Genomic DNA, 43,241 nt, shown 5'->3' with positions numbered 1-43,241 from the left:
TCCAACCGCAGAACAGCTGGCAGAAATCGCTATTCAGTCCGCTGAATCCGCGATTGCCTTCGGTATCGAACCGCGCGTTGCGATGCTCTCCTACTCCACCGGTACCTCTGGTGCAGGTAGCGACGTAGAGAAAGTTCGCGAAGCGACTCGTCTGGCACAGGAAAAACGTCCTGACCTGATGATCGACGGCCCGCTGCAGTACGATGCTGCCGTTATGGCTGACGTTGCGAAATCCAAAGCGCCGAACTCTCCGGTTGCAGGTCGCGCTACCGTGTTCATCTTCCCGGATCTGAACACCGGTAACACCACCTACAAAGCGGTACAGCGTTCTGCCGACCTGATCTCCATCGGGCCTATGCTGCAGGGTATGCGCAAGCCGGTGAACGATCTGTCTCGTGGCGCGCTGGTAGACGATATCGTCTATACCATCGCTCTGACCGCGATCCAGTCTTCACAGCAACAGCACTAATCCTTATTCCGCCCGTTCGCGGGCGGTTTAAAGGCAAAAAAAATCCGGAGACGGGAAGCCGCTCCGGATTTTTTGTATCTGTCTTTTCGTCGCGCTTATTCCGCTTCTTCCTCAGCGTGGGCTTCGTTATTGGCATTGCGGGTCATCCACAGCGCCAACGCCTTCAGAGAATCATCGGTAAACTCATCGCAGCGCGCGGTGATCTCTTCCGGCGTCATCCAGCGAACTTCGCTCACCTCTTCTTCCTGCAGCGCAAACGGCCCGTGAGAAACGCAGCTGAACAGGCTTCCCCAGACGCGACAGTTCTTATCTTCAAAGTAGAACTGCCCGTGATCGGCAAACGGCACGCCAGCAATACCTAACTCTTCTTCCGCTTCGCGGCGAGCGGACTCCAGCAACGGTTCATCAGCCTGAACAACACCCCCAGCGGTGGCGTCCAGCATACCTGGCTGATAGTCTTTCGTCTCCGTACGGCGCTGCACCAGAATTTTCCCCATACCGTCGTGAACGACAATATAGGTTGCCCTGTGACGCAGACACTGTGCGCGCATCTGTTCACGGCTCGCTTGCGCGATGACCTCATTGTCTTCGTTGACAATATCGACCCATTCCGTGCTTGCCAAATGATTCTGCTCGACCATCCGTAAACCTTAAATTGAAAGCGCTCTTACGGCGCGTTTTATGATTGATGGGTAACTTACGGGTTAATGGCAACCTCTGCAATAACCTGTTGATCATTGAGTGCGAAAACTTGCAGCTTACCCTCGTCAAGCATCCCGAAGCTCGCGGCAAAACCGCCTTTAGGAATGCTAACCGAACCAGGATTAAATAAGAATATGTCGCCTCGTTTTTCTGCGACTGGCAGGTGTGTATGGCCATAAACTAGTACATCGCCAGCCGCCAGCGGCGGATGATTGTCAGGGTGATAAAGATGCCCGTGGGTCAAAAACAGGCGCTGCGTTTCGGTGAGCACCTGTTGCCAGGGGGCGGTGATAGGAAACGTCAACAGCATCTGGTCGACTTCGCTATCGCAGTTACCGCGAACCGCGATAATGCGGTCAGCGACCGTGTTCAGTCGCTCGGCAACCTGGGCCGGTGCGTAACCATCCGGCAGCGCGTTACGCGGCCCGTGATTGAGCACATCGCCCAGAATAACCAACCAGCGCGCACCGCTCTCAGCAAAGCGCGCCAGTACCCGTTCCGTGGCCGGTAACGAACCATGAATATCCGATGCAAACATCAGTTTCATTAATCAAATCCCCACAATGATAACCTTGTCATCATAATGGATTTTCACACTTTTTTCAGCCTGCCCGTTTGGCCGAGAGTGCAACATAACGCTGCACGGAGGCTCGCTGCCACTGGAATGTCGCGTAGTCGGCCAGTCTCTCCGGTACATCGTCACCGTTCAGTATCAAGCGATTAAGCATTAGCGCCAGGTCGGTATCGGCAATACACCATTCGCCAAACAAGTTTGGGCGGTCATCGGCGAGTAATACACTGGCGGTGTCAAACAGTTTAGCCGCGCTTTTGCGTCCTGCTTCAGTCAAAGGTGCTTTTTTCTCTCCGGCGAAAATGACTGCCGTGGATCGTTCTTCGCGGATGGGCATCAGGTCACTGCGAAGCCATGCCTGAATCTGGCGCGCACGGGCGCGTTTTTGGAGGTCGTGAGGGTAGAGACGCTCCCACTCCGGCGGCGCGAATCGTTCATCAAGATATTCGGTAATGGCGGACGATTCGCTCAGCTCAAAACCATCAACATCCAGCAAGGGAACGCGACGGGTCGCTGAATAGCCTCGCCAACCCGGCTGAAGGTGTTCACCCAGACCAAGGTTGACGGTTTTGAGGGTAAACGGCAGCCCTTTTTCCTGCAGGGCGACATAGACGGACATCACGTAAGGCGAGAAAAAATCAGAATCAGACCAAAGCGTTATCACAGGCTGGCTCATAGCGTCCTCAATCACAGGCAAGAGATGCACGAACGATGGGCGCAGGACGCGCCCATCCAACATAATAGCCAACATAGCCTGTCTGACAGACTATGTCACTTGCCCGCAACATGAGGATTTTGCAATCACCCTACGACCAGCGTTTTCGGCTCCAGATAGGCCTGCATTCCCCATTTGCCCATCTCACGACCTAACCCCGATTGCTTAACGCCGCCAAACGGCGCCAGCGGCTCATGCTCAAGCGTATTGACCATTACGCGACCTGACTCAATCTGCAACGCCAGCGCTTCACCACGTTCGCGTGAGCCGCTCAGCACCATGGCGTTAAGGCCATAGTCGGTATCGTTGGCAATCGCCAGCGCTTCAGTCTCGTCACGATAGGGGATCAACACCAGCACCGGCCCAAAGATCTCCTCGCGGGCGATACGCATCTGGTTATTCACGTCGGTAAAAATAGTTGGCTTCACGAACCAGCCGGTTTCCTTGCCCGCAACTCGCCCTTCACCACCAACCAGAATTCGCGCGCATTCTTGCTGGCCGAGCTGAATATAGCCCTGCACACGCAGCCACTGTTTCTGGCTGACCATCGGGCCAATCACCGTCTGGCTGTCTCTCGGGTCGCCAGCGGTGAACGCGGTAATAGCGTCGACAAACGCGTGTTCAAACTCCGCCTGGCGTGAGGCCGGCACCAGAATACGCGTCCCCGCAATGCACGCCTGTCCGCTATTCATAAACCCGGCCTCCAGCGCCAGATGTACCGCCGTTTTCACGTCCGCATCATCGAGGATAACCGTAGGCGATTTACCGCCAAGTTCCAGCGTGACGCGTTTGAGCGTGCGGGCACCGCTTTCCACGATGTGTTTGCCCACCGCCGTCGAGCCGGTAAAAGAAATTTTGGCGATGTCGGGATGGTGATTGATGGTTTCTCCCACCACCTCACCCCGCCCGGTGACAATGTTAAACACACCCGCCGGAATCTGGGCGGCATGCAGCGCTTCGGTAATAATTTGCGTCTGCCAGGCACTCATTTCACTCGGTTTGATAACCGCAGTGCAGCCAGAAGCCATCGCGGTCGCCAGTTTGCTACAGATAAAACCGGCGTCGCTGTTCCACGGGGTAATCAGCCCGGCCACCCCGACCGGGGTCATTACCACTGTTGCGCGCCCTACCCGCTCTTCAAAGTTAAATTGTTTCAGTGCATCGATGGCACAGCGAATCGTCTGGGCCGGCCAGGCCGCCATCCAGTTTGCGCGGGCCGATGGCGCGCCGTACTCGGTAATAAGCGCTTCCAGCAGGTCCGCTTCTCGTGCCCGTACGGCCAGGTACATTCTCTCCAGCACCGCAATGCGCTCTTCACGAGTCGTCCGCGACCAGGCCGGAAAAGCGTCTTTCGCCGCCACAATGGCACGCCGAGTATCGTCTTCATCCGCCAGGCGAACCTGGCCAATAACCGCTTCGGTCGCGGGGTTGAACAGGTCAAAAAGCTCGCTGCCGTGTGGGGTAACAAACTCGCCGTTGATATAAATTTTGTCGATGTGCAACATGATTCGGCCCTCTACGCCTTGGATGTTTCACAGTATAGGAACGGCGCATCATTGCGATAAGAGGGTATAATATGGACGACCTGTCACGAAAATCGGGATAATTATGCACCGTAGCGGCCTTACCGAATTGGAAATTGTCCTTGCCGTCGCCCGCAGACAAAGCTTCCGCGCCGCCGCGCGCGAGTTAGGCATGTCGGCGACGGCCGTCAGCAACGCCGTGGCCGGGTTGGAGTCGCGGCTTAACGTCCGGCTTTTCAACCGCACGACCCGCAGCGTCGCGCTGACGGAACAGGGTCAGCGCTATGTTTCACGTATTGCTCCCGCGCTGGCGGAAATTCAGCGCGCCGCCGAGGAGATTGCCGCAGAGCCAGGAAACCCAATGGGGACGCTGCGCATCAACGCCCCGCGCGAATGCGTGTCGCTGCTATTCCGGCTGTTTGAAACCTATCTGCAACGCTACCCGCAGATGCGGCTTGATATCACCACCGAATCACGGCTTATCGACATCGTGTCAGAAGGGTTTGACGCGGGCATCCGTCTCGCCGAGTCCGTCCCGCAGGATATGATTGCCGTCGCCCTGACGCCCGATGCACGCATGCTGATTGTGGGTTCGCCGGACTACTTCGCGCGCCACGGTACGCCACGTTCGCCTGACGACCTCCAGCAGCATCAGAGCATCGGCATGCGCATGTCCCACGGTGGCGTTTACCACTGGGAGCTTGAGTACCATCAGCAAAAATTTACCGTGAATATTCCGCCGCGGATAATCGTCAGCGAAATGCAGGCCATCCACCGCGCGGCGCTCGCCGGGCTGGGACTGGCGTTTATTTCGGAATGGTTTATTCAGGACGAACTCCGCAGCGGCAAACTTATCAGCGTGCTGGATGAGTGGTGCCCAACCTTTGGTGGCCTGCGCCTTTATTATCCGGGGCACCGGCACGTGCTTCCCGCTCTCCGCGCATTTATTGAACTGGCGCACGAACTGAACGCGCGCCAGACGCTGCCGCGCTGAAGATGCTTTAGTGTATGATGTAGAGGAAAACAAAAATTACGGAGAACACCTGCAATGTCTCAGTCTGACGCCATCATTCGCATCAAAAATTTACGCCTGCGTACGTTTATCGGCATTAAGGAAGAGGAGATTGCCAACCGCCAGGACGTGGTTATCAATCTTGAGATTCGCTACCCGGCGGACAAATCACGCAATAGCGAAGATATTAACGATGCGCTGAACTACCGCACCATCACCAAAAGCATAATTCGTCACGTTGAGAATAACCGTTTCTCTTTGCTGGAAAAATTAACTCAGGATGTGCTCGATATCGCACGCGAACATCACTGGGTCACTTATGCTGAAGTGGAGATCGATAAAGTTCACGCGCTGCGCTACGCCGATTCGGTATCCATTACCCTGAGCTGGCAACGCTAAGCGCTCCCTTCGGGAGGTGGCATGAAAATTCTGATTACAGGCGGCACCGGGTTGATTGGCCGCCATTTAGTTCCGCGTTTACTGACGCTTGGGCATACGGTTTGCGTCGTGACCCGCTCGCCGGAGAAAGCCCGCCAGACGCTCGACCCGCGCGTTGAGCTTTGGTCAGGGCTACAGAATATCTCATCGCTCGACGGCATTGACGCCGTTATCAATCTTGCCGGTGAACCTATCGCCGACAAGCGCTGGACGGCGCAGCAAAAGCAGAAACTGTGCGACAGCCGCTGGGGTATCACCCAGCGGATTAGCGATTTGATCCAGGCGAGCACAACCCCTCCTTCGGTACTGATTTCTGGATCGGCCACCGGCTATTACGGTGACCTTGGTGAAGTCGTGGTGACGGAAGAAGAGCCACCGCATAACGAATTTACCCATAAGCTATGCGCGCGCTGGGAGCAAATTGCCTGCACTGCGCAGAGCGACCGCACCCGAGTATGCCTGCTGCGTACCGGGGTGGTGCTGGCGCCAAAAGGCGGCATTCTTGGCAAAATGTTGCCGTCGTTTAAGCTCGGCCTCGGCGGCCCTATCGGCAACGGCAGGCAGTATCTGGCGTGGATCCATATCGACGATATGGTCAACGGTATTCTGTGGCTGCTGGATAACGATTTGCGCGGGCCTTTCAACATGGTTTCACCTTACCCGGTGCACAACGAACAGTTTTCTCATGCCCTTGGCCAGGCACTGAATCGCCCGGCGATTCTTCGCGTTCCCGCCACCGTTATCCGCCTGCTGATGGGTGAATCCTCGGTACTGGTGCTGGGCGGTCAGCGCGCGCTCCCCAAACGGCTGGAAGCCGCCGGGTTCGCGTTTCGCTGGTACGATTTAGACGAAGCGCTGGGCGATATTCTCGCCCACTAAGTTTTCATACAACGGTGATGGCGCCTGGCTATCACCGCCCTTCCCCCACTTCTGGAATTCGCCACGCATTTCGGCCATCGAACGCATCTCCCTCTGATACAAACGTGAAGCCGATTCCAACGCGTTACCTCTCGCTTTGTCATAACAGGCCAATGCGCATTTTTGCGCCAGCTTATCGTTGACATTCGTCAACAAAATATCAATACTCTGCGGGAACCACTGATGAAGGAACATCCAGATAAGCATATCAGGGCGGCCATTGATTACGCGTTAAAGCACGGCTGGTTGTTTATCGCTGGCGGTAAAAGCGCCCACTGCTTTGGCCGTTTACAGTGCGGCACGGCCGAGCATCGCGATCATATGATGAGCATATGGTCGACACCTGCCGTTCCGCTGCATCACGCGCGGCAAATCATGCGCATGGTCGAGAGCTGTCAGCCCAGACATTCGTAGAACAAGGGAGAAACGAAATGCCGTTATTTAACTTCACGCTGACGCTTTCAGGCGTCAGCAGCAGTACGCCAAATCTTGAAGAGGCGCTTTATCATGCACATTGCGATGATGCCCTGATCTGCTTTTACGGGACGGCGGTCTATCTTGATTTCGACCGAGAAAGTGACACATTAGAGCAGGCTATTCTTTGTGCTATTAGAGATATTGAATCCGCCCCCTTGCTCAATGCACGTGTCGAATCAGTTGATTCAACGCTGGTTGGGCTTAGCGATATTGCCGAACTCACCGGCGTTTCCCGGCAGGCAATTTCACTGCTTAAAGACGGGGCTCGCGGTGGTGGTCAGTTTCCTGCGCCCATTCAGCGCGTAAAGGGTAACTCCCCACTCTGGCGCTGGCAGACGGTCGTGCAATGGCTGGTAGCAGAGGGACGCATCGACGAGACTTCGCCGATGGTCGCCCATGCCCGCACGCTGGATAGCCTCAACCTGGCACTACAGCTTCGCGCCTCTCAGGAGAGCAAAACGGTACTGCACTATTTCCAGCGTCTGGAACACACGACCGCCTTCAGTGGCTAATTCCGTGCCAATCCATCACCTCCGGTGCTAAAGTACGGCTTCAGATTTGGCTTAATGGCATAGGAAAATGGCAATCCTCACCACCCTGCGGCTAAGGCTTTCCCCCTTTAACGAAGGCGATTGGCCCTTCTTTCTTCAGCTGCGACAAAACCATGAGGTGATGCAGTTTATGGGGGAAGTGCTGGACAAAGCGGCGATACGTGCAATTTTTACCCGACGCTGTAACTCCCCCGCAATCTTTGTTATCCGTGATGAAAACGGTACGCCGCTTGGCGATATAGGGCTGCAGATCAGCAGTAAAAATCCCCATGAGGCGGATGTCGGCTACGCGCTACTGCCAGAGGCACAAGGCAAAGGATTTGCCAGCGAGGCGCTAGGTGCAATATGCGATTATGGCTTTCAACAGCTTGGCCTATGGGCCATCAATGCCTGGGTGCTAGGCGATAATCAAGGTTCGGCAAGGCTACTGGAAAAGCACGGTTTTATCCGCACGCAGGTGCTTACAAAAGCCTATCGGCTGAACGGCAAAGATTACGATGATTGGGTCTATCGGCGGGAAAACGCCCCCACGCACGCGTGAGGGCGAGTGAAGTTTACTTTAATGCACCGCTAAGGAACTGCTGTAAACGCGGGCTCTTCGGATTGCCAAACACCTCTTCCGGATTACCCTCTTCCTCAATTTTGCCCTGATGCAGGAAAATCACGTGCGAGGAAACGTGACGAGCAAAGCCCATTTCATGGGTCACCACCACCATGGTTTTCCCCTCTTCCGCCAGCTGCTGCATAATGCGCAGCACTTCGCCCACCAGCTCTGGGTCAAGCGCTGAAGTCGGTTCATCAAACAGCAGCACTTCCGGCTCCATCGCCAGCGCACGGGCGATAGAAACACGCTGCTGCTGACCGCCGGACAAATGCACCGGGTATTTACTCTGTTGGCGCTCGTCGATGCCCACTTTTGCCAGGTACTTCACCGCGCGTACGCGCGCGTCCTGTTTGCTCAGGCCAAGCACCTGAATCGGCGCTTCCATGACGTTTTCCAGCACCGTCATATGGCTCCACAGGTTGAAGTGCTGAAACACCATCGTCAGGCGCGTGCGCAGCAGGCGGAGCTGGTTTTTATCGGCCACCTTCAGCTGGCCGTCATTATCGCGCACCAGACCAATGTTCTCACCGTTAACAATAATGGTGCCTTCGCTTGGCTTCTCAAGGAAGTTAATGCAGCGCAAAAAGGTACTCTTGCCGGAGCCGGACGAGCCGATGATGCTTATCACATCCCCGGCGTTCGCCTTCAGCGATACGCCCTTCAGCACCTCGTGCTCGCCATAGCGTTTGTGCAGGTCGATTACGTTTAGTTTTTTATCAGACATCATATTCTCAGTGCGTAGAAGACGGTTTCATGTGCTGTAACCAGCGCTTTTCCGCTTTGCGGAACAGGCTAATCAGCACATAAGAGATGACCAAATAAAGCACCGCCGCAATGCCGAAGGCGGTAAAGGGTTGATAGGTTGCCGAGTTGATATCGCGCGCAATCTTGAGCAGGTCGGGCACGGTGGCGGTAAACGCCAGCGCCGTCGAGTGCAGCATCAGGATAACCTCATTGCTGTAGGCCGGCAGCGCAATGCGCAGAGCCGAAGGCAGAATGATGCAGCGATAAAGCTTAAACGACGAAAAGCCGTAAGCGCGAGCCGCTTCCACTTCTCCTGCCGGTACCGAGCGAATCGCCCCGGCAAAAATTTCGGTGGTGTAAGCGCAGGTATTGAGCGTCAGCGCCAGCACCGTACAGTTGAGGCCGCTGCGGAAGAACGCGTTGAGCAGCTCGGTGCCTTTCACAATTTCGAGCGTGTACATACCGGAGTAAAACACCAGCAGCTGCACGTAGAGCGGCGTACCGCGGAAAATATAGGTAAACAGCCACACCGGAAACTTGATGTATTTATTGCTGGAGACGCGTGCAATCGCCAGGAACAGCGCCATGACGCCGCCCATCACCACCGACAGCACCAGCAGCCACAGCGTAATCGCCACGCCGGTGAAGCGATAACCATCGGTCCACAGCAACGATTTCCAATACTCCTGAATGATCTCAATCACAGGTCAGCCCTCTTGACGCCCACGGAGTAGCGGCGTTCGAGCAGCAGCAACACGCCATTGGAAACGGTAGTGAACAGCAGATAAATCAAGCCACAGACGATGGCGAAGTAGAACGGCTCCCAGGTGCTTTTCCCGGCAAGCTGGGTGGCTTTCACCACGTCTTCCAGCCCCAGCAGCGAGACCAGCGCGGTCGCTTTAAGAATAACCTGCCAGTTGTTGCCAATGCCCGGCAGCGCATAGCGCATCATGGCGGGGAACAGAATACGGCGGAAGGTTTGCGCACCGGTAAAGCCAAATGCCGTCGCGGCTTCAATATGCCCTCTCGGCACCGCCATAAACGCGCCGCGAAAGGTCTCGGTGAAATAGGCTCCGTAGATAAAGCCCAGGGTGATGATACCGGCGATCATCGGGTCGATATCAAACTGCGCCAGCCCGAGCGCGTCGGTCAGCACGTTGAGCGCCATCTGCAGCCCGTAGAAAATCAGCAGCATCAGCACCAAGTCTGGCACGCCACGAATCAGCGTGGTGTAGCCTTCAAAAATTAACGCCAGCACGCGATTTCGGGAGAGCTTCGCTCCCGCGCCGACCAGCCCAATAAGCACGGCCAGAACCACTGAGCTGATTGCCAGCTCAAGGGTGACAAGGGCGCCCTGAAAAATTACCTGTGAAAACCCGTACAGCATGCTGCCAGTCCTGTCTTTACGCCCATCGTTTCGTGCGTGCGAAACGATGGGTTACTCGTGATGATTACTCGCCGTATACGTTAAAATCGAAGTACTTCTTCGCCAGCTTGTCGTAGGTGCCGTCGGCACGCATATCAGCAAACGCCTTATTCAGCGCGTTTAACAGCTCGGTGTCGTCTTTACGCAGACCCATACCGGTACCGACCCCGAACAGCTTCACGTCTTTAATCGACGGGCCGCCGAACTGGTAGTCTTTACCGATAGGCTGTTTCAGGAAACCTTCACTCGCCGCCACTTCATCCTGGAATGCTGCGTCAATACGACCAGCGGTCAGGTCAGAGTAGATATTGTCCTGTCCCTGGTAAGAGACAATTTCAATACCTTTCGGCGCCCAGTGTTCGTTACCGTACGTTTCCTGAGTGGTACCCTGCAGTACGCCCACGCGCTTGCCTTTCAGCGTGGCGAGGTCAGGCGTAATTGGGGAACCCTTTTTCACCACCAGACGAGAGTCTGCGGCGTAGAGTTTGTCGGTAAAGGCGATTTCCTGCTGGCGTTTTTCAGTGATCGACAGCGATGACATGATGGCATCGATTTTCTTCGCTTTCAGCGAGGGGATCAGGGCGTCCAGCGGGTTTTCCACGAAGGTACATTGTGCCTGGATGCGCTTACACAGCTCTTTTGCCAGGTCAATGTCGAAACCCACTAATTCACCCTGTGCATTCTTTGATTCGAACGGTGCATACGTAGGGTCGGTACCGATACGCACTTTTTGCGGGATTGCTGCAAATGCGCTTGATGCAGAAGCAAGCGCTAATACCAGAGAAAAAGACAACGCCAGTTTTTTCATAATCATCCTCTACAAGCTGTGATTCTTGTGTGTTTTTTAGAAATAATCTGAGCGGTTATCGTGCCATCTTTCGGCCCTTCAAGGCAAAGCATTCTGCCCTTCAGCCTGGCTTTTTTCTCATTAAAAATGCTTAATTATGCAACCTCGCGCAACTTTCGAACAAAAAACGCACCATCATGGTGCATAGCAACATTCATGCACCATGATGATACATACGGCGTATTAGTCGCCGTAGACGTTAAAGTTAAAATACTTCTTCGCCATCTTGTCGTAGGTGCCATCGGCACGCAGTTCAGCTAACGCTTTATCAAATGCCGCCTTCAGCTCCACGTCATCTTTACGCAGCCCAACGCCAGTGCCGTCGCCAAAGAATTTTTTATCTTTAACCGACGGGCCAGCAAACTCAAAATCTTTACCAGCAGGCTGTTTCAGGAAGCCTTCGCTTGCAGCCACTTCATCCTGCAATGCCGCGTCCAGACGGCCTGCAGCCAGATCGGCGTAGATCAGGTCCTGGTTTTGATACGCCACCACGTCCACGCCTTTGCTACGCCAGTTTTCATTAGCGTAGGCTTCCTGCGTTGAACCCTGAAGCACGCCGATGTGCTTGCCCTTCAGCCCGTCCAGCGTCGGTTTAATCGGGGAGCCTTTAGCGGCAATCAGGCGGGAGTCCGCAGCGTACAGCTTGTTGGAGAAGGCAATCTCCTGCTGGCGTTTCTCGGTGATCGACAACGAAGAGATGATCGCGTCAATTTTCTTCGCCTTCAGTGACGGGATCAGCGCGTCAAAATCGCTGCCAACCCAGGTACACTTGATGCTGGCGCGTTTACACATTTCGTTGCCCAGATCGATATCAAAGCCAACAAAATCGCCTTTGGCATCTTTCGATGAGAACGGCGCGTAGGTGGCATCGGTGCCGATGCGAATGCTCTGTGGCAGTGCGGCAAATACGCTGGAGGCGCTGCTGAGACCCAGCAGCAAAGAGAGAGCCAGAACCGTCTTTTTCATACGTTCCCCTATTAAACCGTGATGTCGTTAACTGCTAATAGTTATGTTGTGTTGTGTCTGCAAGACCTACTCTGCATCTTCCGTGCCATCTTTAACCCTGCAAAATAAACAATGTTAAATATGTTAATAAAAAGATAACAAGAGGTGATCATCAGGAAAGATATCAGCCGCTACGTATAAATCGAGCACAAAAGTGCAAACGGGATAATTAAATATCGAGGATTTGATCGGTGTTACAGAATTGTCCTGAAACAGGGCGAAATCGACATTGTGCACAACATGGGCGCAGAACTATGCACCGGTCCAGCGGGTAAAGAGATCTTCTGGGAGTTCGATATCGAAAAGATCGAGCACGCGGTTAACGGTCTGGTTAATCACGTCGTCCAGCGTTTGCGGACGATGATAAAACGCCGGGACCGGCGGCATGATCACCGCACCGATCTCCGCCGCTTGGGTCATCAGGCGCAGATGGCCCAGATGCAGCGGCGTTTCGCGCACGCACAGCACAAGCGGACGGCGTTCTTTCAGAACGACGTCGGCAGCACGAGTCAACAGGCCGTCGGTATAGCTGTTTACAATACCGGAGAGCGTTTTTATCGAGCACGGCAGAATAACCATACCCGCGGTTTTGAACGACCCGGAAGAGATGCTCGCGGCAATATCTCGCGCATCGTGCACCACATCCGCCAGCGCCTGAACGTCGCGCAGCGAAAAATCCGTCTCCAGTGCCAGCGTTTGCCGCGCCGCCTGGCTCATCACCAGATGCGTTTCGACATCCGCTACCGTTTGCAGTATCTGCAGCAACCGTACGCCGTAAATAGCGCCGCTTGCGCCGGAAATACCAATGATGAGTCGTTTCACACGAACCGCCCTGTAGCCATAATGGGGCAAACTTTGCCGGATTACGGCGCCAGACGCAACCGTAATACGTCGCTATCGGTCATCAGCTTTGATAATCGCCAGACGGCGGTGGAGAAGCAGTCGTTAACCTTTATCCCGTGGTTTAGCTGGGCCAACCGTGGCGAAGGCGAAATGCGGATTTGGGTGGACGAGGCGTAAAAACGCCTCGGCCGGGCTACGCACCCCACGTAGCCCGGTCGAGCGAAAGTAATGCGGGGAAAATCCCCGAACATTTACCCTTCGTTATGCATCTCTAAATTTTCCACTTCATTCTGCAACTGCACCGCTTTCGCGTCGTCGTTACGCAGAGAGTCGAGGAAATCAAGATAGCTCTGGTCGACATCTTTGGTCACGTACACACCGTTGAACACCGAGCATTCGAACTGCTGAATATCCGGGTTCTCCGCGCGTACCGCGTCAATCAAATCGTCCAAATCCTGGAAGATAAGCCCGTCAGCGCCGATTATCTGGCGAATCTCATCCACTTCACGCCCGTGAGCAATCAGCTCGGTGGCGGTTGGCATGTCGATACCGTAGACGTTCGGGAAACGAATTTCCGGTGCGGCGGAAGCCAGATAAACTTTCTTCGCGCCAGCTTCACGAGCCATCTCGATAATCTGCTCAGAGGTGGTCCCGCGCACGATGGAGTCATCCACCAGCAGCACGTTCTTATCGCGGAACTCAGCCCGGTTAGCGTTGAGCTTGCGGCGAACGGACTTACGACGCAGCTGCTGGCCCGGCATGATAAAAGTACGGCCCACGTAGCGGTTTTTCACAAAGCCCTGGCGGTATGGTTTGCCGAGAATACGGGCAATCTCCAGCGCGATATCGCAGGAGGTTTCCGGAATCGGAATCACTACGTCGATATCGAGGTCTTCCCATTCACGTGCAATCTTCTCGCCAAGCTTGGTCCCCATGTTCACACGGGCGCTGTAGACGGAAATCTTGTCGATAAAGGAGTCCGGACGCGCGAAGTAGACGTACTCGAACAGGCACGGGTTGCTCACCGGGTTGTCAGCGCATTGACGGGTGAACAGTTGGCCATTTTCGGTAATGTAAACTGCCTCGCCCGGCGCAACGTCACGCAGGAATTCGAAGCCGAGGGTGTCCAGCGCCACGCTTTCGGAAGCCACCATGTATTCGGTGCGACCGTCGCCGATATCGCGCTTGCCCAATACCAGTGGACGAATGCCGTTAGGGTCACGGAAAGCGACCATGCCGTGGCCGATAATCATCGCTACGCATGCATACGCACCGCGAATCTGGCGGTTGGTAGCGGCGATGGCGGCGAAGATGTTGTCTGCTTCCAGAGGATAGTGACGGAAGTTATCCAGCTCGCTTGCAAAGATATTGAGCAGGATTTCAGAATCGGAGGTGGTGTTAATGTGACGGCGTTTTTCTTCAAACAGCTTTTGACGTAACTCGTGCGCATTGGTCAGGTTGCCGTTATGCGCAAGCGTAATACCGTACGGGGAGTTGACGTAAAAAGGCTGGGCTTCAGACGCGCTGGAGCTGCCCGCCGTTGGGTAACGCACGTGGCCAATACCCATGTTGCCCTGCATACGCTGCATGTGGCGGGCTTCAAAGACATCGCTCACCAGACCGTTCGCTTTACGCAAGCGGAAGCAGTTGTTGGCATCAATGGTGATGATGCCAGCGGCATCCTGTCCACGGTGCTGCAGCACCGTTAGCGCATCATAAATCGACTGGTTAACCGGCATGACACCGGCGATACCGACAATACCGCACATACGTCTTTTCCTCGTTAAGCAACGACCCAAAGCTTATACTTTGGGCAAGAAACTTGACGAGCTTTGAAGGTATTCAAAAAACCATCTGATAACCGGCGAGAAATAGGGAATAAACTGCGAATGCTGCCAGTCATCGCTTTTGGACATTCCGGTAAAGGTGTCAAGGAAGAACAAGATAGCGGCGATGATCAGCACCCCACGTAGCGCGCCAAAGCAGATCCCCAATACCCTGTCTGTACCCGACAGACCGGTTTTCTCCACCAGCTGACCTATCACAAAGTTGACGATAGCGCCGACGATGAGCGTCGCGATGAACAGCGCCGCAATAGCAATCCCATTTCGAACCCGTTCGTCCTCAAAGCCCGTAAACCAGACAGACAGGTCAGTGTAGTAATGGCTGGCAACGTAGAAGGCACAGCCCCATGTCACCAACGATAATGCTTCACGAACAAAGCCGCGGATGAGGCTTACCAAGCAGGATAAGCCCAGCACCGCGATAATGGCGTAATCAATCCAGACCATATACGTCCCACGATTTTACGCCCTGTCATCCAGTTCGGGCGCATTCTAACAGAAAAAGAAAACGTTTGCGTAGGGATTTCCTTCCCCGGCGTAAATAAAAAATGGCGCTGAAAAAATATTCAACGCCATCGTTTTTGGGTGGCTTTTGGCGTTGTTCAGGCCTCGCCCCTCAGGGGTGAGGGAGAAAACCTACGCCTTAGTTCGGCGTATATCCCATCACTACACCACTCAGCCCCGACAGCTGCTTCAACTCACCAAGTGAGCCTTTCAGCTTATCTTTCGAGGCATCCGGGCCAACCAGAATGCGGGTGATTTTACCCTGAACGGGCGTCGAAGGCGACGTGTAAGCGTGATAACCCGCACCGCGCAGACTCGCCACAATTTCGTTCACTTTATCCGCATTCTTCAATGCACCAAGCTGCACCACATACGCTTTGCCTACCGGCGCCGGTTTCTCTTCCGGCGCGGCTTTCGGAGGTGGCGTCGTTGCCGCAACCTGTTCAGTCACTGGCTGCGGTTTTGGCTGCGGCTTCGGTTTTTCTACCGGTTTAGGCTTTGGCAGTTCAGCCGCAGGCGGGATCTGCTCGAGCTCGCCGTTGCCGCTAACTGACAGACGGCTGGAATCCAGCGACGGCGCAGCGGCATCTCCCGCCCTCACCTCTTCAGCCGCGCCTTCAGGCGGCTGAGCAGGCAGCGCCTGCGTCGCCGTCGGCAGCATATCTGGCTCATCGCGATCGCCCGGTTTCGGCACCAGCGGGATGGCTGCAAACTCATCCTGATAATGCTTTTTTTGCCCGTCAAGCAGCCCTGGCAGCACAATGACCCCCAGCGCGACTAATACAATCGTCCCGACGAGACGGTTTTGAAACTTACTTGCCACCGGCACTCCCCGCGTCCAACACTTCCATCACATGCGCTACCGTGTGGAACGAACCACACACCAGCACCGTATCTTCAGGCGCTGCATCAGCCATGGCCGCATGCCACGCCTGTGCCACATTGCTATAAATGGCACCAGCGCGCAAATGTTCGCACAGCTGTTCCGCCGTCGCACCGCGCGGCCCTTCAAGCGGCGCGCAGTACCAGCTATCCACAACGTCTTCCAGACACGCCAGCGTACCGGCGATGTCCTTATCATGCAGCATACCAATAACCGCCAGCACTCGCCCGGTTTTCGGCAATGATTTGAGACGCCCAGCAAGATAGGCCGCGGCGTGCGGATTATGCGCCACGTCAAGAATCACCCGCGGCTCAAGCTGGATGGTCTGGAAACGGCCAGGAAGAATCGCGCTGGCAATACCTTCGCGGATAACCTCCTCGCTCACCTTCAGCCCGCTGGCACGCAGCGCGGCAAGCGCCGTGGCGGCGTTAGGCTGCGGCACGTTTGGCAGCGGCAGGTTACGCAGTTCGCCCTGCGCGTCGCTGAAGGTCCAGCTATCACCTTCAACGCTATAGCGCCAGTCAACGTCACGCTGCAGCAGCTGCGCGCCTTTTTCGCGAGCCACATCGGCAATGGTGTGCGGCATATCCGGCTCTCCGACTACCGCCGGACGATGAGCGCGGAACACACCCGCTTTTTCGCGGCCAATGCTTTCACGGTCCGGCCCCAGCCAGTCGGTGTGGTCCAGCGCGATGCTGGTGACGACAGAAACGTCGGCATCCACAATGTTAGTGGCATCCAGGCGCCCGCCCAGACCCACTTCCAGAATCACCACATCCAGCGCAGCCTGCTTAAACAGCCACAGCGCTGAAAGCGTACCGTACTCAAAATAGGTAAGCGATGTTTCGCCACGCGCCGCTTCTATCGCCGCAAACGAGGCGGTGTGGGCGTTTTCTGGCAGTTCAGCGCCCTGAACACGCACGCGTTCGGTGTAGCGAACCAGATGTGGGGAGCTGTAAACCCCCACCTTGTAGCCCGCCGCCATCAGGATAGTTTCCAGCGTGCGGCAGGTGGTGCCCTTGCCGTTCGTACCTGCAACGGTAAAGACAAACGGCGCTGGCTTCAGCACGTCCAGATTCCCGCCCACCTGACTTACGCGCGCCAGGCCGAGATCGATAGTTTTGGAGTGAAGATTTTCCAGATAAGAAAGCCACGTAGCCAGGGGCGACGTGGCCTGAGGAATAAGATGTTTGTCCATGGTGTCGCAACTTCCAACAGCGGTGAGTAAAAGCAAAAAGGGCAGAGCCACCCGGCCCTGCCCTTTGGATTATCAGGCCTCTGGTTCCTGATCCGGTACCGGTGGTACCACCACGCTTTCGCGCGGCGCGTCCGGGTTCGGTGCCGGGAGATTCATCAGCTTCGCCAGAATGCTGGCAAGCTTCAGACGCATTTCCGGGCGGCGAACGATCATGTCGATAGCGCCCTTCTCGATGAGGAACTCACTGCGCTGGAAGCCCGGCGGCAGTTTCTCACGAACGGTCTGTTCAATAACGCGTGGACCGGCAAAGCCAATCAGCGCTTTCGGCTCAGCGATGTTCAGGTCGCCGAGCATCGCGAAGCTCGCAGAGACGCCACCCATGGTTGGGTCGGTCAGCACGGAGATGTACGGTAAACCGCGTTCCTGCATTTTCGCCAGCGCCGCAGAGGTTTTCGCCATCTGCATCAGTGACATCAGCGCTTCCTGCATACGCGCACCGCCGGAAGCGGAGAAGCAGATAAGCGGGCAGTTGTCTTCCAGCGCCTGTTCAACGGCACGGACAAAACGCGCACCGACAACAGAACCCATTGAGCCGCCCATAAAGGAGAACTCAAAGGCCGCACCGACAACCGGCATACCGTGCAGGGTGCCTTTCATTACGATCAGCGCGTCTTTTTCACCTGTCTCTTTCTGAGCAGATGCCAGACGGTCTTTGTATTTTTTAGAGTCACGGAACTTCAGCACGTCTTTCGGCTCAAGTTCACTACCCAGTTCTACCAGGGACCCTTCATCTAACAGGCTATGCAGGCGATTACGCGCTGACATACGCATGTGATGATCGCACTTCGGGCAAACCTCGAGGTTACGCTCCAGCTCAGCGCGATACAGAACCTGACCACAGCTATCGCATTTGGTCCACACCCCTTCCGGGATGCTCGCCTTACGGGTAGGTGTGATATTGCTTTTAATTCGTTCAATCCAGCTCATTGATAACCTTTCTGCCTGAACCTGGTCGATGCCAGTTTTGCCATAAGGGGGCGCGCATAATGCCACTTTTGCCCCTCATAGACCATGAATGTTGCACATTAAAACATAACAGCCCGAAACTTGGCATAAAAAAGTGGTCGAACCGCGAAACATGTCGTAACAGGGCACGGCTGAATCGTGCCCTGCGTGCAGGGTTTATTTTGCCTGTTTTGCTGCCTTGCGACGGTGACGAATCACTTCAATCACGCCCGGCAATATCGACAGCACGATGATGGCAACAATCAGCAGTTTCAGGTTTTCCTGAACCACCGGCAGATCGCCAAACAGGTAGCCCGCGTAGGTGAACAACAGCACCCAAAGCAGCCCACCGGTCACGTTGTAGATAGCAAAATGACGATAGGACATATGGCCCATTCCCGCCACAAATGGCGCAAATGTTCTGACGATAGGTACAAATCGCGCCAGAATAATGGTTTTTCCGCCGTGCTTATCGTAGAACGCATGGGTTTTGTCGAGGTAGCTACGACGGAAGATTTTCGAGTTCGGGTTGCTAAAGAGCTTCTCACCAAACAGCCGACCAATGGTGTAGTTCACCGCATCGCCGACAATCGCTGCAATGACCATCAGCACCACCATCAGATGGACGTTGAGATCGTTGGTTGGCAGCGCCGACAAGGCACCGGCAACAAACAGCAGCGAGTCGCCCGGCAGGAACGGCGTCACCACCAGCCCCGTTTCGCAGAACAAGATCAGGAACAAAATGGCGTAAACCCAGATGCCGTACTGCGCAACCAGCTCCGCCAGGTGCACATCAATGTGCAGGATGAAATCAATCAAAAAACGGATGAGATCCATATTGTCTTAGCCCTAAATGACTTCGTTAGTCCGCCAGGAAAAGCGGGCCCATCGGCGCGGCGGGCAGTTCAAAGTGGGCGGGATAGTCTACCGCCACCAGATACAGCCCTTCCGCTTTTGCCGTTGCCGCGGCAAGCGTCCTGTCTTTTGCCGCCAGCAGTTCTGCAATCCAGCTCTCCGGCTGGTTTCCTGAGCCAACTTCCATCAGGCTGCCAACAATATTCCTTACCATGTGATGCACAAAGGCGTTTGCTTTAATGTCCACCACAATATAGTTGCCATAGCGCGTCACGTTGATATGCATAACGTTACGCCATGGCGTACGCGACTGGCACTGCACCGCACGAAACGAGGTGAAGTCATTCTCGCCCAGCAGACTCTGTGCGGCGCGGTGCATCCGCTCCGCATCCAGCGGCTGGTGATAATGCGTCACGCCCTGGCCCAACACCGCCGGACGCAGCCGGTGGTTATAGATGACGTAGCGGTAGCGACGCGCCGTCGCGCTAAAGCGGGCGTGAAAATCGTCGGGAACAGCTTTCACCCAACGCACCGCGATGTCACCAGGTAAATTCGCATTTACCCCCAGCGTCCATGCGGCGTCTTTACGCGACGCGCGGGTTTCAAAGTGCACCACCTGACCCGTGCCGTGAACGCCCGCGTCGGTACGCCCGGCGCAATAGACGTTGATAGGCTCGTTGGCCACCTGCGAGAGCGCTTTTTCGAGCTTCTCCTGCACGCTGCGCACTTCATTTTGCCGCTGCCAGCCGTAGTATTTGCTGCCGTCGTACTCAATGCCCAGCGCAATTCGATAGACCGGCAGTTGCTCCATGTCAGACATTAGTACAGATACTCCTGCACCAATTTTTCAGCGGTTTTGACCGCCATCAGCGCGCCGCCAAAGCGAACGTTATCGGCAACGGACCAGAACTGAACCTGCTCCGGCATGCCGTAATCGTTGCGTACGCAGCCGATAGAGAGATGCGCACTGCCGGTCGCATCGCCAACCTGAGTCGGGAATTCCCCCTCTTCAGACAGCACGATGTCTTCGCCACGGGAGAAAGCATCGCGCGCTTCTTCCGCAGACAGCGGGCGCATGGCTTCAAAGCTCACCATCTGCGCGTGGCCGTAGAACACCGGCGACTGCACGCAGCTTGCAGAGATCATCAGGCCTTCGTCCTGCAGGATTTTGCGCACCTGGTCGACAATACGACGCTCCTCGCGCACGCTACCTTCACGGTCCGGCAGCAGCGGCAGCATGTTGAACGCCAACTGACGACCAAAGAAATCATCTTCATCAATCGGAATACCGTTCAGCAGCTTGGCGCTCTGCCCTGCCAGCGCATCAACGGCTTTCTTGCCGTGCGCGGAGGCGGAGATCAGGCTGGTCACGTTGATACGCGACAGGCCACCGTCATCAATCAGCGGCTTCAGTGCGGCCAGCAGCTGGCTGGTCTGGCTATCGGCTACGGCGATCAGGTTACGGTTGCGATAATCTGCCATTACGAACGGGTTCACGTCCGGAACGACCAGCGGCACGTCCGGCTCCAGCGCAAACAGACCGCTGAGGTCGATAACCAGGCAGCCCGCGTTGGTGGCTTCTTCGGCATAGCTTGCCGACGCTTCTTGACCCGCGGCAAAGAATGCCAGTTGAGCCTGAGTCCAGTCGAACTCTGCGGCGTCCTGCACTCTGACCGATTTACCGTTAAAACGCAGATGTTCACCCGCGCTGTCGGTGCGCGCCAGCGCATAGATATCACCCACCGGGAACTGACGTTCAGCAAGGGTTTCAAGCAGGGCTTCGCCTACGGCGCCGGTTGCGCCCAGGATGGCAATATTCCAGCCTTCAGACATGGTGATTTACTCCAGAAAAAGCGACTCTGCCGGAGTATCCAGCAGAGTGATTAAGAAGACATTAACAATGTACGGCGTTAAACCCGAGTTTTTGCAGCAGCTCGGCGGCATCGGCATCATCACACTCAACGGTTAATGATGACCACTCACGACGCTCGAGATAATTTTTGCGCAGTTTGTCGAATTCGCCCGGGATCCCCGCCACTTTTCGCAGCGGCGCATCATCGCGGCGCACATCATACACCAAATGGGCCAGTCTTTTCAGCGTAGGCTGATCGAGCGGACCGTGCAGGCTAATACGGCCGAACTCCGGCGCGGGCAGCAGCGTAGAGAGCGCCACTTCCTGCGGTTGACCGATAAACTGACTGTAGGCTTCAAACACCTGGGTGGTGCCGCGCGCTTTACCTTCCAGCGTGTAACCTGCGATATGCGAGGTGCCCAGATCCACTTTATCGAGCAGCGCCAGGTTGAGATCAGGCTCGGGTTCCCAGACATCCAGCACGACGCTAAGATTCTGTCCTTCTTCCAGACATTTCAGCAGCGCAGCGTTATCGACAACCGGGCCACGACAGGCGTTGATCAGAATCGTCCCCGGCTTCAGGCGGCGAATCAGCGCTTCATCGGCAAGATGCAGAGACTTATACTGCCCTTCTTTATAGAGCGGCGTATGGAAAGTGATAACGTCAGCTTCAGCAACCAGTTCGTCGAGCGAGCGGAAATCGCCTTCGTCGCCGTTGTCCGCACGCGGCGGATCGCAGAGCAGGGTTTTAATGCCCAACGCCTCAAGGCGCTTTTGCAGACGACCGCCCACGTTACCCACCCCGACAATACCAACGGTGCGGTCAGCCAGCGCAAAGCCGTCTCGTTCGGCCAGCATCAGTAGCGCCGAGAAAACATATTCCACCACGGCAATCGCGTTACAGCCAGGTGCTGCGGAGAAGCCAATCCCCGCCTGGGTCAGCCACGACTGGTCGACGTGGTCGGTGCCCGCCGTCGCCGTACCGACAAATTTAATCGCCTTGTCACCGAGTAGCGCTTCATTCACCTTCGTTACCGAGCGCACCATTAGCGCATCGGCATCGGTTAGCGCGTCGGTCGGAATCGGGCGACCAGGAACAGCCCTCACCTCGCCCAGGCGGCTAAAAAGCTCACGGGCGTAGGGCATATTTTCATCAACAAGGATTTTCACGGTTCAGTACCTGTCTGAGAGCGAGAGTAAACCGGGGAAGTGTGCCATAATCTTGCCGCCAGGAATACTCGCGCCTGGCATCAGTACCGCTTTGCAGAAAGGAATAATCATGACGCAACCCATCTCAGGTATGCCTGCGCGCCCTCCGGGGGCCGGCCCTACACCGCTTTCCAATGCTGGAGAGCAGCCGCTGAGTCTCCAGCAACGCACCGTGCTGGAACGCTTGATCACGCGCCTTATCACGATGACCTCACAGCAAAATGCTGAGGTATGGGCTGGCGTGAAGCACGATCTGGGCGTGAAAAGCGATACGCCGTTGCTGTCGCGTCACTTCCCGGCAGCGGAACAGAATTTAAATCAGCGCATCGGTACTGCCGAGCAGAACTTCAGTATGAGACAAACGCTGTCTCAGTTGACCGAGCTGCTGGGTCAGGGAAACAACCGCCAGGCCGTCAGCGATTTTATTCGCCAGCAGTACGGGCAAACCGCGTTGAACCAGCTAACGCTGCCGCAGCTTAAAAATGTGCTGCAGCTACTCCAGCGTGGCCAGCTTTCTATTCCTCAACCGCAGCAGCGCCCGGCGACCGACCGCCCGCTTCTCCCAGCGGAGTACACCACGCTCAATCAGCTGGTTGGCAAGCTTTCTGCGGCCACCGGTGAGCCGAGCAAGCAAATCTGGCAGTCGCTGATAGAGCTCGCCAGCGTGAAGCCCGAGGCGCTCTATTCAGATAAAGCGCAAACACCGTCCAGCGAGGCCAATAAGCCGTTGTGGCAGTCGCTTCAGGAATTTTCTCCGGTTAAAACCAGCGAGCTTATTCCCGCTAAATATTTCACTTCGCTGGTGACGTTGCTGCAAGCACGATTGACGCTGAGCACGCACCCTGCGCCTACGCTTAACGTTCTTCAGGCGGCGCTTAAGCAACCGCTGGGCGATCAGGAGTTTCAGGTGCTGCGTGATTACGGGCAGCAGAGCTGGAATATTACGCCGCAAACGGTGCTGACCCCCGTTCAGGTTCAGGAGTTGCTTAATCTGCTTTTCCTCAAGCGTATTGAGCGTGAGCGCGTGGCACATGCCGAGGCGCAGGTGTTGGAAGCGCGTAATATTCAGCCGATTTACGCCCCGTTTGCGCCGATGATTACCTCGATTAAGTCGCTGTCGGCACGGCCTGGGTTGGCCTTTGTGGTGCTGATTGTGGTGGCGGTGCTACTTTGGGTGCTGCTGTAAGCTCAGCATCTGGGCATCACTGCATCATCTAATCGATTACTGGAACGATGAAGCCTCTGCTGGAAACCGGCGAGCCGGAGAGTGGAAGACAAGGTCAATGCGCCAGGGATGGCGGATTGAAACGAACCGAGACAGAACAACATTACCGGGAGTAAATTTGAACAACGCTTGCGTTGACCCCGAAGGGGCAAGGTCCATAAATGGGCCGAGTAATCTCGAGTTTCACCGTGCCGCAAGCTGGAGTTCGTAGGTGAGCGCGGTGTGAAACACCGATTTCCCTGCGGGCAGCGGGGATTGTTAAGGGGGATGCGGTTGTATGAACGGATCACATTCATCCAGATTCACCTCGCTATCGGTTCATGTTCTCCATATGATTAAAATGGCCTGAAAAGGCAGTGTCAGAATCCAGCCATGAGCTGGTAAAGTTGAGTTGTCTGATGCAGAGTCAGACCCGCGTTCTGGCGTAATAAACGGAGCAAAGAGCGCTGTCAATTATTCATAGTAAATATTAATTAAGTCACAAAATATAAAACCACAAATATAATTAACAATATCAATCACCACATTGAATAATGATTTCACTCATGCAAACAAAACCATATGATAAATATAATATAAAATCCGATAATACTGACACACCTCACAAAACCTGCATTCAAAAGACTTTCTAATCAACAGCTCGCTGCAATTAAATTATTTCCATTCATATATCAGATAACCAGGAAATATAAATAAACACGCTTTATTTTACTGGTCAGGAACGTAATAAATGGAATTTCGTAATCTGACGCCATTCTCCGTGATGGCGTACGCCATGGAAGATATTTATGGCAAACGGCATCACGTTGTTGCCATGAAAACCGGCTTTCGTCTTGTACCGGGCGATAAGGGTCAGTTGCAGCCGGTGCTGATGGAATATCCGGCGCTGCCGTTATGCCTGGAAGATAAATTTTTCGGGGAAATAAATATTTCTCCGGTCAGACAGGAAAGTGACCTCGCTCCGCTGAAACCCGCCTGCGATATCCTCGTCAATGGCACGGCTTACACACCGGATGGCATCGCTGTGCCGGAAATGACTGCGGCTGTATCAATACACGCCCCATCCGGCGACGTGATACTGGACAAAAGGCTGCGCATAACCGGTCAGCGCTTTTACCAGCATCAGGCGTTAACCGGGCAATGGTACGAAACGGAACCTGAGCCCTTCACCTCGCTGCCACTGAACTATCGCTACGCCTTTGGGGGGGAATGCCGTGTGGAGACGGACTGCGATTATGCTGACCGCATCCCGGAAGCCCATCGCCTGACTGAGACACAGCGCAGCGGGCATCCTGATAAAGAGAATCCACCGCTGGCGCACACCGTCTGTCCGGTTAACCCGCTGGGGCTGGGTTATGCGCCGTCCTGGTATCTGCGGGCCAGCAAAGTACAGCAGGTTGAAGCCCCGCGCATTATCGCCACGGACACACCGTTCACCCTTGCGCATTTTATTGCCGTTTCCGGCGATAACGCTGACTGGTCGGCCCCGGAATACCAGCCCGCCGGTTTTGGTGCCACCGGCCGCACCTGGCTCCCCCGGTTGCCGCTGGCCGGAACCTACAATCAGGAATGGCTGGAAAACCGCCATCCGGGCCTGCCGGAAGATTTTGATTTCCGCTACTGGAACGCGGCACCCCATGACCAGCAAATTCCTTTCCCCCGTCCCGGAACAACGCTCACCCTGAGTGGCCTTCATCCTGAGGGCGACATCACGTTTACATTACCCGCCAGCCAGGCCGGTATTCTGCTGCGGATGGTCTCCGGTGAGTGTGTTCCGCAGCTGATGTGGACCGACACGCTGCTCATTGACACGGATGCGCTGACTGTTGAGCAGACCTGGCGTTATCTGTTGCCCGTTAATTCGTCAGTGCGGGTGATGGAAGCCCGTTATCACGTCGCAGGAGAACAATGATGGCGGAGAACTATATCGCCCGTCAGGACGGGCAGTGGACAGTCGTCAGCCTGACGCCGGACGTCTGTAAAACCCCGATGGGGCCCTCCACACCACCGGTTCCTTACCCTGTCACCGCCAGACTGGGTGATGCCGTCCAGGTTGTACCGTCAGTCAACGCAAACCGGCATCCGGTACTGGTTCTCGATCAAAGTTTCGTTCCCTCGACAAAAGGCGACGAGCCGGGTGTGGCTAAGGGAGTGAAAAGCGGCACGGTAGGGGATATCTGCGAGCCGCTGGAGCACAGCACCACCTTCAGAGTCAGTAGCAAGCCGGTTCTGCGTCACTTTGATAAGTTCTGGATGAACGCCCGTAATACCACGGGACTGATTATCGGGCAGCCGCCCGCTGCCAGTGTTAAGGCAAAAGAGGCTGACCCACAACCTGTACCGGAAACGGAGAAGGAGCAAAGCCTCTGGGACATGATGCTGATGGTCGAGAGGGACAGAAACCAGGCGCAGATGGATTCAGCCCCCGCACAGCTTGATCTGACGATTGGTGCCGCCAAAACGTTCTGGAACCAGTTTCCCGATATGGTCACAATGCTGGGCCAGGGTGCGGTGATGCAGCATGCCGGGGAAATGCAGATGAACGGGGCCATACTGTCTGCCATGGGTCAGGAAGACCTGGGGGAAGACATGTATAACATGGGAGGTAATATCCGCGACCATGCCAGTGATTTTAATCTGGATCGGTACCGTCTGGAGATGAGCAATGAGACGCAGGCGCTAGGCGGAAAAATCTACGACTATGGTTCGCTGGCGCTGGGGGGATTTGGCCTTGCGAAAGGCGGATTCACGCTCGCCAGAACCCTTCGGGCTGCCAGGAAACTCGCAAATGAAGGGGAAAATGCCGGTAAGTTCACCGCTGACTTACTGAAAATTAAAAATGGCGAAAATGCCATCAGTGATGTGACAGCTCCGGAAAAACTGGCTGATGATGTGCTCCCCGACAGTGACAGCGGGGCAATAATCAAGGGGGAAAGTCAGGCAAACAACGGCCAGGGAAAAAATACCAGCCAGTCCGACATGACCTGTACAGGCGACCCGGTGGATGTGGCCAGCGGCAGCCTCATTCAGTCTCTCAGTGTACTTATACTTCCAGGTTCCCTTCCCCTGACCCTCTCGCGTTTCTACCGTTCCCAGGCCACAGGTGGCGGGATATTTGGTAAAAAATGGACGGATGAATGGTCCTGCTCACTGACGGTTCACGATAACGACCTCCACTTTACCGACCATGAAGGCGTGGTGCTCTGGTACCGTATCCCGCAGGACGGTATTTTCCGCAATATCAGCAATTCCCGTCAGGCACATTACCGGCTGTCAGGCGATATGCACGGGGAACTCACCGTCTTTGACCGCCGCTCGCAGCAAACACGGGTATTTTCTGCAACAGGTTGCGGCATTTATCTGCTGTCCGCCATGTATGACCGCTATGGCAACCGCATTGATTTCATCCGCACCGATGGTCTGCTGACGGAAATCCACCACAGCGACGGCTACAGGCTGGCACTCACCTGGCAGCAACAACAACTGATGAGTATTGACCTGGTCGCCCCGCAGCGCCAGCGTCTGGTGACCTGCCGGTATGACAATAATGGCTATCTGACTGAGTGCGACACCTTCCAGTTCACCCACCTGTGGCATGAGTATACGCAGGAAGGGTATATGACCCGCTGGAAGGATACGGCCAGAACTTGTGTCGATATTCATTATGACAGCCAGGGGCGGGCCATCAGCACCCTGTCAACTGAAGGGTATTACGATGACCATTTTGTCTATAACGACGAAGAGCACTGCACCACCTACATCGACGCCGAAGGCGGTGAAACGCGCTACTGGTACAACGAAGACGGCCTGGTCACCCGCAGCCTCGACCCGCTGGGCCGGGAAGAAATCACCGTCTGGGAAAACACACAGCTCCAGTCCCGCACCGACGCGCTGGGGCGCACCACGGCATATCAGTACAACGATGAAGGCGATATCCGACAGGTTGCCCTGCCGGGCGGTTACAGCCTGTATTACGACTATAACGAAGCCGGACAGCTTACCCGGCTGACCACACCGGGTAACCAAATCTGGCAGTGGGCTTACGACGACCACGGTAGCATGGTCTGTCTGACCGACCCGCAGGGCCGACAGCAGCAGTTCAGCTACAGCGAACAGGGGGATTTACTTAAACGCATTCTGCCGGGCGGCGCAGGCTGGCAGTGGGATTACGATGCGCTGCACCAGGTATGTAAAACCATCGCACCGGATGGCGGCGTGACGGAGACTGAACAGGATTTTCTCGGCCGTCTGCTGAGTGTGAAAGACCCGCTGGGGTTCACCACGCAGTTCCGCCACAGTAAAACGCATGCCGGGCCACAGGGCAGCGTGGAAGAAGTCAATCGCCCCGATGGCGTACGCGAACTGATGCGCCAGAACAGTGAAAAACTGCCGCAGAGCTTCACCGATGGCGAAGGCAAAACCACGCGTTATGAATACGGCGCGTTTGACCTGCTGACGGCGATTATTCGTCCCGATGGCGAACGGCTGGAGTGCCGCTACGATAAGCTCACCCGCCTGACCGAAATCGTCAATACCGAGGGGGAACTCTACCGTCTGGAATACGACAAAGCCGGACAGCTTGTCGCCGAAACCGACTTTACCGGGCGCACGCTACGCTATCAGTATGACGCCGCAGGCCGCTGCATCCGCACCACCTTCCCGGACGGCACGCACCTTAACCGCCGCTATAACGTCACTGACCAGGTGACGAATGAAGAAGTGACGCACGGCGACAGTGACCGCACGCTCAGCCACACCACCTTCCGCTATGACAATCTGTGCCGTCTGGTGGAAGTGAAAAACACTGACGCCACGGTGGCGTATGAATACGATGACGCCAGCCGGGTTATCGCCGAAACCCTCAACGGCAGGCGCACTGAGTACCAGTACGATGCGCAGCAGAATTATGTCACACAGCGTACCACCGCCGGTATCACGGAGCGTTTCAGCTGTGGGGTGATGGGCGAACTGAAAACGTGGCAGATAGACAACCACGCGCCATTAACCTTTGAACACGACCTGTGCGGCCAGGAAACCCGCAGAACAAGCTCAGCCGGATTTGACCTGCGGCAGGGCTACACGCAGACGGGAATGCTGACGGAGCAGCAGCTCGGCAACCTGGAAGAACTGAATCCGCACTACCGGCGCAACAATACCCTCCGCCGCCAGTGGCTGTACGACAAAGCGTATAACCTGACCATGATTGCCGACTCCCACCGGGGAACAATGGTTAACAGCCTGACGGCAAACGACCAGATTAACCACGCCACCTGGACGGGCTGCAGCCAGGTAGCGATGTGTGAAGAACGATTCACCTACGACCAGAACCTGAACATCGCCCGTCGCCAGACGTGGGTGAACGAGGTGATGGAAAGCGAGGCGCATCAGCGCCAGCAGCATGGCCGGGTCACATCGAGGGAGTATAAAGAGTGGCAGCACTCAACGCACCGGATAAACCCGCACAGTGGAATGCCGGAAGCCGGTAGATTTGTCAAAGTCATCCGGGATGAACAGACCATCTGGAAATACGATATCAATGGTCGCCTGGTGGAGAAAGTGGTTGATAAGGGAGGTTACCGCCCTCTTCTCTGGCGCTACCGCTGGGATGCGCGCAGCCAGCTTACCGGGCTGGAGACCCCGGAAGGTGAACGCTGGGAATATAAATACGACCCGTTTGGCAGACGCATCAGCAAGCGTTGCACCAACCGCGACAAGCCGGGTACGGATTTTCACTGGAACGGCGACCAGTTAACCGAAGAAATCCCGGTCAGTGCTGACGGTAAAGCCGATTATGAAAACGGCATCCGCTGGATATATGAACCGGGCAGTTTTACGCCGCTGGCACGTTATGAGAAGGGGCAACTGCACTATGCCCTGACGGACACCGTAGGCCGTATTCAGGAGCTGGTGACAGAAGACGGCACTATCGTCTGGCGGGGCAGACAACAGCTCTGGGGCCGGGAGGAAAGCCGGAACAAAGAAGATGCGCCTACCTGTCGGTTACGTTTTCCGGGGCAGTATGAGGATGTGGAATCAGGGCTGTACTATAACCGGTTCAGATACTATGATTGCGAAAGTGGACAGTATGTGTGTGCGGACCCGATAGGGCTGAGAGGCGGGTTAAACCTCTATGCGTATGTCAAAAATCCGCTGACGTGGATAGATCCATTAGGATTAGCTGGATGTAGTGCTCAATTCAAATCAAGAAATGAAGCCTTCAGAGCTGCGAAAAGAGATGCCGGTATTCCAATGAATCAACAACCAGATAGAATATTTAATTCTAAAACTGGATTTTATGGTGATCACAGAAATATACCAATGACTGACTCCAGAAAAAATCCTATTTTTGATAGCAATGGTAATCAAGTCTGGACAAGGGAATATCAGTTTACCAGAGCGGATGGAACTAAAATTATCATCCAGGATCATTCTGCTGGACACTCTTATCCTGGTGGAATAGGAAATCAAGGTTCTCATTTAAATGTAAGACCGATTGAGAATACTCGAACGGGGTCAGTCCCTGGTACATTTGATCATTATGAATTTTGAGGAGCGCAGCGTGTACTGGAATGATATTGATGGTAATATATTGTTTAACAAGGTTTTCACTAAACCTATTGAAGTAAATGAAATCGATGTCTTTGACATCAAAATAGATCGTGAAGCCGCTACAGTAATAATATCTTTTGACCTGGTTAATGAATTACCAGATAACCCACCGCCGAAATGGGTTAAAGGTTACAATAGATGCAGGTGTGGTATAAACTGTAGCGGAGTTAAATATTTAAAAATAGACGGTATGTCTACAGATATGCTGGCAAAAATAGAAATATATACTGATAATAATGAAGTTATAATAAAGGGAACTGATATTTTTTTAAATCTGAAGTGTTCTCACATACAATTGATGGGGCCTTCGGTATATATCAGTCAATAAAATAAAAGCCGGGAAAGTAATCAAATCTTCCCGGCTTTTTTATTATTTAATCCCGTTCAGTACACTAAACCAGCACGTCCTTTATCCCCTTCACCACCTGCCGCACCTGATAAAGCTGCTCGCGCAGCTCCTGTACCTCGTCGCCGTCGGCGATCAGCACGATGCCCCCCTTCGAAATCCGCACTGTCACACCGTGCCCGGTATCAAACCCGCCTCAGCCAGTTCCCCTTCATCAACAGCGCCGGATAGCGTGAATAACACCGTGTGCGTAGCGTCTTTGGATCGACATGTCGGGTGGTCACATAACTGACTGTATAGCGCCGCTGCACCTTGGAAACACACAGACGGAGATGCTGACAGAACAGCAGCCCGGCAACCAGGAAGAACTGAATCCGCACTACCGCCGTAACAACCCCCTGAGCCGCCAGTGGCTGTACGACAAAGCTTACAACCTGACAATGATTGCCGATTCTCATCGGGGAACGATGGTTAACAGCCTGACGGCAAACGACCAGATTAACCACGCCACCTGGACGGGCAGCAGCCAGGTGCCGATGTGTGAAGAACGATTCACCTACGACCAGAACCTGAACATCACCCGCCGCCAGACGTGGGTGAATGAAGTGATGGAAAGCGAAGCGCATCAGCCCCAGCAGCATGGCCGGGTGACATCGCGGGAGTATAAGGAGTGGCTGCACTCGACGCACCGGATAAACCCGCACAGCGGAATGCCGGAGTCCGGTAAATTTGTCAAAGTCATCCGGGATGAACACACCACCTGGAAATACGATATCAACGGTCGCCTGGTGGAGAAAGCGGTTGATAAGGGAGGTTACCGCCCTCTCCTCTGGCGCTACCGCTGGGATGCGAGAAGCCAGCTTACCGGGCTGGAGACCCCGGAAGGTGAACGCTGGGAATATAAATACGACCCGTTTGGCAGGCGCATCAGCAAGCGTTGCACCAATCGGGATAAGCCAAGAATGGATTTTCACTGGAACGGTGACCAGTTAACCGAGGAAATTCCGGTCAGTCAGGATGGCACTCCGGACCATGAAAACGCTATCCGCTGGATATATGAACCGGGCAGTTTTACGCCGCTGGCACGCTATGAAAATCCCACCACTATAACGGTGGGCTGACGCCGGAAGAGTCAGAGAACAGTTACCATTTTTACTGTAGAACCGTGGCCAATATGACCTCACCACTACACCGTCCTAACAAATATCAGGTTTTGTCCTGAATTTGTGTATAAACGATAACTCATACCTCCCGGCTAATTCAGCAAACTCACCACCACACTTCAGCCTGAACCCCAGCCATAAACTCATTTTTGCTGTTGTCGTTAAACCTGAACTGCGACAACTCATTATCAATGATGTTGATATAGGTCCCGTAGAAACGGATTTCCGGACGCGAACCCAGCAAACTTTCCCCAACTTTGAGAGCATGATAAAGCGTCGTTTTATACGCCGACTCTTTCAGATCCTGCCCCTGCTGGGTGGTGTTCTTCTGGGCAAACCAACCTAGTTCGACGCCAGTCTGGTTCCAGGTATCCCAAATCCATGCCGGACGGATAACCGCGCGGAAGCTATTAAAGTCGCTACCCGCCCCGCTTTCATAGCTATAGACATCTTCACCGTGCGACCAGACCAGCGCATTCGCCATGATGATGCGATCAGCCAGATACATCTCCCCCTGTGAAATTAAACGCCAGGCCACGCCGTTGGTATGATCGCCGTAGTAATAACGCCCCTGCGCCATTGAGTTGCTGGCACCGGAGAAGTTGGAGAAACTGCTGGCGTAGGAGTTATTTGCCACCTGCAGGGTAAATTCATTAAACCCTTTGCGGTCAAGCTCCTGGCGGACAATCGCCGTCGCCATCCAGGTATCCTTCATCTCAAAATAGCTGTTGTTGCTCTCGTTACGTTTCTGGTCATCGGTTTTATTCGCAAAGGCATATTTGCCCATTAACGACAGCGAACCATCCTGCCACAGCGGAATATTACGATAACGGAGATCCACCGAGTTGGTGTTCATTTGGGTGGTGTTATTAAAGTCGCGCGAGTAAACGTCTACGTCATTGCGGCTTAACGAGGCATCAAGCTGCCCTACCCCCAGATTCCAGTTCTGAATACCCACCGCCGCCGCCACGTCGGTGGTGAGCGATTTCCAGTCCAGCATCTGGATTTCGTATTCCGGTAGCTTATGCTTACCAACCCAGAAATCGGCTTCGCGAGCAAACGGCAGGAAGCCTTTGGTGGTCAGGAAAATGTCACTAAACTGCATGATGTTTTCATTATCGCTGTCGCCAAACCAGGCATCGTTATACTGCTCTCCCACATTACCGTCGTAGGTCACGATGGCGTTCGCCGTTTTCCCGTCCTGGTTGTATACCCGCTGATTAAGAGTCAGGTCAAACCAGCCGCTCATTTCGTTACCGAAACGACCGAGCGAACCTGCGGCATAGGTTTGCGTCGAACCGTGATTAGAGGTTCCCCAACCGGAGCGGAAATAGCCTTCATAGCTGAAGCCAATATCCTCTTTAACAAATTTACTGATGTCCTTCATGGTGACACTTTCCACCGTCGGCTTTTTACCTTCGGTATTAATCACCGCCACCTGTTGAGTCGCTTTCACCTCTGGTTTAGGCACGTTTTTAACTTTTTCGCTATTCTCATTTTCAATATTTTCCGCCACCGGTGATTGTGCCGTCACGTTGGCAGCCATGACGTTACGCTGCTCGTTCTCTTGAATACTTTTTTGCAGCGTCGCGACTCTATCTTTATAATTCGATAATTCTGATTGCGTTTGTTTTAATGCCGTTTTATTTGCAGATAATTCCGCCTCGAGCATTTCAAGACGTTGTTCAACAGTTAATTTCGCTGCTATCACATCAAGTGGAGATAATGCGGCCAGGATAGATAAGGACAATAAGCTAACCTTCAATGTGCTTGAATTCATAGGGTACCCTTAAAATATAATTATAATATTACCTTCAGCCATTACTGACTGAAGGTGAAATGCTAATACAGAGGATGGTTTAAATAATTCGCCCTTCCGTGAGGGAAATATTCTTTGAGGAATTACGAATTCTGTTCCGCAGCGGCCGACATATTGACTTTGTTGGCGGCAATCACGAACGGCAGGTAGATTAACGTTGCGACGACCAGACACAGTATGCCGACGAACAGCGCCATCCAGTTACCGCCGGTACCAAAGAAGGCAATAAGCGGCCCGGGCGTGGTCCACGGTACCGCGTAGGCAATCGGTGGGATGATTTCCAGGGTAATAAAGAAGTAGCCAATCAGTGAGTTAATAAACGGTACCAGAATAAACGGAATCACCAGAATCGGGTTCAGTACGATAGGCAGGCCGAACATCACCGGCTCATTGATGTTAAACAGGCCAGGCACAAAAGCCATTTTGGCGAGATCGCGGTAGTCCTTGCGGCGAGAGGCAATAAAGATAGCCAGCAGCAAGCCCAGCGTCATCCCGGACCCGCCGCAGTTGGCAAAGGCGTCGTTAATACCGGTCCAGGTAATCGGGTACGGCGCACCCCAGGTGGAACCATGAGAGGCGGCATAGGAGAGGTTTTCCAGATTCGCTTCCGAGAAGATAGTCTCACGAATCGCCGCCACGGTGTTCGGCCCATGAATACCGAGGATCCACAGGAAGTTCGCCACCAGCCCCAGAATCAGTACGGTCACGATGTTGGTGCCCATATCCTTCAGCGGTGCCTGGATCAGGGTGTAGATCAGGTCGTTCAGGCCATTTGGCGAGATTTTAGATAGCAGGTAGTTCAGTACAGAGAAGAAGATCATCACGAAGAAGATCGGCAGCAGCACTTTGAAAGAACGTGCCACAGCAGGCGGCACCGCCGCTGGCATGTTGATGGTGACCTTCGGGTTACGCGCCAGGCGACAGAAAATTTCGCTCGCCAACAAAGCAACGATCACCGCTACGAATAGCCCCTGCGGTCCCAGATATTTGGTGCTCAGATAAGCCTGCCCGTCGATAATCGTATACGGGGTATAGACCACGAAGAACGCGCCAATCGCGGTCAGGCCGCACAGCAGGTCATCCTGCTGATAGCTTATCGCCATGTTACGCGCCACGAGGAAGGTAATCAGCACCGCCATGATATTGACCGAGCCGTTCATCACCGGAGTGAAAATTTGCTGCGCGTCGGCGAGGTTCGGGAATATCGTCCCCAAATGCAGGATACTGGCGATAAAGCCGTCCGGCGAGAGGATCGCGAAGTTAATCAGAATAATGAGTGAGCTAGCCATGACGATTGGGAATGACAAAATAAAGGCATCGCGAATGGCCGAAACGTGGATCTGAGAGTTTAATTTAATGGCTATCGGAACGAGGATTTTCTCCATCCCGCGTTCAAATGAATTCATTAACCCCATAATGGTCCCTTAATTTCCGAATGAAATAAACAATAATTATTGATTTAATAACTGACGAGCTTGTTCAAACACCGCCTGACCATCCATTTGGCCATAATTTTTCATATCAATGACCGCAACAGGAATTTTCCCCTGTGCAATTGCTTCAATTTCACTCTTTTGAAAACGAACCTGCGGACCTAGCAGCACAACATCTACGGCATTTTTCTTAATTTGTTCTTTAGCTTCAGAAATAGCTAACGCATTAATATTCGCTGGAATATTAACCGCCTCAGCATGTTCGCGCATTCTTTTCACCAGCATGCTCGTCGACATTCCCGCCGCACAGACCAATAATATATTTTGCATCCCCATCTTCCTTTCTCAATAAAATATGCCATTAATTGACGACCACTTTAATAATTGTTAATTTTCGTAACCAGCATTCCGATCACAGTTAACGGTGTCAAAGTTGTTCAACAATTGACTGATAGATGGACGTGTTGGTGCATTATTGCGAAAACGGATTCGTAACCTTTTGTTTAAAAAGGATTTAAGGAGGTTCAAAAGTGATCTACCAGAACGTCATTAATCTGCTTAAAAACAGATTAAATAGCTCGATCTACAATATCGGCGATCTTCTACCGTCGGAAAAAGAGTTGGCAGAACATTATGATGTTTCGCGCAATACTTTACGCAAAGCGCTAAAAACGCTGGAAGAGGAAGGGATGATTGAACGGCGGCATGGTTCAGGCACCTATTTGCGAAACAAGCATTTTCAAGCCTCAGTGACTCATCTCGATAGCTTTACCGAAATCGCCCGCAACGAGGGTAAAACACCCACCAGCCAGATACTAAAATTTGAGCTTCAGACGGCTTCTGATGAAATCGCCAATAACCTGCGGGTAATGCACGGCGAACCGGTTTATTACGCCAAACGCCTGCGCTTAATCGACAATATTGCCATGCAGATTGAGGAAACGTGGCTCTCTGCCAGCCGCTTCCCGGACCTGACGATTGCGCATATGAAGAAGTCGAAGTTTGCGTATATTGAGAACGAATGCGGGGTGAAAATTCTTGGCTGCTATGAGTCAATTCAGCCCATTCTGCCGTCACCGGATGTCGCCAACCTGCTGCATATCAGCGCGTTAGACCCGATTATTCGAATGCAAACACAGGCTATTGATGAACAATCAAACCCTATCGATTACTCGATTCTGTACACCAATATGTTTGAATTTCAGGTGAAGTACTTCCTGCCACGTAAAACGGTTGCCGGCTCCCAGACGCGCAGAGCCGGGCAATAACGATTACTTACGGAATGACCACAGGGTGACCACTATCCCCAGTACAGCGGAAATGGCTCCGCCGAGGAAGACGGACGGATAACCGAACGAAGTTGCCAGCATCCCCGCCAGCGGCCCGGATACGCCCAGTGCGATATCCTGGAACGCGGCGTAGCCGCCCAACGCCGTACCACGAACCTGCTGCGGTACTCGCTTGACCACTTCCACGCCAAGTGCCGGGAAAATCAGCGAGCAGCCAGCGCCGGTCAGCGCCGCGCCGGAAAGCGCCACCCATGCGCTCGGTGCCTGCCATAGCAGCAACAGACCCACCGTTTCGACTAACAGGGAAACCACCGCAACCTTAACGCCCCCGAAGCGGTCCGGCATCCAGCCAAACAGAATACGCACCAGCACGAAAGTGCCGCCGAATGCCGTCAACGTAAAGCCAGCCATCAACCAGCCTTTGCTCATAAAGTAGAGCGAGATAAATGTGCCAATCACCGCAAAGCCCACGCCCTGTAGCGCTAGCCCCATACCCGCCTTCCAGATAAGCCCAATCACGCTGAACAGCGACGGGCGCTCCCCCGCCATGGCGGCGACTTTACGCACCGAACCATTAAAGGCCCAGGCCAGCAGCGGCAACGCCATGGTGACCCCGGCCAGCACGGCAAAACCGTAGCGAGCGTTGATAAATAGACCCAGCGGTGCGCCCGCGGCCAGTGCACCAAAAATAGCCATGCCGTTCCAGGACATCACTTTGCCGGACTGCTTCGGCCCTACCAGCCCCATGCCCCAGGTCAGAGTGCCGGTTAACAGCTGGCTTTCGCCGAAGCCCAGAATCAAGCGCCCGACGATAAGCAGGCCAAATTTGACCATCGCATCCACCGGCAGCAGCGCCGCACCAAGCCAGGCGGCCCCGGCAAACGCGCAGGCGGCCATGCCCTGCAATGCCGAACGCTTACCACCATACTGGTCCGCAAGGCGTCCGGCATAGCCGCGCGTCAGCACGGTCGCAAAGAACTGAATGCCCACGGCAATACCCACCATGGTGTTGCCGTAGCCCAGCTCCTGGTGCACAAATAGCGGAATGACCGGCAGCGGAATGCCGACGGTTAAATAGGTCAGAAACACCGCAAAAGCGATACGAAATAGCGACCCGTTCGAGGAAGATGTTGATTCAGTTTGAGTTACTGCTGTCATGCTTTACTCCATAAAACGAGTAAGGCGAGGTGCTATAGCCACGCCCCCTCTACCTGTGAATCAGGATTAAGGTGCGTTGGTTGACGTTGAACGCTTACGCATTATCGTGATGATAATGTTGAGCCAGGAGTTTGCCTGTTATTTCAGGCGATTGTCAACGCAAAAAAAAGGAGCCTGAAGGCTCCTTTTTCTCACCAACTGTAAAATTACAGCTTACGCATGACCAGCGTGGCGTTGGTGCCGCCGAAACCGAAGCTGTTGGACATGACGGTAGTCAGTTCACGCTCGGTTGGTTCAGTCACGATGTTCAGGCCAGCAGCCTGCTCGTCCATCTCGTCGATGTTGATGCTTGGAGCGATAAAGCCGTGTTCCAGCATCAGCAGAGAGTAGATGGCTTCCTGTACGCCAGCGGCGCCCAGAGAGTGACCGGTCATTGCTTTAGTTGCGGAGATTGCCGGGCTGTTGTCACCGAACACTTCCTGAATGGCGCCCAGTTCTTTCACGTCGCCTACCGGAGTAGAAGTACCGTGGGAGTTCAGGTAGTCGATTGGGGTATCAACGCCGTGCATCGCCATCTTCATGCAACGCACTGCACCTTCACCGGATGGAGCAACCATATCTGCGCCATCGGAGGTTGCGCCGTAGCCAACGATTTCTGCATAGATATGCGCACCGCGAGCCAGAGCGTGTTCCAGTTCTTCAACCACAACCATACCGCCGCCGCCAGCGATGATGAAACCATCACGGTGTGCGTCATAGGTACGGGACGCTTTTTCTGGAGTGTCGTTGTATTTGGTGGACAACGCACCCATTGCATCGAACTCACAGGCCATTTCCCAGCCCAGCTCTTCGCCGCCGCCAGCAAAAACGATGTCCTGTTTGCCCAACTGAATCTGCTCTACCGCGTTACCGATGCAGTGTGCGGAGGTCGCACATGCGGAGCTGATGGAGTAGTTCACGCCGTGAATTTTGAACGGCGTTGCGAGGCACGCGGAAACCGCAGAACCCATCGCTTTGGTCACAACGTATGGACCAACCGCTTTCAGGCCACGCGGGCTACGCATTGCGTCAGCACCGAATACCTGAGCTTTAGAAGAACCACCGGAGCCGGCAATCAGGCCTACGCGCGGGTTGTTCTGATAATCTTCTGCTTTCAGGCCAGAGTCTTCAACCGCCTGCTGCATGGAGAGATAAGCGTAGATAGAGGCATCGTTCATGAAACGGACCACTTTGCGGTCGATAAGACCGGTGGTGTCCAGTTTGACGTTACCCCATACGTGGCTACGCATACCAGAATCTTTGAACTCTTGAGAGAAAGTGATCCCCGAGCGTCCTTCACGCAGAGATGCCAGGACTTCCTGCTGGTTGCTACCGATGCTGGAAACGATACCCAGGCCAGTAATCACTGCACGTTTCATTCAATACCTCTGTAAGTCATCACTATTTTAAAGTTTCGAGTCGCAAGATAGCGTACACTTGTACGCCGAACAAGTCCGATCAGCAATTTTATGCAGAAATTTGCGCCTTCGAGCCCGCATCGTTAAGATCCTCAGACTCCTTGCCGCACGAGTAACTTACGTGAAACATAACACCATACAATCTGCCAACCTCGAATTTAACAGTGAGGGTACACCTGTTTCCCGAGATTTCGACGATGTCTACTTCTCTAATGACAACGGTCTGGAAGAAACTCGCTACGTCTTTCTCGGTGGTAACCAGTTGGATGAACGCTTTCCAACCCACCCCCGCCCGCTGTTTGTCGTGGCAGAAAGTGGTTTTGGTACCGGTCTCAATTTCCTGACGCTATGGCAGGCGTTTGACGCCTTTCGCCGCCAGCATCCTGACGCTACGCTACAAAGATTACATTTCGTCAGTTTTGAAAAATTTCCGCTGAAGGCAGACGACCTACGCCTGGCGCATCAGCACTGGCCGGAGCTGGCACCCTGGGCCGAACAGCTTCAAGCTCAGTGGCCGCTGCCGCTGTCAGGCTGTCATCGTTTGCTGCTCGATGAGGGGCGCGTTACGCTGGATTTGTGGTTTGGCGATATCAATGAACTGACCGATAAGCTTGACGATACGTTTAACCAGCAGGTTGATGCCTGGTTCCTTGATGGCTTCGCTCCCGCCAAAAATCCGGATATGTGGACTCCGGCGCTTTTTGCCGCAATGGCGCGAACAGCCAGACCAGGCGGCACGCTCGCCACCTTCACCTCGGCAGGATTTGTCCGCCGTGGCTTGCAGGAAGCTGGGTTCACCATGCATAAGACCAAGGGCTTTGGCCGCAAACGCGAAATGTTGACCGGCGAAATGACCACCGCACAACCCAACGTGAAGCGCACGCCGTGGTTTGCACGTACAGCTAGCGAGACACGTGAAGTGGCGATCGTCGGGGGTGGCATCGCCAGCGCCCTGCTTTCGCTCGCCCTGCTGCGTCGTGGCTGGGCGGTGACGCTCTATTGTGCCGATGAAGCCCCTGCTCATGGCGCATCAGGCAATCGCCAGGGCGCGCTCTATCCCCTGCTTAGTCCTCAGGATGCCGCCCTGGCGCAGTTTTTCCCTGCGGCATTCCTCTATGCCCGGCGATTCTACGATGCCCTGTCCGTTGATTTCGATCATCAATGGTGTGGCGTCACCCAACTTGGTTATGATGAAAAAAGCGCGCAGAAAATCGCCAACATGCTAGCAATGGGTTTACCCGCCGAAATTGCTCACCCGGTAACCGCTAAAGAGGTTCACGATAGCGTCGGTCTCGAAACAGGATGCGGCGGTATTCAATATCCGCTTGGCGGCTGGCTGTGTCCGGCTCAACTCACCTCCGGCGCATTTGATCTCGCGGCACAGCAGGGAATGAAAGCGCACTTTGGAAAAAAACTCACCACCCTCATCCGAGAAGAAGACAGCTGGCTGCTCGGCTTTGAAGATGGGCAAACGGTAACATCGCCTGCTGTAGTACTAGCGACCGGGCATAACATCAATCAGCTTATGCAGACCGAAGCACTGCCGGTCTACGCTGTTGGCGGTCAGGTCAGCCATATCCCAACAAATAAAAATCTAGCAAACCTGCGTCAGGTACTGTGCTATGACGGCTATTTAACACCACAAAACCCAAGCAATCAGCAGCACTGTATTGGAGCAAGCTACCATCGCGGACAACGTGATATGGCGTTTAATGAAGAAGACCAGCATCGCAATAGGCAGAGATTGATTGACTGCTTCCCACATGAAATGTGGACGCAAGAGGTAGACGTAAGTGACAACGAAGCACGTTGTGGTGTGCGCTGTGCGACGCGCGATCATCGCCCAATGGTCGGCAATGTTCCGGACTACGCCGAGACGCTCAAACAATATGATGCAATGCCAGGTGATATCCCGAATGCCCACGCTGACGCACCGGTTTATCCTAATCTGTTTATGTTGGGGGCGCTTGGGTCACGGGGTCTGTGTTCAGCGCCGTTAGCAGCTGAAATTCTGGCGGCGCAAATGTCCAGTGAGCCACTTCCACTTGATAGAGAAACGCTGAACGCGTTAAACCCAAACCGGATGTGGATAAGAAAGCTATTGAAAGGAAAACTATGATTTAAAGTCAGGGTACGTACGGCGTACCCTGACTTACCCTCAATCAACTACTCGTCGTTAAAATCAACTTTAATCGCGATCGTTTTGTCAGAACCTGCCGATTTTTCTTCGACTATATTCAACTGAGCATCCATAACCGCAATATAGGGATTTCCCACCGCAATCTTGTTTAGATTACGTAGTGCAAGGTCGGTAGGTGGATTAACAATACCGTCCTTACATTCAGCTTCAAGATTACCAACAACAGAATAAAAAAGTGGTTTAGCTTTTGGCTTTAAAGGCGATTTTTTAATGTATTGATCAACCAATACCGGTCCCTGATTTTTGTTACATACGGGAAGTTTGCCAAGAATATCGACATAGAAAGTCACTCCGATATCGGGGTCTTTAGTATACGATAATCGGGATAAATACAGTCCAGAATCGACAATCTGTTCTCCGCCAATATTCGAGGGCCTTACAACTGAATCTCGACCTGAAGCCTGAACGCCAGAGAAAGGAAAACTTGAAGTTTCAATCGATTTAAGCAGTACCTGACCCCATTCGATCAAATTTTTATCAGCCAAGGCTTTGCGTAAAGCATTAGCTTGTGTAGTCGAAACTTCTGTATCAGTACCTTTCATAATGTTCAGAGTTTGCGCACCATCTGGGAGCACACCAGATGTATGATGTATTGATGCCAAAGCCCCATTATAGTAACAGTACTGTTCGCCAAACTTAGCCAAATCAGGGGAAATGGTCGCTAATATGCGGCAGCGATCTACCCATAAAAACAGTTGAGTATTGCTGGCAAAATTAACAAGATAAAACTCAGGAAGGAAACGATTATCACCTCCTGATATCGGGTTTTCGCTACGATAAGAGACTTCGACAATTTTACCTTCAGCCGAGTACCGAACAACAGATGGGAAAGTTAACGACTGGCCACCGATATTGATCAGCTTAGTTCGGGAATCAATCGTTATCTCCTTTTTGAGTTCAGGATACCCCCAAAATGCCATATCAATCACTGTGCGCCATGAGACGAGTTTTTTATCCAATATACTTTGATAAGAAAACGTTTCAGCAAGCGTAGGTAAAGGGCCATTTAGATCGCGTCCAAGCGCAATCGGATTGGAGCCATACTGTAGATAATTTAATACCGTTGGGGCCACATCTAATGTAGTTCCTTGACGCCCATTCAGTGCTGGTTTAACACCAGCCCCAGTTATCATCAGTAAATTATGGCGTTCAGCTTTCTCCAGCGTCTGATAGGGTTTAACCATGACAGGTGCCAGGTGATCGGAAGCAAACACCACGATGGTATCTTCTAACACACCAGCAGCCTTCAATGCCTTATAAACATTACCAATCAATAGATCGGTGCAATGCACGGCATTAAGGAGACGGTCGCTACCATCCCCATATCTCACATTTTCACATTGATGTGAGAGATACCCTTCAGGCTGATGGGTACCAATGTTAATTGAGAAGATCCCCCAGGGCGACTGAGTATTCCGCAGGGCGTTAACATCTTTCAGTAACTGCTGATACAGCGTATCATCATACAATCCCCAGTTGTTGATATAACGATTACCAACATGCGCTTCGATAAATTCATCTTTACCTTTTATACTGGCAAAACCATGATCTTTATAAAACAGGCCTTTCCCCGCAAACTCCATTTCTGCACCACCCATAAATTCAAGGTGATAACCTTTGGATTTCAGAATATCACCTAAACATACAGCGTTAGGCATAAAGTTATTCATACGGAAATCTTTATTAGTAAATGCAGAGAGTAGCGGGAGCCCACATTGACTGGAAACCATACCCGCCATTGTCCAGGAGCCGCCAATTGTTTGACCAACATTGGTAAAAGATACGCTTTCTTTTTCTATTTTATGTAGTTCAGGAAGTAAACCTGGGAACAGGTTTTCGTCCATATAGTTTTTTTCTAAGCTCTCAAGGTAAAAATATATGATATTTGGGGGTTTCTTGTTTGTAATGGTAACTTTCGGCTTAATGAAGTATTCTGGGAAATCATCTATTGTCTGAGTAGTAAAAAGATAGGAGACTAAATTAGATGTCGCGGGAGCACTGGCAAAAGCACAAAATACCATAATCACCCCCTGAAAAACGGACACAATTGCTGCTTGTGAATTATGGCAATGATGAAATCTTTTTAAGTATAGTAGGATTATTGTGAGAGTAAATAGTTGTGCTAACACAAAATAGAATATCAGGAGGTTAAAATCACTAAGCCCTGCACCAGTGATACCAAAGCGTAGATGATAAAAAACAGAATCATCAAATCCTATACCTGTGAACCGGTAATGACTCCAACTTACTGATAGTGTTTTATGTTCAGATAATGCCCGATGACCTTGTCATGCAGCTCCACCGATTTTGAGAACGACAGTGACTTCCGTCCCAGCCTTGCCAGATG

At 53.6% G+C, this 43,241-nt stretch carries 40 protein-coding genes and 2 pseudogenes; 15 read left to right on the top strand and 27 right to left on the bottom strand.

What is annotated here, in order from left to right; translation table 11 throughout:
* The coding region (locus tag RDN66_RS06825; RefSeq protein WP_308537718.1) for a phosphate acyltransferase at positions 1-469 on the top strand (469 nt) is incomplete at its 5' end.
* Positions 470-564: 95 nt separating this feature from the next.
* On the opposite strand, the gene yfcD is transcribed toward RDN66_RS06825, so the two are convergent.
* The 4 genes from yfcD to RDN66_RS06805 form a co-directional block, all read right to left on the bottom strand.
* Positions 565-1,110 (bottom strand): NUDIX hydrolase YfcD, encoded by a 546-nt coding sequence (gene yfcD, locus RDN66_RS06820; RefSeq protein ID WP_035892498.1) that lies wholly within the window; start codon positions 1,108-1,110, stop codon positions 565-567.
* A 56-nt stretch (positions 1,111-1,166) separates the two neighbouring features.
* On the bottom strand, positions 1,167-1,718 hold the full coding sequence (gene yfcE, locus RDN66_RS06815) for a phosphodiesterase (protein ID WP_035892499.1): 552 nt from the start codon (positions 1,716-1,718) through the stop codon (positions 1,167-1,169).
* A 55-nt stretch (positions 1,719-1,773) separates the two neighbouring features.
* Positions 1,774-2,418, bottom strand: a complete 645-nt coding sequence (gene yfcF, locus RDN66_RS06810; RefSeq protein WP_202217529.1) for a glutathione transferase — start codon at positions 2,416-2,418, stop codon at positions 1,774-1,776.
* A 125-nt stretch (positions 2,419-2,543) separates the two neighbouring features.
* The gene (locus tag RDN66_RS06805) at positions 2,544-3,962 is read right to left on the bottom strand and encodes an aldehyde dehydrogenase family protein (RefSeq protein ID WP_202217528.1); all 1,419 of its coding nucleotides are present in this window, start codon (positions 3,960-3,962) and stop codon (positions 2,544-2,546) included.
* A gap of 103 nt (positions 3,963-4,065) precedes the next feature.
* Between RDN66_RS06805 and RDN66_RS06800 the strand changes: the two genes are divergently transcribed.
* The 6 genes from RDN66_RS06800 (at position 4,066) to RDN66_RS06775 (ending at position 7,917) form a co-directional block, all read left to right on the top strand.
* Positions 4,066-4,974 carry a LysR family transcriptional regulator gene (locus RDN66_RS06800; protein ID WP_035892503.1) on the top strand — a complete coding sequence of 303 codons (909 nt, stop codon included), beginning with the start codon at positions 4,066-4,068 and terminating at the stop codon, positions 4,972-4,974.
* Positions 4,975-5,028: 54 nt separating this feature from the next.
* The gene (gene folX, locus RDN66_RS06795) at positions 5,029-5,391 is read left to right on the top strand and encodes a dihydroneopterin triphosphate 2'-epimerase (protein WP_202217527.1); all 363 of its coding nucleotides are present in this window, start codon (positions 5,029-5,031) and stop codon (positions 5,389-5,391) included.
* 21 nt (positions 5,392-5,412) lie between these two features.
* The gene (locus tag RDN66_RS06790; protein ID WP_202217526.1) at positions 5,413-6,309 is read left to right on the top strand and encodes a TIGR01777 family oxidoreductase; all 897 of its coding nucleotides are present in this window, start codon (positions 5,413-5,415) and stop codon (positions 6,307-6,309) included.
* A gap of 222 nt (positions 6,310-6,531) precedes the next feature.
* Entirely contained in the window at positions 6,532-6,762 is a 231-nt protein-coding gene (locus RDN66_RS06785) for a hypothetical protein (RefSeq protein WP_202217524.1), read from the top strand.
* 17 nt (positions 6,763-6,779) lie between these two features.
* Positions 6,780-7,337 carry an AlpA family transcriptional regulator gene (locus tag RDN66_RS06780; RefSeq protein ID WP_202217523.1) on the top strand — a complete coding sequence of 186 codons (558 nt, stop codon included), beginning with the start codon at positions 6,780-6,782 and terminating at the stop codon, positions 7,335-7,337.
* A 67-nt stretch (positions 7,338-7,404) separates the two neighbouring features.
* Positions 7,405-7,917 carry a GNAT family N-acetyltransferase gene (locus tag RDN66_RS06775; protein WP_202217522.1) on the top strand — a complete coding sequence of 171 codons (513 nt, stop codon included), beginning with the start codon at positions 7,405-7,407 and terminating at the stop codon, positions 7,915-7,917.
* Positions 7,918-7,930: 13 nt separating this feature from the next.
* Here the strand turns inward: RDN66_RS06775 and hisP are convergent, their stop codons facing one another.
* The 6 genes from hisP to RDN66_RS06745 form a co-directional block, all read right to left on the bottom strand.
* Positions 7,931-8,704 carry a histidine ABC transporter ATP-binding protein HisP gene (gene hisP, locus RDN66_RS06770; RefSeq protein ID WP_123650160.1) on the bottom strand — a complete coding sequence of 258 codons (774 nt, stop codon included), beginning with the start codon at positions 8,702-8,704 and terminating at the stop codon, positions 7,931-7,933.
* Between the two features lie 7 nt (positions 8,705-8,711).
* Positions 8,712-9,428, bottom strand: coding sequence for an ABC transporter permease (locus RDN66_RS06765; RefSeq protein WP_035892511.1), 717 nt, complete (start codon positions 9,426-9,428; stop codon positions 8,712-8,714).
* The gene (locus tag RDN66_RS06760) at positions 9,425-10,111 is read right to left on the bottom strand and encodes a histidine ABC transporter permease HisQ (protein ID WP_035892513.1); all 687 of its coding nucleotides are present in this window, start codon (positions 10,109-10,111) and stop codon (positions 9,425-9,427) included. The genes RDN66_RS06765 and RDN66_RS06760 overlap by 4 nt, the downstream gene beginning before the upstream one ends.
* A 64-nt stretch (positions 10,112-10,175) precedes the next feature.
* Complete coding sequence (hisJ, locus tag RDN66_RS06755) at positions 10,176-10,958, bottom strand: histidine ABC transporter substrate-binding protein HisJ (RefSeq protein ID WP_035892515.1); 783 nt, start codon at positions 10,956-10,958, stop codon at positions 10,176-10,178.
* A 222-nt stretch (positions 10,959-11,180) separates the two neighbouring features.
* Complete coding sequence (gene argT, locus RDN66_RS06750; protein WP_035892516.1) at positions 11,181-11,963, bottom strand: lysine/arginine/ornithine ABC transporter substrate-binding protein ArgT; 783 nt, start codon at positions 11,961-11,963, stop codon at positions 11,181-11,183.
* Between the two features lie 291 nt (positions 11,964-12,254).
* On the bottom strand, positions 12,255-12,824 hold the full coding sequence (locus RDN66_RS06745; RefSeq protein ID WP_202217521.1) for a UbiX family flavin prenyltransferase: 570 nt from the start codon (positions 12,822-12,824) through the stop codon (positions 12,255-12,257).
* Between the two features lie 84 nt (positions 12,825-12,908).
* Here RDN66_RS06745 and RDN66_RS06740 point away from each other — a divergent pair.
* Positions 12,909-13,022: pseudogene (locus RDN66_RS06740) on the top strand (hypothetical protein); the annotation flags it as partial.
* Between the two features lie 74 nt (positions 13,023-13,096).
* Here RDN66_RS06740 and purF read toward each other — a convergent pair.
* The 9 genes from purF to pdxB all read right to left on the bottom strand — a co-directional run bounded on the left by purF (position 13,097) and on the right by pdxB (position 22,156).
* Positions 13,097-14,614 (bottom strand): amidophosphoribosyltransferase, encoded by a 1,518-nt coding sequence (gene purF, locus RDN66_RS06735; protein ID WP_035892518.1) that lies wholly within the window; start codon positions 14,612-14,614, stop codon positions 13,097-13,099.
* 33 nt (positions 14,615-14,647) lie between these two features.
* Complete coding sequence (gene cvpA / locus RDN66_RS06730) at positions 14,648-15,136, bottom strand: colicin V production protein (RefSeq protein WP_035892519.1); 489 nt, start codon at positions 15,134-15,136, stop codon at positions 14,648-14,650.
* Positions 15,137-15,332: 196 nt separating this feature from the next.
* A complete protein-coding gene (dedD, locus tag RDN66_RS06725) occupies positions 15,333-16,016 on the bottom strand; it encodes a cell division protein DedD (RefSeq protein ID WP_035892530.1) in 684 nt (227 codons plus the stop codon).
* Positions 16,006-17,274 (bottom strand): bifunctional tetrahydrofolate synthase/dihydrofolate synthase, encoded by a 1,269-nt coding sequence (folC, locus tag RDN66_RS06720; RefSeq protein ID WP_202217520.1) that lies wholly within the window; start codon positions 17,272-17,274, stop codon positions 16,006-16,008. Before folC ends, dedD begins: the two co-directional genes overlap by 11 nt.
* Positions 17,275-17,346: 72 nt before the next feature.
* A complete protein-coding gene (gene accD / locus RDN66_RS06715) occupies positions 17,347-18,261 on the bottom strand; it encodes an acetyl-CoA carboxylase, carboxyltransferase subunit beta (protein WP_035892521.1) in 915 nt (304 codons plus the stop codon).
* Between the two features lie 195 nt (positions 18,262-18,456).
* Positions 18,457-19,116 carry a DedA family protein gene (locus tag RDN66_RS06710; protein ID WP_035892522.1) on the bottom strand — a complete coding sequence of 220 codons (660 nt, stop codon included), beginning with the start codon at positions 19,114-19,116 and terminating at the stop codon, positions 18,457-18,459.
* Between the two features lie 25 nt (positions 19,117-19,141).
* Entirely contained in the window at positions 19,142-19,954 is an 813-nt protein-coding gene (gene truA, locus RDN66_RS06705; protein ID WP_202217519.1) for a tRNA pseudouridine(38-40) synthase TruA, read from the bottom strand.
* The gene (locus RDN66_RS06700; protein WP_035892524.1) at positions 19,954-20,967 is read right to left on the bottom strand and encodes an aspartate-semialdehyde dehydrogenase; all 1,014 of its coding nucleotides are present in this window, start codon (positions 20,965-20,967) and stop codon (positions 19,954-19,956) included. The genes truA and RDN66_RS06700 overlap by 1 nt, the downstream gene beginning before the upstream one ends.
* Positions 20,968-21,028: 61 nt before the next feature.
* Positions 21,029-22,156: a 4-phosphoerythronate dehydrogenase PdxB gene (gene pdxB / locus RDN66_RS06695; RefSeq protein ID WP_202217518.1), complete on the bottom strand. Its 1,128-nt coding sequence runs from the start codon at positions 22,154-22,156 to the stop codon at positions 21,029-21,031.
* A gap of 109 nt (positions 22,157-22,265) precedes the next feature.
* Here pdxB and RDN66_RS06690 point away from each other — a divergent pair, with 109 nt between their 5' ends.
* The 4 genes from RDN66_RS06690 to RDN66_RS06675 all read left to right on the top strand — a co-directional run bounded on the left by RDN66_RS06690 (position 22,266) and on the right by RDN66_RS06675 (position 30,357).
* Entirely contained in the window at positions 22,266-23,381 is a 1,116-nt protein-coding gene (locus RDN66_RS06690) for a flagella biosynthesis regulator (protein WP_202217517.1), read from the top strand.
* Positions 23,382-24,150: 769 nt separating this feature from the next.
* Complete coding sequence (locus tag RDN66_RS06685) at positions 24,151-25,332, top strand: DUF2169 domain-containing protein (RefSeq protein WP_202217516.1); 1,182 nt, start codon at positions 24,151-24,153, stop codon at positions 25,330-25,332.
* Positions 25,332-29,969 carry a PAAR-like domain-containing protein gene (locus tag RDN66_RS06680; RefSeq protein ID WP_308537715.1) on the top strand — a complete coding sequence of 1,546 codons (4,638 nt, stop codon included), beginning with the start codon at positions 25,332-25,334 and terminating at the stop codon, positions 29,967-29,969. The genes RDN66_RS06685 and RDN66_RS06680 overlap by 1 nt, the downstream gene beginning before the upstream one ends.
* 10 nt (positions 29,970-29,979) lie before the next feature.
* Complete coding sequence (locus RDN66_RS06675) at positions 29,980-30,357, top strand: Imm50 family immunity protein (protein ID WP_202217513.1); 378 nt, start codon at positions 29,980-29,982, stop codon at positions 30,355-30,357.
* A gap of 64 nt (positions 30,358-30,421) precedes the next feature.
* Here RDN66_RS06675 and RDN66_RS06670 read toward each other — a convergent pair.
* Positions 30,422-30,701, bottom strand: a pseudogene (locus tag RDN66_RS06670) (SymE family type I addiction module toxin).
* Here RDN66_RS06670 and RDN66_RS06665 point away from each other — a divergent pair.
* Positions 30,645-31,496: an RHS repeat domain-containing protein gene (locus RDN66_RS06665; protein WP_308537714.1), complete on the top strand. Its 852-nt coding sequence runs from the start codon at positions 30,645-30,647 to the stop codon at positions 31,494-31,496. The pseudogene RDN66_RS06670 and the gene RDN66_RS06665 overlap by 57 nt on opposite strands.
* Positions 31,497-31,644: 148 nt before the next feature.
* Here RDN66_RS06665 and RDN66_RS06660 read toward each other — a convergent pair whose 3' ends face one another.
* The 3 genes from RDN66_RS06660 to RDN66_RS06650 all read right to left on the bottom strand — a co-directional run bounded on the left by RDN66_RS06660 (position 31,645) and on the right by RDN66_RS06650 (position 35,120).
* On the bottom strand, positions 31,645-33,318 hold the full coding sequence (locus RDN66_RS06660) for a carbohydrate porin (RefSeq protein WP_202217512.1): 1,674 nt from the start codon (positions 33,316-33,318) through the stop codon (positions 31,645-31,647).
* 122 nt (positions 33,319-33,440) lie between these two features.
* A complete protein-coding gene (locus RDN66_RS06655; RefSeq protein ID WP_035895074.1) occupies positions 33,441-34,772 on the bottom strand; it encodes a PTS sugar transporter subunit IIC in 1,332 nt (443 codons plus the stop codon).
* A 36-nt stretch (positions 34,773-34,808) separates the two neighbouring features.
* The gene (locus tag RDN66_RS06650) at positions 34,809-35,120 is read right to left on the bottom strand and encodes a PTS sugar transporter subunit IIB (protein WP_202217511.1); all 312 of its coding nucleotides are present in this window, start codon (positions 35,118-35,120) and stop codon (positions 34,809-34,811) included.
* Positions 35,121-35,320: 200 nt separating this feature from the next.
* Between RDN66_RS06650 and RDN66_RS06645 the strand changes: the two genes are divergently transcribed.
* Positions 35,321-36,058, top strand: a complete 738-nt coding sequence (locus RDN66_RS06645; RefSeq protein WP_202217510.1) for a GntR family transcriptional regulator — start codon at positions 35,321-35,323, stop codon at positions 36,056-36,058.
* A gap of 3 nt (positions 36,059-36,061) precedes the next feature.
* Here RDN66_RS06645 and RDN66_RS06640 read toward each other — a convergent pair whose 3' ends face one another.
* Both RDN66_RS06640 and fabB read right to left on the bottom strand, forming a co-directional pair.
* Positions 36,062-37,237 (bottom strand): MFS transporter, encoded by a 1,176-nt coding sequence (locus RDN66_RS06640; RefSeq protein WP_202217509.1) that lies wholly within the window; start codon positions 37,235-37,237, stop codon positions 36,062-36,064.
* A gap of 206 nt (positions 37,238-37,443) precedes the next feature.
* A complete protein-coding gene (gene fabB, locus RDN66_RS06635) occupies positions 37,444-38,655 on the bottom strand; it encodes a beta-ketoacyl-ACP synthase I (protein WP_035895077.1) in 1,212 nt (403 codons plus the stop codon).
* A gap of 160 nt (positions 38,656-38,815) precedes the next feature.
* Here fabB and mnmC point away from each other — a divergent pair, with 160 nt between their 5' ends.
* On the top strand, positions 38,816-40,813 hold the full coding sequence (gene mnmC / locus RDN66_RS06630; protein WP_202217508.1) for a bifunctional tRNA (5-methylaminomethyl-2-thiouridine)(34)-methyltransferase MnmD/FAD-dependent 5-carboxymethylaminomethyl-2-thiouridine(34) oxidoreductase MnmC: 1,998 nt from the start codon (positions 38,816-38,818) through the stop codon (positions 40,811-40,813).
* 47 nt (positions 40,814-40,860) lie between these two features.
* Here the strand turns inward: mnmC and RDN66_RS06625 are convergent, their stop codons facing one another.
* Together RDN66_RS06625 and RDN66_RS06620 are read right to left on the bottom strand one after the other, a co-directional pair.
* Positions 40,861-42,915, bottom strand: a complete 2,055-nt coding sequence (locus RDN66_RS06625) for a sulfatase-like hydrolase/transferase (RefSeq protein ID WP_308537713.1) — start codon at positions 42,913-42,915, stop codon at positions 40,861-40,863.
* Positions 42,916-43,139: 224 nt separating this feature from the next.
* The coding region (locus tag RDN66_RS06620; protein ID WP_000496773.1) for an IS1 family transposase at positions 43,140-43,241 on the bottom strand (102 nt) is incomplete at its 5' end.

The organism is uncultured Kluyvera sp., assembly GCF_902485085.1.
Classification (GTDB): Bacteria; Pseudomonadota; Gammaproteobacteria; order Enterobacterales; family Enterobacteriaceae; genus Kluyvera; species Kluyvera ascorbata.
Note: the sequence above shows the minus strand (reverse complement) of the source record. Positions and strands in the feature narration are given on the sequence as shown.

Bases quoted from the DNA above. Each gene is read 5' to 3' on its own strand.
- yfcD (WP_035892498.1), bottom strand. From the start codon at position 1,110: ATGGTCGAGCAGAATCATTTGGCAAGCACGGAATGGGTCGATATTGTC.
- yfcE (WP_035892499.1), bottom strand. From the start codon at position 1,718: ATGAAACTGATGTTTGCATCGGATATTCATGGTTCGTTACCGGCCACG.
- yfcF (WP_202217529.1), bottom strand. From the start codon at position 2,418: ATGAGCCAGCCTGTGATAACGCTTTGGTCTGATTCTGATTTTTTCTCG.
- RDN66_RS06805 (WP_202217528.1), bottom strand. From the start codon at position 3,962: ATGTTGCACATCGACAAAATTTATATCAACGGCGAGTTTGTTACCCCA.
- RDN66_RS06800 (WP_035892503.1), top strand. From the start codon at position 4,066: ATGCACCGTAGCGGCCTTACCGAATTGGAAATTGTCCTTGCCGTCGCC.
- folX (WP_202217527.1), top strand. From the start codon at position 5,029: ATGTCTCAGTCTGACGCCATCATTCGCATCAAAAATTTACGCCTGCGT.
- RDN66_RS06790 (WP_202217526.1), top strand. From the start codon at position 5,413: ATGAAAATTCTGATTACAGGCGGCACCGGGTTGATTGGCCGCCATTTA.
- RDN66_RS06785 (WP_202217524.1), top strand. From the start codon at position 6,532: ATGAAGGAACATCCAGATAAGCATATCAGGGCGGCCATTGATTACGCG.
- RDN66_RS06780 (WP_202217523.1), top strand. From the start codon at position 6,780: ATGCCGTTATTTAACTTCACGCTGACGCTTTCAGGCGTCAGCAGCAGT.
- RDN66_RS06775 (WP_202217522.1), top strand. From the start codon at position 7,405: ATGGCAATCCTCACCACCCTGCGGCTAAGGCTTTCCCCCTTTAACGAA.
- hisP (WP_123650160.1), bottom strand. From the start codon at position 8,704: ATGTCTGATAAAAAACTAAACGTAATCGACCTGCACAAACGCTATGGC.
- RDN66_RS06760 (WP_035892513.1), bottom strand. From the start codon at position 10,111: ATGCTGTACGGGTTTTCACAGGTAATTTTTCAGGGCGCCCTTGTCACC.
- hisJ (WP_035892515.1), bottom strand. From the start codon at position 10,958: ATGAAAAAACTGGCGTTGTCTTTTTCTCTGGTATTAGCGCTTGCTTCT.
- argT (WP_035892516.1), bottom strand. From the start codon at position 11,963: ATGAAAAAGACGGTTCTGGCTCTCTCTTTGCTGCTGGGTCTCAGCAGC.
- purF (WP_035892518.1), bottom strand. From the start codon at position 14,614: ATGTGCGGTATTGTCGGTATCGCCGGTGTCATGCCGGTTAACCAGTCG.
- cvpA (WP_035892519.1), bottom strand. From the start codon at position 15,136: ATGGTCTGGATTGATTACGCCATTATCGCGGTGCTGGGCTTATCCTGC.
- folC (WP_202217520.1), bottom strand. From the start codon at position 17,274: ATGGACAAACATCTTATTCCTCAGGCCACGTCGCCCCTGGCTACGTGG.
- accD (WP_035892521.1), bottom strand. From the start codon at position 18,261: ATGAGCTGGATTGAACGAATTAAAAGCAATATCACACCTACCCGTAAG.
- RDN66_RS06710 (WP_035892522.1), bottom strand. From the start codon at position 19,116: ATGGATCTCATCCGTTTTTTGATTGATTTCATCCTGCACATTGATGTG.
- truA (WP_202217519.1), bottom strand. From the start codon at position 19,954: ATGTCTGACATGGAGCAACTGCCGGTCTATCGAATTGCGCTGGGCATT.
- RDN66_RS06700 (WP_035892524.1), bottom strand. From the start codon at position 20,967: ATGTCTGAAGGCTGGAATATTGCCATCCTGGGCGCAACCGGCGCCGTA.
- RDN66_RS06690 (WP_202217517.1), top strand. From the start codon at position 22,266: ATGACGCAACCCATCTCAGGTATGCCTGCGCGCCCTCCGGGGGCCGGC.
- RDN66_RS06685 (WP_202217516.1), top strand. From the start codon at position 24,151: ATGGAATTTCGTAATCTGACGCCATTCTCCGTGATGGCGTACGCCATG.
- RDN66_RS06680 (WP_308537715.1), top strand. From the start codon at position 25,332: ATGGCGGAGAACTATATCGCCCGTCAGGACGGGCAGTGGACAGTCGTC.
- RDN66_RS06665 (WP_308537714.1), top strand. From the start codon at position 30,645: ATGTCGGGTGGTCACATAACTGACTGTATAGCGCCGCTGCACCTTGGA.
- RDN66_RS06660 (WP_202217512.1), bottom strand. From the start codon at position 33,318: ATGAATTCAAGCACATTGAAGGTTAGCTTATTGTCCTTATCTATCCTG.
- RDN66_RS06655 (WP_035895074.1), bottom strand. From the start codon at position 34,772: ATGGGGTTAATGAATTCATTTGAACGCGGGATGGAGAAAATCCTCGTT.
- RDN66_RS06650 (WP_202217511.1), bottom strand. From the start codon at position 35,120: ATGCAAAATATATTATTGGTCTGTGCGGCGGGAATGTCGACGAGCATG.
- RDN66_RS06640 (WP_202217509.1), bottom strand. From the start codon at position 37,237: ATGACAGCAGTAACTCAAACTGAATCAACATCTTCCTCGAACGGGTCG.
- fabB (WP_035895077.1), bottom strand. From the start codon at position 38,655: ATGAAACGTGCAGTGATTACTGGCCTGGGTATCGTTTCCAGCATCGGT.
- RDN66_RS06625 (WP_308537713.1), bottom strand. From the start codon at position 42,915: ATGGTATTTTGTGCTTTTGCCAGTGCTCCCGCGACATCTAATTTAGTC.